At 55.5% G+C, this 57,671-nt stretch carries 46 protein-coding genes (1 of these 46 cut by a window edge); 23 read left to right on the top strand and 23 right to left on the bottom strand.

The window, feature by feature from the left end; all coding sequences use genetic code 11:
* Nucleotides 1–24 precede the first annotated feature (24 nt).
* Complete coding sequence (locus KGP16_RS09810) at nucleotides 25–717, bottom strand: DUF421 domain-containing protein (RefSeq protein ID WP_059200392.1); 693 nt, start codon at nucleotides 715–717, stop codon at nucleotides 25–27.
* Nucleotides 718–802: 85 nt separating this feature from the next.
* Nucleotides 803–1,849: an L-asparaginase 2 gene (gene ansB, locus KGP16_RS09805; RefSeq protein ID WP_037375004.1), complete on the bottom strand. Its 1,047-nt coding sequence runs from the start codon at nucleotides 1,847–1,849 to the stop codon at nucleotides 803–805.
* Between the two features lie 148 nt (nucleotides 1,850–1,997).
* On the opposite strand from ansB, the gene ycaO reads away from it, so the two are divergent.
* The 5 genes from ycaO to KGP16_RS09780 all read left to right on the top strand — a co-directional run bounded on the left by ycaO (nucleotide 1,998) and on the right by KGP16_RS09780 (nucleotide 9,681).
* A complete protein-coding gene (gene ycaO, locus KGP16_RS09800; RefSeq protein ID WP_071680745.1) occupies nucleotides 1,998–3,761 on the top strand; it encodes a 30S ribosomal protein S12 methylthiotransferase accessory factor YcaO in 1,764 nt (587 codons plus the stop codon).
* Nucleotides 3,762–4,210: 449 nt separating this feature from the next.
* Entirely contained in the window at nucleotides 4,211–5,071 is an 861-nt protein-coding gene (focA, locus tag KGP16_RS09795) for a formate transporter FocA (RefSeq protein ID WP_024484609.1), read from the top strand.
* Nucleotides 5,072–5,131: 60 nt separating this feature from the next.
* Nucleotides 5,132–7,414 carry a formate C-acetyltransferase gene (gene pflB / locus KGP16_RS09790; RefSeq protein ID WP_021804926.1) on the top strand — a complete coding sequence of 761 codons (2,283 nt, stop codon included), beginning with the start codon at nucleotides 5,132–5,134 and terminating at the stop codon, nucleotides 7,412–7,414.
* A 309-nt stretch (nucleotides 7,415–7,723) separates the two neighbouring features.
* Nucleotides 7,724–8,464, top strand: coding sequence for a pyruvate formate lyase 1-activating protein (pflA, locus tag KGP16_RS09785; protein ID WP_024484611.1), 741 nt, complete (start codon nucleotides 7,724–7,726; stop codon nucleotides 8,462–8,464).
* A 257-nt stretch (nucleotides 8,465–8,721) separates the two neighbouring features.
* Nucleotides 8,722–9,681: an IS110 family transposase gene (locus KGP16_RS09780; RefSeq protein WP_223501253.1), complete on the top strand. Its 960-nt coding sequence runs from the start codon at nucleotides 8,722–8,724 to the stop codon at nucleotides 9,679–9,681.
* A gap of 194 nt (nucleotides 9,682–9,875) precedes the next feature.
* Here KGP16_RS09780 and KGP16_RS09775 read toward each other — a convergent pair whose 3' ends face one another.
* From KGP16_RS09775 to lrp, 12 genes are all read right to left on the bottom strand, one after another.
* Nucleotides 9,876–11,021, bottom strand: coding sequence for an MFS transporter (locus KGP16_RS09775; protein WP_179247828.1), 1,146 nt, complete (start codon nucleotides 11,019–11,021; stop codon nucleotides 9,876–9,878).
* A 121-nt stretch (nucleotides 11,022–11,142) separates the two neighbouring features.
* Nucleotides 11,143–11,709 (bottom strand): ferredoxin-type protein NapF, encoded by a 567-nt coding sequence (gene napF / locus KGP16_RS09770; RefSeq protein WP_059200388.1) that lies wholly within the window; start codon nucleotides 11,707–11,709, stop codon nucleotides 11,143–11,145.
* Entirely contained in the window at nucleotides 11,709–12,317 is a 609-nt protein-coding gene (dmsD, locus tag KGP16_RS09765) for a Tat proofreading chaperone DmsD (protein WP_021804934.1), read from the bottom strand. Before dmsD ends, napF begins: the two co-directional genes overlap by 1 nt.
* A 48-nt stretch (nucleotides 12,318–12,365) precedes the next feature.
* The gene (locus KGP16_RS09760) at nucleotides 12,366–13,226 is read right to left on the bottom strand and encodes a dimethyl sulfoxide reductase anchor subunit family protein (RefSeq protein ID WP_223501251.1); all 861 of its coding nucleotides are present in this window, start codon (nucleotides 13,224–13,226) and stop codon (nucleotides 12,366–12,368) included.
* A 1-nt stretch (nucleotide 13,227) separates the two neighbouring features.
* Complete coding sequence (locus tag KGP16_RS09755) at nucleotides 13,228–13,845, bottom strand: DMSO/selenate family reductase complex B subunit (RefSeq protein ID WP_021804936.1); 618 nt, start codon at nucleotides 13,843–13,845, stop codon at nucleotides 13,228–13,230.
* 10 nt (nucleotides 13,846–13,855) lie between these two features.
* Entirely contained in the window at nucleotides 13,856–16,306 is a 2,451-nt protein-coding gene (dmsA, locus tag KGP16_RS09750; protein WP_209522296.1) for a dimethylsulfoxide reductase subunit A, read from the bottom strand.
* A gap of 211 nt (nucleotides 16,307–16,517) precedes the next feature.
* Nucleotides 16,518–18,968: a selenate/tellurate reductase subunit YnfE gene (ynfE, locus tag KGP16_RS09745; protein WP_209554660.1), complete on the bottom strand. Its 2,451-nt coding sequence runs from the start codon at nucleotides 18,966–18,968 to the stop codon at nucleotides 16,518–16,520.
* Between the two features lie 260 nt (nucleotides 18,969–19,228).
* Complete coding sequence (gene serS, locus KGP16_RS09740; RefSeq protein ID WP_115159637.1) at nucleotides 19,229–20,521, bottom strand: serine--tRNA ligase; 1,293 nt, start codon at nucleotides 20,519–20,521, stop codon at nucleotides 19,229–19,231.
* A gap of 108 nt (nucleotides 20,522–20,629) precedes the next feature.
* Nucleotides 20,630–21,973: a replication-associated recombination protein A gene (locus KGP16_RS09735; RefSeq protein ID WP_037375016.1), complete on the bottom strand. Its 1,344-nt coding sequence runs from the start codon at nucleotides 21,971–21,973 to the stop codon at nucleotides 20,630–20,632.
* A gap of 7 nt (nucleotides 21,974–21,980) precedes the next feature.
* Nucleotides 21,981–22,592 (bottom strand): outer membrane lipoprotein chaperone LolA, encoded by a 612-nt coding sequence (lolA, locus tag KGP16_RS09730; RefSeq protein ID WP_024529867.1) that lies wholly within the window; start codon nucleotides 22,590–22,592, stop codon nucleotides 21,981–21,983.
* 185 nt (nucleotides 22,593–22,777) lie between these two features.
* Nucleotides 22,778–26,245, bottom strand: a complete 3,468-nt coding sequence (locus KGP16_RS09725; protein WP_223501250.1) for a DNA translocase FtsK 4TM domain-containing protein — start codon at nucleotides 26,243–26,245, stop codon at nucleotides 22,778–22,780.
* Nucleotides 26,246–26,365: 120 nt separating this feature from the next.
* A complete protein-coding gene (lrp, locus tag KGP16_RS09720) occupies nucleotides 26,366–26,860 on the bottom strand; it encodes a leucine-responsive transcriptional regulator Lrp (protein WP_021804943.1) in 495 nt (164 codons plus the stop codon).
* Nucleotides 26,861–27,557: 697 nt separating this feature from the next.
* Here lrp and trxB point away from each other — a divergent pair.
* The 5 genes from trxB to infA all read left to right on the top strand — a co-directional run bounded on the left by trxB (nucleotide 27,558) and on the right by infA (nucleotide 33,373).
* Nucleotides 27,558–28,529, top strand: a complete 972-nt coding sequence (gene trxB, locus KGP16_RS09715) for a thioredoxin-disulfide reductase (protein ID WP_024529869.1) — start codon at nucleotides 27,558–27,560, stop codon at nucleotides 28,527–28,529.
* Between the two features lie 257 nt (nucleotides 28,530–28,786).
* Nucleotides 28,787–30,553 (top strand): cysteine/glutathione ABC transporter permease/ATP-binding protein CydD, encoded by a 1,767-nt coding sequence (gene cydD, locus KGP16_RS09710; protein WP_021804946.1) that lies wholly within the window; start codon nucleotides 28,787–28,789, stop codon nucleotides 30,551–30,553.
* Between the two features lie 2 nt (nucleotides 30,554–30,555).
* Nucleotides 30,556–32,292: a cysteine/glutathione ABC transporter ATP-binding protein/permease CydC gene (cydC, locus tag KGP16_RS09705; protein ID WP_223501249.1), complete on the top strand. Its 1,737-nt coding sequence runs from the start codon at nucleotides 30,556–30,558 to the stop codon at nucleotides 32,290–32,292.
* Between the two features lie 30 nt (nucleotides 32,293–32,322).
* Entirely contained in the window at nucleotides 32,323–33,048 is a 726-nt protein-coding gene (gene aat / locus KGP16_RS09700) for a leucyl/phenylalanyl-tRNA--protein transferase (protein WP_223501248.1), read from the top strand.
* 106 nt (nucleotides 33,049–33,154) lie between these two features.
* Nucleotides 33,155–33,373: a translation initiation factor IF-1 gene (infA, locus tag KGP16_RS09695; RefSeq protein ID WP_002211347.1), complete on the top strand. Its 219-nt coding sequence runs from the start codon at nucleotides 33,155–33,157 to the stop codon at nucleotides 33,371–33,373.
* A 244-nt stretch (nucleotides 33,374–33,617) separates the two neighbouring features.
* Here infA and clpA read toward each other — a convergent pair whose 3' ends face one another.
* Both clpA and clpS read right to left on the bottom strand, forming a co-directional pair.
* On the bottom strand, nucleotides 33,618–35,897 hold the full coding sequence (gene clpA / locus KGP16_RS09690; RefSeq protein WP_024529873.1) for an ATP-dependent Clp protease ATP-binding subunit ClpA: 2,280 nt from the start codon (nucleotides 35,895–35,897) through the stop codon (nucleotides 33,618–33,620).
* A gap of 26 nt (nucleotides 35,898–35,923) precedes the next feature.
* Nucleotides 35,924–36,244, bottom strand: a complete 321-nt coding sequence (gene clpS, locus KGP16_RS09685) for an ATP-dependent Clp protease adapter ClpS (protein ID WP_021804950.1) — start codon at nucleotides 36,242–36,244, stop codon at nucleotides 35,924–35,926.
* A gap of 344 nt (nucleotides 36,245–36,588) precedes the next feature.
* On the opposite strand from clpS, the gene cspD reads away from it, so the two are divergent.
* A complete protein-coding gene (cspD, locus tag KGP16_RS09680) occupies nucleotides 36,589–36,810 on the top strand; it encodes a cold shock-like protein CspD (protein ID WP_021804952.1) in 222 nt (73 codons plus the stop codon).
* Nucleotides 36,811–36,886: 76 nt separating this feature from the next.
* On the opposite strand, the gene macB is transcribed toward cspD, so the two are convergent.
* Nucleotides 36,887–38,833: a macrolide ABC transporter ATP-binding protein/permease MacB gene (gene macB, locus KGP16_RS09675; protein WP_218519533.1), complete on the bottom strand. Its 1,947-nt coding sequence runs from the start codon at nucleotides 38,831–38,833 to the stop codon at nucleotides 36,887–36,889.
* The gene (gene macA / locus KGP16_RS09670; protein WP_024486524.1) at nucleotides 38,833–39,948 is read right to left on the bottom strand and encodes a macrolide transporter subunit MacA; all 1,116 of its coding nucleotides are present in this window, start codon (nucleotides 39,946–39,948) and stop codon (nucleotides 38,833–38,835) included. The genes macB and macA overlap by 1 nt, the downstream gene beginning before the upstream one ends.
* Nucleotides 39,949–40,144: 196 nt before the next feature.
* Between macA and KGP16_RS09665 the strand changes: the two genes are divergently transcribed.
* On the top strand, nucleotides 40,145–41,086 hold the full coding sequence (locus KGP16_RS09665; RefSeq protein WP_059200377.1) for a VirK/YbjX family protein: 942 nt from the start codon (nucleotides 40,145–40,147) through the stop codon (nucleotides 41,084–41,086).
* Here the strand turns inward: KGP16_RS09665 and KGP16_RS09660 are convergent.
* Complete coding sequence (locus tag KGP16_RS09660; protein WP_021804956.1) at nucleotides 41,083–42,738, bottom strand: ATP-dependent endonuclease; 1,656 nt, start codon at nucleotides 42,736–42,738, stop codon at nucleotides 41,083–41,085. The two genes, KGP16_RS09665 and KGP16_RS09660, sit on opposite strands and share 4 nt — an antisense overlap.
* Before the next feature lie 179 nt (nucleotides 42,739–42,917).
* Here KGP16_RS09660 and KGP16_RS09655 point away from each other — a divergent pair, with 179 nt between their 5' ends.
* The 6 genes from KGP16_RS09655 to KGP16_RS09630 all read left to right on the top strand — a co-directional run bounded on the left by KGP16_RS09655 (nucleotide 42,918) and on the right by KGP16_RS09630 (nucleotide 50,759).
* Entirely contained in the window at nucleotides 42,918–43,814 is an 897-nt protein-coding gene (locus KGP16_RS09655; protein WP_059200376.1) for a lysine exporter LysO family protein, read from the top strand.
* A 179-nt stretch (nucleotides 43,815–43,993) separates the two neighbouring features.
* Nucleotides 43,994–45,643, top strand: coding sequence for a hydroxylamine reductase (gene hcp / locus KGP16_RS09650; protein ID WP_209522306.1), 1,650 nt, complete (start codon nucleotides 43,994–43,996; stop codon nucleotides 45,641–45,643).
* A 55-nt stretch (nucleotides 45,644–45,698) separates the two neighbouring features.
* A complete protein-coding gene (gene hcr / locus KGP16_RS09645; protein WP_223501247.1) occupies nucleotides 45,699–46,703 on the top strand; it encodes an NADH oxidoreductase in 1,005 nt (334 codons plus the stop codon).
* A gap of 124 nt (nucleotides 46,704–46,827) precedes the next feature.
* Entirely contained in the window at nucleotides 46,828–48,549 is a 1,722-nt protein-coding gene (poxB, locus tag KGP16_RS09640) for a ubiquinone-dependent pyruvate dehydrogenase (protein ID WP_024486199.1), read from the top strand.
* Nucleotides 48,550–48,657: 108 nt separating this feature from the next.
* Nucleotides 48,658–49,674, top strand: a complete 1,017-nt coding sequence (gene ltaE, locus KGP16_RS09635; protein WP_223501246.1) for a low-specificity L-threonine aldolase — start codon at nucleotides 48,658–48,660, stop codon at nucleotides 49,672–49,674.
* A gap of 92 nt (nucleotides 49,675–49,766) precedes the next feature.
* The gene (locus KGP16_RS09630) at nucleotides 49,767–50,759 is read left to right on the top strand and encodes an MBL fold metallo-hydrolase (RefSeq protein ID WP_021804962.1); all 993 of its coding nucleotides are present in this window, start codon (nucleotides 49,767–49,769) and stop codon (nucleotides 50,757–50,759) included.
* 62 nt (nucleotides 50,760–50,821) lie between these two features.
* Here KGP16_RS09630 and KGP16_RS09625 read toward each other — a convergent pair whose 3' ends face one another.
* Nucleotides 50,822–51,169: a DUF1294 domain-containing protein gene (locus KGP16_RS09625; RefSeq protein WP_179246428.1), complete on the bottom strand. Its 348-nt coding sequence runs from the start codon at nucleotides 51,167–51,169 to the stop codon at nucleotides 50,822–50,824.
* A gap of 153 nt (nucleotides 51,170–51,322) precedes the next feature.
* Between KGP16_RS09625 and KGP16_RS09620 the strand changes: the two genes are divergently transcribed.
* Nucleotides 51,323–52,765 (top strand): DUF2867 domain-containing protein, encoded by a 1,443-nt coding sequence (locus KGP16_RS09620; protein ID WP_059200370.1) that lies wholly within the window; start codon nucleotides 51,323–51,325, stop codon nucleotides 52,763–52,765.
* A 151-nt stretch (nucleotides 52,766–52,916) separates the two neighbouring features.
* Complete coding sequence (locus KGP16_RS09615; RefSeq protein WP_037375026.1) at nucleotides 52,917–53,927, top strand: NAD(P)-dependent oxidoreductase; 1,011 nt, start codon at nucleotides 52,917–52,919, stop codon at nucleotides 53,925–53,927.
* Nucleotides 53,928–54,060: 133 nt separating this feature from the next.
* On the opposite strand, the gene KGP16_RS09610 is transcribed toward KGP16_RS09615, so the two are convergent.
* The 3 genes from KGP16_RS09610 to KGP16_RS09600 are packed head-to-tail and all read right to left on the bottom strand — an operon-like array spanning nucleotide 54,061 to nucleotide 55,558.
* Nucleotides 54,061–54,897: an N-acetylmuramoyl-L-alanine amidase gene (locus tag KGP16_RS09610; RefSeq protein WP_223501245.1), complete on the bottom strand. Its 837-nt coding sequence runs from the start codon at nucleotides 54,895–54,897 to the stop codon at nucleotides 54,061–54,063.
* Nucleotides 54,898–54,929: 32 nt separating this feature from the next.
* Nucleotides 54,930–55,202: a hypothetical protein gene (locus KGP16_RS09605; protein ID WP_021804965.1), complete on the bottom strand. Its 273-nt coding sequence runs from the start codon at nucleotides 55,200–55,202 to the stop codon at nucleotides 54,930–54,932.
* A gap of 32 nt (nucleotides 55,203–55,234) precedes the next feature.
* Complete coding sequence (locus tag KGP16_RS09600; protein WP_021804966.1) at nucleotides 55,235–55,558, bottom strand: heavy metal-binding domain-containing protein; 324 nt, start codon at nucleotides 55,556–55,558, stop codon at nucleotides 55,235–55,237.
* 176 nt (nucleotides 55,559–55,734) lie between these two features.
* Between KGP16_RS09600 and KGP16_RS09595 the strand changes: the two genes are divergently transcribed.
* From KGP16_RS09595 to artJ, 3 genes are all read left to right on the top strand, one after another.
* Nucleotides 55,735–56,283, top strand: a complete 549-nt coding sequence (locus KGP16_RS09595; RefSeq protein ID WP_021804967.1) for a lipoprotein — start codon at nucleotides 55,735–55,737, stop codon at nucleotides 56,281–56,283.
* 262 nt (nucleotides 56,284–56,545) lie between these two features.
* Nucleotides 56,546–57,274, top strand: coding sequence for an arginine ABC transporter ATP-binding protein ArtP (gene artP / locus KGP16_RS09590; RefSeq protein ID WP_094982923.1), 729 nt, complete (start codon nucleotides 56,546–56,548; stop codon nucleotides 57,272–57,274).
* A 32-nt stretch (nucleotides 57,275–57,306) separates the two neighbouring features.
* Nucleotides 57,307–57,671, top strand: partial view of an arginine ABC transporter substrate-binding protein gene (artJ, locus tag KGP16_RS09585; protein ID WP_021804969.1) — the start only. The gene runs 367 nt beyond the window's last position; only the first 365 of its 732 coding nucleotides appear in the window; the start codon lies at nucleotides 57,307–57,309; its stop codon lies off the right edge, out of view.

The raw sequence follows: 57,671 nt of genomic DNA, 5'->3' as shown, positions 1-57,671 counted from the left end.
TTAACGCGGTTTTTTGTGCTGTATTCAGCTTACCCGGCTATGGGACAAGGCTGCGATCCATTTACGGTTACCACAGCGTGGGCAGTCGTGTTCGGGTGATGGCGTCAAGGTGGAGATCAGGCTACACATCCCGCAGGCATAGTCACCCTCCACATCAATCTCAACCACGCTTTTGACGCATTGTGCCGGTAACACTGGTAATCCTGGCCGTACCTGCTCATCCGGGTAGAAATACACCGATATGGTGCCGTTCACCTCAAGGATGGCCAATCTCACCTGCCCAAGGTGCTCAACACCGGCCTGACGGAGTTCCATAAAGAACTCATCATGGGTGATATTTTCCCGGCACAGGATATCCCAATCGAACAGCCCCTCACTGACCAGAATCAGCGGCTCGCCCTCCATCCAGGTCTGGAGTTTTTGAAAGCGATCCATCAACCAGGTGGAAAAACGGTACATCACCATCATACAAACGAAAACCATCAGCACCGGTAGCAAAGGAACATCGTGATAAAACGCGACGTCACCCGCGGCGGACCCCAGAGTCAGGATGATCAGCACTTCAAACAGCGACATTTGGCGTACGCCACGGCGCCCGGTCATTTTTAAGAAGATAAACACCAGCAGAAAAGTGAACAGGCAGCGTAGCGCCACCTCGGCCAGGAACTCTGGCGTGGTCTCGTCAAATGCCATTCTTTGGATATCAAATGCCTGCATGAAATCGTTCCTGCGAAAAGAGATTTCCTACAGCATAGTCGGAGCGGGGAAAATGGGGGCATTACGCCCCCACTTGAGTCAGGGATCAATACTGATTAAACATCGCCTGGATCTGTTTGGCGTCTTTGGTTTGAGTTAATGCCAGTTGCAGCAGAATTCTCGCTTTTTGTGGATTCAGCGTTCCGGCTGCCACAAAACCGAGTTTAGTATCATCCACTTCCGCATCTTCAGTAGTGGAGCCGGTAGGCACACGGGAGGAACGCACTACCGCTACGCCGTTATGGGCCGCCGTGGCCAGCGTATCAAACACGGTTTTATACAGGTTGCCATTACCCACCCCGGCGCTGACGATCCCTTGATAACCTTCGGCGATCAGCGCCTTGGCTGGCGCGTCGGACGCGTTAGCATAGTTATAGATAATACCAACCGTCGGCAGCGTACTCATCTGGTCGACGTTAAACGGCGTTTCGCTGGTGTGCTTGCGCTGTGGCGAACGTTGGTAGTCGATTTTGCCGTTGTGGATGTATCCCAACGGGCCAAAATTAGGTGACTGGAAAGTCTGTACGCCGGTGGTATTGGTTTTGGTCACGTCGCGGCCATCGAGCACCGTATCATTCATCACCACCAGCACGCCACGCTTGGCCGATTGAGGGTCAGCGGCTGTGACAACTGCGTTATACAAGTTAAATGGACCATCGGCACTCATGGCCGTTGCCGGGCGCATCGCCCCCACGATCACGACCGGCTTATCGCACTTGACGGTGAGATCCAGGAAATAAGCGGTCTCCTCCAGCGTGTCGGTACCGTGGGTGATCACGAAGCCATCGGTTTTGGCACAGTCCGCATTGATTTTCTTGACCAGTTTGAGCCAAACTTCGTCATTCATATCCTGCGAACCGATGTTGACCACCTGCTCGCCCTGCACGTTGGCAACCTTTTTCAACTCCGGCACCGCATCCACCAACGCCTCTACACCCAGTTTACCTGCGGTGTAGTTAGACTTGGTGGCCGAGTCGCCGCCACCAGCGATAGTCCCGCCGGTGGCCAGCAAGGTGATGTTAGGTAACGCCAGTGCCGAGCCGCATGCCCCGGCCAACAGTAGTGCCAACACGCTGAGTTTCACTGATTTCATTACGTTTCTCCATTATTGTTAACCCGCTGAATTATCGTCTTTATCCCTAGAAAAACTGTGACTTCTGATCGGCTTTAGGAATACGTGGAGCTTGAGAACAAAACCCCGTATCATTGCGCGTTTTTAGTACGCCACATAAGTGAAGACAATGACGCAAACTTTTATTCCTGGCAAAGACGCTGCGCTGGAAGACTCCATCGCCCGTTTTCAGCAGAAATTAACCGATCTGGGTTTCAATATCGAAGAAGCCTCCTGGCTGAATCCGGTGCCACACGTCTGGTCAGTGCATATCCGCGATCGCGATTGCCCGCTGTGCTTCACCAACGGTAAAGGTGCCAGCAAAAAGGCCGCGCTGGCTTCCGCGCTGGGCGAGTATTTCGAGCGCCTGTCGACCAACTATTTCTTCGCCGATTTCTATTTGGGCCAACAGATTGCCGAAGGCGATTTCGTTCACTATCCCAATGAGAAATGGTTCCCGATCCCGGCTGACAACTCACTGCCACAAGGCATCCTGGATGAGCGCACGCACGCTTTCTACGATCCGGAGCAGGAACTGACTGCCAGCGATCTGATCGATCTGCAGTCTGGCAATAGCGATCGTGGCATCTGCGCCCTGCCATTCACCCGCCAGTCAGATCAGCAGACCGTTTATATTCCGATGAACATCATCGGCAACCTGTACGTGTCCAACGGCATGTCCGCTGGCAATACCGCCAACGAAGCGCGGGTTCAGGGCCTCTCCGAGGTGTTCGAGCGCTATGTGAAAAACCGCATCATCGCCGAGTCCATCAGCCTGCCGGAAATCCCGAGCGAAGTGCTGAACCGCTATCCTGACGTGGTTGAGGCGATCGCCAAGCTGGAAGCCGAAGGTTTCCCGATCCTCTCTTATGATGCTTCGTTAGGCGGCAACTACCCGGTGATCTGCGTGGTGTTGTTCAACCCTGCCAACGGCACCTGCTTTGCCTCCTTTGGGGCTCACCCTGATTTCGGGGTCGCGCTGGAGCGTACGGTTACCGAGCTGTTGCAAGGCCGCGGCTTGAAAGATCTGGATGTGTTTACCGCCCCAACCTTCGACGACGAGGAAGTCGCCGAGCACGCCAACCTGGAAACTCACTTCATCGATTCCAGCGGTTTGATCTCCTGGGATCTGTTCAAACAGGATGCCGACTATCCTTTTGTCGACTGGAGTTTCAGCGGCAGCACGCAGGAAGAGTTCGCCACCCTGATGAGCATCTTTAATAAAGAAGATGCCGAAGTGTACATCGCCGATTACGAGCACCTGGACGTGTACGCCTGCCGTATCATCGTACCGGGGATGTCCGACATCTATCCGGCAGAGGATCTGCTGCTGGCAAACAACAGCATGGGCGCGCACCTGCGTGAAACCCTGCTGCAACTGCCGGGCAGCGAGTGGGAGCCGGAAGAGTACCTGGCTCTGATCCAGCAGTTGGATGATGAAGGGTTGGACGATTTCACCCGCGTACGTGAATTGCTGGGCATTGCCTCTGGTAAAGACAACGCCTGGTACACCCTGCGCGTTGGCGAACTGAAATCCATGCTGGCATTGGCCGGTGGCGATCTCGAGCAGGCACTGATCTGGGCCGAGTGGACGCAGGAGTTCAACGCCTCGCTGTTTACCCCAGAGCGCAGTAACTACTATCGTTGCCTGCAGACACTGCTGCTGTTGGCGTTGGAGCCAGAACGCGATCCTGCTCAATATCACACGGCCTTCGTGAAGATGTATGGTCAGGATGCGGTTGACGCTGCCTCTGCGGCCATGAGCGGTGAAGAGCGCTTCAACGGCCTGTTTGCCATCGACAGTGAATTGAAAGCCCTGCCGGCCCACCAAGCGCTGTTGGCGGCTTACGAAAAGCTGCAAACTGCCAAACGCCGTCACTGGGCGCAGGCATAAGCCTGATTGATACGCCGGTAGAACCTTACCGGCGTTACTCCCAAAGAAGCAGCCTTGACCCGATTGCCGATCAAAAAACAGGCAAACCCTGACGTTGCATGTTTTTATCAAAAGCGCACTTATCAGCCAACAGGATAATTAAATCGCCAATTGTTACGTCAGCGTGAAATATTAATTAACCATCAATTAATGCTTATTCATCTAAAAGCGACAATAAGTACAAAAATTTAACCCTTCCCAGTCCAAAACGGCGTTAACTTCAAAATTTTTTGTAAACATTAAAAAATATTTTTTACATTAAAATCAATAATATAACCCAATAAACCCTACTAAATTTGCGGTTTTAAGCCGTTTTACTTCCGCGCGTTATGATCCAAGTCAATTTTTACCCTATACTGCTTTGCTAGTATCTCAGTGTGTTGTAATAACCCTTAAGAGCGAGAGTTAGTGTGAGAGCTGACAACCCCTTCGATATGCTGTTACCTGCCGCGATGGCGAAAGTTGCCGAGGATGCGGGGGTGTATAAAGCCACCAAGCATCCGCTGACGACTTTTTATTTAGCGATCACCGCAGGTGTGTTCATTTCTATCGCCTTTGTTTTTTATATCACAGCGACCACCGGCACCGCCGCCATTCCTTTCGGCCTCGCCAAGCTGGTGGGTGGTATCTGCTTCTCCATGGGGTTAATGCTGGTCGTCGTCTGCGGGGCGGACCTGTTTACCTCCACCGTACTGACCGTGATTGCCAAAGCCAGCGGGCGTATTACCTGGGGGCAATTGGCTCTTAACTGGTTAAACGTCTATATTGGCAACCTGATTGGTGCCCTGTTCTTCGTTGCTCTGATCTGGTTCTCAGGCGAGTATATGGCGGCCAATGGCCTGTGGGGTTTGAACGTATTGCAAACCGCCGACCATAAACTGCACCACACCTTTATCGAAGCCGTCTGTCTGGGCATCCTGGCTAACCTGATGGTTTGCCTGGCCGTCTGGATGAGCTACTCCGGCCGCAGCCTGATGGACAAGATGTTCGCCATGATCCTGCCGGTAGCCATGTTCGTTGCCAGCGGCTTTGAGCACAGTATCGCCAACATGTTTATGATCCCTATGGGTATAGTGGTTAAGCACTTTGCCACGCCAGAGTTTTGGCAAGCCGTGGGGGCAGCACCCGAGCAATTCGCTCATCTGACCGTAAGCAACTTTATCATCGACAACCTGATCCCCGTCACCATCGGTAACATCATTGGCGGTGGTCTACTGGTTGGGTTGACTTACTGGGTAATTTATCTGCGTGGCGGCAAACAGAATCACTAATCTGTTGGCTGGCACGGCGCCGGGTTTACAAAGAAATCCACATTAGAAGGTAGGTGTATAATGACCGAACTTAACGAGAAGTTAGCGACCGCTTGGCAAGGTTTCAGCGAAGGTGACTGGCAGAAAGAAGTCAACGTACGTGACTTCATCCAGAAAAACTACACTCCTTACGAGGGTGATGAATCCTTCCTGGCTGGCGCAAGTCAAGCCACTACCACTCTGTGGGACAAGGTTATGGAAGGGATCAAACTGGAAAACCGCACCCATGCGCCAGTTGATTTCGATACCAACGTCGTCTCCACCGTGACTTCTCATGATGCGGGCTATATCAACAAAGATCTGGAGACCATCGTTGGTTTGCAGACTGATGCTCCTCTGAAGCGCGCGCTGATCCCATTCGGCGGCATCAAGATGGTTGAAGGTTCATGCAAGGTTTATGGCCGTGAACTGGATCCACAAGTGAAGAAAGTGTTCACCGAATACCGCAAAACCCACAACCAGGGCGTATTCGATGTTTACACCAAAGACATCCTGAACTGCCGTAAATCTGGCGTGTTGACCGGTCTGCCAGATGCGTATGGCCGTGGCCGTATCATCGGTGACTACCGTCGCGTTGCTTTGTACGGTATCGACTTCCTGATGGCCGACAAGCTGAACCAGTTCAAGTCTCTGCAGACTCGTCTGGAAAATGGCGAAGATCTGGAAATGACCATCCAGCTGCGCGAAGAAATTGCTGAACAGCACCGCGCCCTGGGGCAGATTAAAGAAATGGCCGCCAAATACGGCTACGACATTTCCGGCCCAGCCAGCACCGCTCAAGAAGCCGTGCAGTGGACCTACTTCGGCTACCTGGCCGCGGTGAAATCCCAGAACGGTGCAGCCATGTCCTTCGGCCGCGTATCTACCTTCCTGGACGTGTTCATTGAGCGCGATATCAAGGCCGGTAAACTGACCGAACTGCAGGCGCAGGAACTGATCGACCACCTGGTCATGAAACTGCGTATGGTTCGCTTCCTGCGTACTCCTGAATATGATGAGCTGTTCTCTGGTGACCCAATCTGGGCAACAGAATCCCTGGCCGGTATGGGTGTTGATGGTCGTACGCTGGTAACCAAAAACAGCTTCCGCTTCCTGAACACGCTGTACACCATGGGGCCATCTCCAGAGCCAAACATGACCATCCTGTGGTCTGAAAAACTGCCGTTGAACTTCAAAAAATACGCCGCGAAAGTGTCTATCGACACCTCCTCCGTACAGTATGAAAACGACGACCTGATGCGCCCAGACTTCAACAACGATGACTATGCCATCGCCTGTTGCGTCAGCCCGATGATTGTCGGTAAGCAAATGCAGTTCTTCGGTGCGCGTGCCAACCTGGCGAAAACCATGTTGTACGCAATCAACGGCGGCGTTGATGAAAAACTGAAAATGCAGGTTGGCCCGAAAGAAGCCCCAATGATGGACACCGTACTGGACTATGACAAAGTCATGGAACGTATGGACCACTTCATGGACTGGCTGGCCAAGCAGTATGTGACCTCGTTGAACATCATTCACTACATGCACGACAAGTACAGCTATGAAGCTGCGCTGATGGCTCTGCATGACCGTGATGTTTATCGCACCATGGCTTGTGGTATCGCGGGTCTGTCCGTAGCAGCCGACTCCCTGTCTGCCATCAAGTACGCCAAAGTATCCACCATCCGTGATGAAGACGGCCTGGCTGTCGACTTCAAAATCGAAGGTGAATACCCGCAGTTCGGTAACAACGATTCTCGCGTAGATGACATCGCTTGCGACCTGGTAGAACGTTTCATGAAGAAAATTCAGAAACTGCGTACCTACCGTAATGCGGTACCAACTCAGTCCGTGCTGACCATCACCTCTAACGTGGTTTATGGTAAGAAAACCGGTAACACCCCAGATGGCCGTCGTGCTGGCGCTCCATTTGGTCCAGGTGCCAACCCAATGCACGGCCGCGATCAGAAAGGTGCTGTAGCCTCTCTGACCTCCGTAGCCAAACTGCCGTTTGCCTATGCGAAAGATGGTATCTCTTACACCTTCTCCATCGTGCCTAACGCGTTGGGTAAAGATGACGACGTGCGTAAAGCCAACCTGGCGGGTCTGATGGATGGTTACTTCCACCACGAAGCGTCCATCGAAGGCGGTCAGCACCTGAACGTGAACGTGATGAACCGTGAAATGCTGCTGGACGCGATGGAAAATCCTGAGAAATATCCTCAGCTGACCATCCGCGTATCGGGTTACGCAGTGCGTTTCAACTCGTTGACTAAAGAACAGCAACAAGACGTGATTACTCGTACTTTCACCCAGTCGATCTAATCGCGGTTTCTCCGGGGCGGATCGCTCTGCCCCGCTGAACAAGTGTTACCAAGGCCGGATATTCCGGCCTTTTTACTAAGTCCCCCCTGACTCTGGTCTTGAGTCTGTTTTGCCAGGTATCTACGCTGCTGCTTAGCCTGTGATGGGTATATACTGCATGGATATCTGGCAAAACAGTGAACCGGTACGTAACCGGCCAACAGGAATCGTTTTACCTGGCGCCTTTTTTCGCCACATCGTTGATCCCTGCCTGGCGGTTACCAGCCTATTGTAGACTGCGTTTGACAGTCGATTTTGGAGAAACCCGCAATGTCCTTGAAAGGCCGCATCCACTCTTTCGAATCCTGTGGCACCGTTGATGGCCCTGGTATCCGCTTTATCGTGTTCTTCCAGGGTTGCCTGATGCGCTGCCTGTACTGCCATAACCGCGATACCTGGGACACCCACGGCGGCAAGGAGGTCACGGTTGAAGAGCTGATGACTGATACCGTGGCCTACCGTCACTTTATGAACGCTTCCGGCGGCGGCGTAACGGCGTCCGGCGGCGAAGCGATCCTGCAGGCCGAATTTGTTCGCGACTGGTTCCGCGCCTGTCACAAGGAAGGGATCAGCACCTGTCTGGACACCAACGGTTTTGTCCGCCGTTATGACCCGGTGATTGATGAGCTGCTGGATACCACCGATCTGGTGATGCTCGATCTGAAACAGATGAATGACGATATTCACCAGAACCTGGTGGGAGTTTCCAACCATCGTACGCTGGAGTTTGCTCGTTATCTGGCCAAACGTAATCAACGCACCTGGATCCGCTACGTGGTGGTGCCAGGCTGGTCTGATGATGATAAATCGACGCATCTGCTCGGTGAGTTCACCAAGGATATGACCAATATCGAGAAGATCGAGCTGTTGCCTTACCACGAACTGGGCAAGCACAAATGGATCGCGATGGGTGAAGAGTACAAGTTGGACGGCGTTCATCCGCCTAAGGCCGACACCATGGATCGCGTGAAGGGGATCCTGGAAAGCTACGGCCACAAAGTGATCTATTAAGCTCCCACCGATGCCCCTCACCCTAACCCTTATGTCTTGATCTTCTCCGCCTTAGCGGAGAAGATCCCCGACTGATCATCGGGAGATAGCCGGTGAGCTCCCCCTAACCCTAGTGCCTATGAGCCCGTGGGAGAGATTGTGCCCCGGCTGTCTATTTCCCTGTCGCCTTGTAGACCGAACGGTATCCTGTGCCTATGAGCACCTACATATAAGGATGGTCCGGCGATAAATTTCAGACATGGTTATGGAGTGCCATAATGCGTAGAACCCCTGTCGGCGTTGATATCGCTAAACACAAATTTGATGTCGCCGTACTGCTGGACAATCAGAAGTATAAAACCAAAAAGTTTGCCAATACCCCTTCTGGATGCCGCGAGTTCGCAGCCTGGTTGAGCCGCTTTGGCGACTGTCATGTCTGTATGGAAGCCACCGGGAGCTACAGCACGGAACTGGCCACTTATCTGGCAGACAACAACTACCACGTCAGTCTGATGAACCCGGCGTGTATCCATTCCTTCGGCAATACAGAACTGGCCCGGAACAAAACGGACAAAAGCGATGCAGCGATGATAGCCCGCTACTGCGCACTGCATCAGCCTGCCCCGTGGTTCCCAGCCCCGTTGAGCGAGCGCCAGTTGACCGCGTTGGTCAGGCATCTTAAGAACCTGGAAGAGATGCGTCAGATGGAAGAAAATCGCCTGGAGGTGGCCGAAGCAGTCATCGTCCCTTCACTCAATGAGCACATCGCCACGTTGGATGAACTGATACGAGAAACGAAAAAGAAAATCAGTCAGCACATCGATGATAACCCTGACCTGAAACGGGACAGCGAGTTGCTAAAAAGTATCCCTGGAGTGGGAGAGATGCTGAGCTCCAGCCTGCTGGCCTTCGCAGGAAACCTGCGTCGGTTCACCAGCAGCAAGGCCCTGGTAGCGTACGCAGGACTGAATCCACAGCGATGTGAGTCGGGGATGTTTAAAGGGAAAAGCCGGTTATCGAAAGTGGGGCACGGTGAGCTGCGAAGTGCGTTATACATGCCCGCGGTAGTGGCAGGCCAATACAATGTTGTGGTTAAAGACTTAACAGAAAGGCTGAAGTTGCGTGGGAAGTCGGGCAAACAAAGAGTGTGTGCGGCGATGCGAAAGTTGCTGCAACTGGCCTATGGTGTGGTGAAATCAGGAAAGACATTTAATGCGGAAATACCGCTTGCCGGATAGCCGACAAGACGGTATCTCTCCCACAGGGAGAGGGGACCGAACGTGCCACAGCTTAACTCATATACCTAACTTCAACACCGAGTCGCCCCTCTCTCTCATTTGGGGGATGGAAACGGGCCACAGACTGACTTCTGCACCTGACTGCAGCGCCGAATCAGCTCCCTCTCCCTGTGGGAGAGGGTTGGGGTGAGGGGTCAGGCCGCAGCCAACGGGGTGTGGTGATGGTCAGGTTTCTTGAGCAGCATCATCAAATAAACCAACGCCACCCCCGCAATCATCACAAACAGCAGCCGATCGGAGTAGCTCTGCATCAGCATCGACGTCATCGCGGGCCCTAGCAAGCTGCCGACGGTATAGCTCATCAACAATGTCTGGTTCATCGCCACCAACTGATGCGGCAGCACCTTTTCGCAGGCCCAGGACATCGCCACCGGGTATAAGGTAAAACCAGCACAGCCCAGAATAAACAGCGCCGGAGCCATCGCATAGTTACCCAGCATCGCGATGCTGGCAAGGATCACCACGAACACCTGAATGCGCAGCACCAACAGGCGGCCATAGCGATCGGCCAAACGCCCTATAGGCCACTGACCCACGATGCCGGAACTGACCAGCAGCGCCATCCAGTAACCCACGTTGGCATCACTCATCCCCTGATGGTTTAAATACAGCGGCATCAGGCCGTACAGCGAGCCCAGCACGATCCCCGAGATAATACAGCCGTTGATGCCCAACCGGGCGTCACGACGTTTAAACATCTGCCAGATTGAGGCCTGCTGTGGCTCGTCATCTTGGTTATTAACCCGCGCAAACAGCATCGGCAACATAGCGGCCATAACAACGGCGGTCACCCACGGCACCACATCCAGCAGCTCGGTTGAAACACTGCTTAGCAGCAACTGCCCCGCAACCGTACCGAGGTAGTAAACTATCATATACGCCGCCAACAGTTGGCCACGGTTACTCAAATTACCGCTGCGCAACAGCGCGCTTTCAACGATCACCCAAATCCAGGCACACCCTACCCCGGCAAAGAAGCGCCAGCCGATCCAGCTCCAGAAGTCCAGCGACAGCACCATACCCACGGTAGCGAAGGCAAAGACCAGACAGGCAAGATGATAGCTGCGGGTAAAGCCAATCCGCTTGATCAGTTTGCCCGCCACCAGCGTTCCCATCAGGTTCCCGGTAAAGTAAGACGAACTGACCACTCCCACTTGCCAGGTTGGCAATTGAGCATGGGTTAACCAGAGGGGAACCAAAGTGTTCAAAACGGCGATGGAAACCGTAAGCAGCAATAGGCCGCAGAGCAACATAAGCACTGGGCGAGAATATGCGGACATAGTGAAATTGAAACCGAACAGACAGAGTAGAGTGCGCGCATCATGCCACTGGCGATAAAAAAGTCAATCGGCGGTTAACGGGCGATCGCACAATATGTTTAACAACGGGTTAAAACTGGCTTTATAGCTGTTCCGGCAACGATTTTTCACCCGAAGCTGCCAGGGAAATATGCCCGTGAAAGCAGGATAGCTTGCAGAGCCCGCAGCCATTACACAGCGTATCGTCACACTGCAATTGGCGGGCACCGTTTTCAGAAAGCTGGAAGGATAAAGCCTGTTGCGGGCAGTTGATGGTACACATCCGGCAACTGTCCTGGCGCCCCAGGCAGCTATGGCTGATTTGCGGGCGCAGCAGCGTGTCGCAGGGCATTTTGTCACGCAGCGCCCCGGTTTGGCAGGCGGCGGTGCATTTGCGGCAGACATCACACTCGGTGAAATCGATGCTCAATACCGGCTTGCCTTGCTCGAGGTTCAATAAACCGTACGGGCAACTGCTCACGCAACCGCCACAGCCGTTGCACAACGCGCTGAACAACGCCTCCGGCAAAGCCTGAGGTGGACGAGCCACCGCAGGCAATGTCACAGAGGGCGTATCCTGTTCCGGCAAGGCTTTACTACGATCCAGCCAACCAGTCAGCAACCGGCGGCGGCTATTGCCTTGCGCAGATAACTGCTGGTCGTTGTTCATTAGAAATACAGCTCCAGGCTCGGCACCGGTGACGGGCACTCTTCCGCCCAGGCTGCCAGCGTGATTTGTGCCAACTGAGCCACACCTTGATAGAACGGATGTCCGGCATGTTGCTGCAGCAGCTCCAGATAACGCGGAGCCCACGGAAGAATGTGCAGCGCAATCAGCCCGGAAATCATTTTGTGCTGCTTCTCTTCGGCCAACCAGGCCGCCATCATCAGCAAAGTGCCAATATGGTCTTCCGGTTCATTCTGGTCGCGCTGGGCTTCGATACCGTTCACCCGCAGCCATTGGCGCAGGCGCAGCGTCGAATCACCAAACAGCACGCTCTCTCTATCCAGATAGACCGAGCCCCAAGGCGGAGCAACCAGCGTATGCGGGCCAACAAACAGGCGTTGATAAGCTTCTGACAGCGTCTCTGGCTGGTTTCCAGTCAAACCTTCCGCAATCAGGGCTGCTGCCTCTTGAGCGCCTTCATAAGGCCATTCGGTCAACCACTGCGGGTCGGCCAGGGAGTCCAGTAAAGGCTGGCACTCTTTGCTCTCCGGTGGGGCATACAATAAAACACCTAGCACACGGCCAGTCAGGGCAATTTTTTCAAGCATCATAACTTGGGGCTTCTCCAGGGGCGCAGCCAGGCCGCGCCCAGATTAACGTTAGCCAGCCACGGCCATGCCAACGGTCATATGCAGGCCGTAGAACACGCCACGGCCAATCAACTCTCCGGCAAAGACTAACACAAAGCCCAAGATCAACCCCATGACACTGGCGTTACCACGGCGCAACTGCGGGCAAATCCAGCAACCCAGGCCGAGAACCAGCAATACCAGCCGCCATACCATCAGTTGACCGTATTCCGGGATCAGCGCCGACGCCTGCTGTACCGAGCTGCTGATGGTCGCCAACTCACTGCCCTGCAACAGCGCCGAGCACAGGCTAAGCAGCAGCGCCAGCACGCTGATCATCATCAATTGACCACGACCAGCCACTTGCAGACCGGCGGCCCGCAGCAGCAACACGCCCAACAACGGCCCGCCGATAAACACCGACAGGAAGAAGTTCAGCGTGGTGTAACCGTTGTGCCAAGTCGGTACGGTATCAATCTGGTAGACACGCGTCATGGCGTAGACAAACAGCAGGCCTAGCACCATGGTAAGCACCAGCCAGGCTTTACCCAGCGCCGGCGGCATTTTTTTCAACACGGCCAGCAGCCAATAAAGGCCACCAACCGCAAAGAATATCGAACCGCTGGCGATTTCATTACTCAACGCCGACTCACCGATGCGATTGAGCGAGTTAAAGGCCCTGATCGGCGTCCCCAGGTGCATCACGGAGGCGATAAAGGCGATCCCCATCAGCAACCACAGGAAAAACATAGAACCGTGTACCGCCTTGCTCTGGCGATCGGTCAGATTACCGGCGATCAACGCCAGCCCCATTACGATGACGCCGCCCACCACAAACTGCCCTAATACGGTGAACACCATCAGCGGCCATTCATGCCATCCCGTTCCCATTTTAAACCTCCTTTGGATTAGCCAGATGGCCGGTAGTGTCACCACTCGGGCGGCTGTTGGCGTTAGGTTTCAGTACGATGCACGGTTTGGTGAAATGCGCGGCCGGTAACGGTGCCACTTGCGCCAGGGTGCCATGTTGTTTACGCAGTTCGTCGATCGGACCAAAGTCCAGGGCACGCAGCGGGCAGGACTCGACACAAATCGGCTTTTGGCCAACGGCGACGCGTTCGTAGCAGCCATCGCACTTGGTCATGTGGCCTTTCGCTTCGTTGTACTGCGGTGCGCCGTATGGGCAAGCCATATGGCAGTAGCGGCAACCGATACATATCTCTTCGTTCACCACCACAAAGCCGTCTTCCCGCTTGTGCATGGCGCCACTTGGGCACACTTTGGTACAGGCCGGGTCTTCGCAGTGGTTACAGGCGATCGACAGGTAATAGGCAAACACGTTCTGGTGCCAGCTATCGCCGTCCTGCTGCCAGTCGCCCCCGGCATACTCGTAGATGCGGCGGAAGCTGACGTCCGGGGTCAGGTTTTTATAGTCTTTGCAGGCCAGCTCGCAGGTTTTGCAGCCGGTGCAACGACTTGAATCAATGTAGAATCCATATTGCGTAGTCATCAGCTACTCCTTAAAGTTTGGCGACCTGGACCAGATTGGTGTGAGAAGGATTGCCCTTGGCCAGCGGCGACGGCCGCTGGGTGGTCAAGACGTTGATACTGCCAGCATGATCGATACGGCTACCATCTGGCGCATACCATGCTCCTTCGCCCATTGCTACCACGCCCGGCAACATGCGCGGCGTCACCTTGGCATTAATACGTACCTCACCCCGATCGTTGTAAATACGGATCAGGTCTCCGTTGGCTATGCCGCGGGATTGCGCATCAATCGGGTTGATCCACATCTCCTGGCGGCAAGCGGCCTTCAGCACGTCGACGTTGCCATAGGTAGAGTGGGTTCTGGCCTTGTAGTGGAAACCGGTCATCTGCAATGGATACTTGCCGCTTAACGGATCGTCGAGGCTTTCGAAACCGGCCGCATACACTGGCAGCGGATCGATAACGTCGTCCTTGGATAATTCCCAAGTCGCTGCCAGCTCTGCCAATTGGGCAGAATAGATCTCGATCTTGCCTGAAGGCGTTTTCAGTGGATTAGCTTGCGGATCGGCCCGGAATGCTTTGTAAGCCACATGGTGACCATCGGGATCGCGCTGCTTGAAGATCCCTTGCTTGAGGAACTGTTCAAACTCCGGTAGCGCCGGAATGGCTTCGCGGGATTGCTGATAAAGGTGACGCAGCCACTCTTCCTGAGTCCGCCCCTCGGTGAAGGCCTGCTCAACCCCCATACGCCGGGCGATCTCGCTGGTCATTTCATAAATGTTCTTACATTCAAACTGCGGCTTGATCGCCTGATCGGCGAAGATGACGTAGCCCATATTGCCGCTTGAGGCATCCAGGCAAAAGTCCATCTGCTCAGAGGCGGTGCAATCTGGCAGCACCAGATCGGCATATTTCGCCGACGAGGTCATGTGGTTATCGATTACCACGATCATCTCGCACTTCTTCTCGTCTTGCAGAATGTCATGGGTACGGTTGATTTCTGAGTGCTGGTTGATCAGACAGTTACTGGCATAGTTCCAGATAAACTTGATCGGCACGTCCAGCTTGTCCTTGCCCTGCACGCCGTCACGCTTGGCGGTCATTTCCGGCCCGCGCAGAATGGCATCGGTCCACATAAACATGGAGATGCTGGTTTTAACCGGATTCTCCAAGGTCGGCATCCGAACAAACGGCAGGCCGTAGGAGCCTTCGCGCGCCCCCGTGTTACCGCCATGGATCCCGACGTTACCGGTGAGGATCGGCAACATGGCGATGGCGCGTGAGGTCAATTCACCGTTGGCATGGCGTTGCGGCCCCCAACCTTGGGAAATGAACGCCGGTTTGGTACTGCCAATTTCGCGCGCCAGTTTGACGATGCGATCGGCCGGGATACCGGTAATTTTTGAGGCCCAGACAGGCGTTTTCTCAATGCCGTCTTCACCTTGGCCCAGGATATAGGCCTTATAGTGCCCATTAGCTGGAGCCCCCGCAGGTAAGGTTTTTTCGTCGTAACCCACGCAGTATTTATCCAGGAACGGCTGATCGACCAAGTTCTCGCTGATTAACACATGCGCCAACCCGGCAACCAGTGCCGCATCGGTGCCAGGGCGAATAGGGATCCACTCGTCTTCCCTACCGGCAGCGGTATCGGTGTAGCGCGGATCGATCACAATCATGCGCGCATTCGAACGCTCACGCGCCTGCTCCAGCAGGTAGGTGACCCCACCGCCGCTCATGCGGGTTTCGCCTGGGTTATTGCCGAACAGCACCACCAGCTTGCTGTTTTCGATGTCCGTCGGGCTGTTACCGTCCGCCCAACCGCCATAGGTATAATTCAGCCCCATGGCGATCTGCGCGGTGCTGTAGTCACCATAGTGGTTCAGATAGCCGCCGCAACAGTTCATCAGACGCGCGATCAACGTAGAGCCCGGTGGCCAAGAGCGGGTTATTGTGCCCCCCAAGGTGCCGGTGCCGTAGTTCAAATAGATGGCTTCATTGCCATAGTCTTTGATGATGCGCTTCATGTTGTCAGCGATCAGCGTGTAGGCTTCATCCCAGCTTATCTGCTTGAATTTTCCTTCGCCCCGCTTGCCCACGCGGAGCATGGGGTACTTCAGGCGGTCCGGGTTATACACGCGGCGGCGCATTGAGCGCCCACGCAGGCAGGCACGAACCTGATGCAACTCTTGGTACTCATCGTTGCCAGTATTATCAGTTTCGACATATTTGATCATACCGTCGACCACATGCATCCGCAGGGGACAACGGCTACCGCAGTTTACCGTACAAGCACTCCACACCACTTTTTCTTCGGGTTTGGCAAGGGCGGATGTCGGAGAGGTTTCAGCGTTGGCACGACGGCTGAAAGGCAGGGAAACGCCACCAACGGCAAGGGCAAGCCCGCCAATGGCACTATTTTTGACCAGCTTTCGTCTGGAACACTGAAAGCCGGTTAGAGGTTTTTTGGGGGACTCGCTCATAATATTTCGCTCTGGGTTGCTTCAATCAGCCAGGGGTATGGCTACAGGAAAATCTGCAATCAACTACGCAGATCGGTTTTAAAATGGCAGGTAATGGTTTTTTTATTTTGACCTGCTCTAGGTGGAACTATCCTCCTAAATAGGTAGTTCCACCTTGTTCACAATCAATAAATAGTTGATATCACTGCCATTGTTGATAATGATTATTATTTCATACCTTTTCGATCTCGATCAGATTGGTATGCTGCGGGTTACCTTTCGCCAGCGGCGATGGCCGGTGGGTGGTGAGCGTATTCATGCAGGCACCGTGGTCGATACGATCGCCGTTCATGTTGGCCTGATGCCAGGCTCCTTGCCCCATAGCTACCACGCCTGGCATGATGCGCGGTGTCACCTTGGCGGCCACGCGAACTTCGCCACGGCCATTGAATACCCGCACCGTTTCGCCGCTGGCAATGCCGCGCTGGCTGGCATCCAACGGGTTGATCCAGACTTCCTGCGGGCAAGCCGCCTGCAGCACATCGATATTGCCGTAGCTGGAGTGGGTCCGGGCCTTATAGTGGAAACCGAACATTTGCAGCGGGTAGGTGTTACGCAACGGGTCATCCCAACCTTCAAAGGTTGAGGCGTATACCGGCAGCGGGCTGATGGTCTCGTCCTTCTCCAGCTCCCAACTGTTGGCGATCTCTGCCAACTTGGCAGAATAGATCTCGATCTTGCCTGAAGGCGTTTTCAACGGGTTAGCTACGGGATCGTCACGGAATTTTTTATAGGCCACAAAGTGCCCATTCGGGTCTTTACGCTTGTAAATCCCCATGCTGCGCAAGGCTTCATAGGAAGGTAGCTGCGGGTCCTTCGCCAGCATTTTGGCGTACAGGTATTGCAGCCACTGCTCCTGGGTGCGCCCTTCGGTAAATTTTTGGTGTACCTCAGGCCCAAGGCGACGCGCCACCTCGCTCATCACTTCATAGATAGGTTTACGCTCAAACTTGGCAGAAGTGGCCGGCTGGATAAAAATCAGGTAGCCCATATTGCCGGCATAATCGTTCGGGATGATGTCCTCCTGCTCGACCGTCATCAGATCCGGCAGCAGAATATCGGCGTATTTCGCCGAAGAGGTCATAAAGTTTTCCAGCACCACGATCATTTCACACTGGGAGTCATCCTGCAGAATGTCGTGGGTTTTGTTGATATCGGAGTGCTGGTTGGTAATGGTGTTACCGGCATAGTTCCAGATGAACTTGATCGGCACGTCCAACTTGTCTTTGCCGCGTACCCCATCACGTTTGGCGGTCATTTCCGGGCCACGGGCGATGGCATCGGTCCAACTGAAGCAGGAAATCTGCGTTTTTACCGGATTTTCCAGCACCGGCATCCGCTCTATGGTGATGGTATAGGTTGATTCACGCGCACCGCTGTTACCGCCGTTAATCCCTACGTTGCCGGTCAGGATAGGTAGCATGGCAATGGCCCGCGAGGTGAGCTCACCATTTGCCTGGCGCTGTGGCCCCCAACCTTGAGAGATATAGGCCGGTTTGGCACTGCCAATCTCACGTGCCAGCTTGATGATGCGCTCGGCCGGAATGCCGGTGATTTGCGATGCCCACTGGGGAGTTTTCTCAACACCGTCCTCGCCCTGCCCCAGAATATAGGCCTTGTAATGACCGTTGGCAGGTGCACCGGCGGGTAAGGTTTTTTCATCGTAACCCACGCAGTAATTATCCAGGAACGGTTGGTCGACCAAATCCTCGCTGATCAACACATGCGCCAATCCGGCGACCAGTGCGGCATCTGTACCAGGCCGGATCGGGATCCACTCATCTTCTCGCCCAGCAGCCGTATCCGTATAACGCGGATCGATGACGATCATGCGCGCGTTTGAACGTTCCCGTGCCTGCTCCAGAAAGTAGGTGATACCACCGCCACTCATGCGGGTTTCCGCCGGATTGTTGCCGAACAGCACCACCAGCTTACTGTTTTCGATATCAGAGGTGCTGTTACCTTCATTGCTGCCGTAGGTATAAGGCATGGCGCAGGCGATCTGGGCGGTACTGTAGGTGCCATAGTGGCTGAGAAAACCGCCGTAACAGTTCATCAGGCGGGCGACTAGCGAGGCATAGGGTGAAGAACGGGTAATATTGCCGCCGACAATGCCGGAGGTGTAGTTGATGTAAACCGCTTCATTGCCGTATTTGGTGACGATACGTTGCAGGTTGGCGGCAATTTCGCTGTAAGCCTCTTCCCAACTGATGCGTTTGAATTTGCCTTCGCCACGTTTGCCGACGCGTTTCATCGGGTAATTCAGTCGTTCCGGATGGTTCATGCGCCGCCGCATGGAGCGGCCACGCAGACAGGCACGCACCTGGTGGTTGCCGTAAACATCGTCGCCCGTGTTGTCGGTTTCCACCCAGTAAACTTCATCATCGCGCACGTGCAGCCGCAAGGCGCATCGACTGCCACAGTTAACCGAGCAAGCTCCCCACACCACTTTATCCTGCGGCACGGGTTGTACCGCGGTGCCGACCGTTTCTGCCACGGCATGACGGCTAAAAGGCAACGAAAAACCGCCAGCAGCCAGGGTCAAACCCGCTACCGTGCCGGATTTCATTAGCGTACGGCGGCTGATACCGTTGGATGATGTTGCAGATTTTTGCTTCGACATAGCTCACTCCAGGTCTTGCCCGAACAACGGGAAAAGTCATGCCTTGGTCGGCAGAGACAGGAGGAAGCTGAATTAGTGCTGGGTGGTTTGATGTGGAAAAATAATCCCCCTCCATAGGTAAGGATATTACTCATAAGGAGGTAAGAAACTTTGTCTGCTATCAATAAATGGTGCTTTCATTCGTAAATAAAAAACATTCATACAAAAAAAGCGCCCGTAGGCGCTTTCGATACACTATTTCGTTACCACCGTGAGGTGGGTTAACCGATATATTCCAGGCCGCCCATGTAAGGGCGCAATGCTTCTGGCACCTGAATACGGCCATCTGCCTGCTGGTAGTTTTCCAGCACGGCAACCAGAGTACGGCCTACGGCCAAACCAGAGCCGTTCAGCGTGTGCACCAGGCGTGGCTTCTTCTCGGTCTTGCTGCGGCAACGAGCCTGCATACGACGAGCCTGGAAATCTCCCATATTGGAGCAGGAAGAGATCTCGCGATAGGTGTTCTGCGCAGGCAGCCACACTTCCAGATCGTAGGTTTTACAGGAACCAAAACCGATATCACCGGTGCACAGCAGCACTTTACGATATGGCAGGTTCAGCAGCTGCAGCACTTTCTCCGCATGGCCGGTCAACTCTTCCAGCGCATTCATCGAGTCTTCTGGGCGCACGATCTGGACCATTTCGACCTTGTCGAACTGGTGCATACGGATCAGGCCACGGGTGTCACGCCCGTAAGAACCGGCTTCTGAACGGAAGCATGGTGTATGCGCGGTCATCTTCAGTGGCAGATCTTCTTCATCGAGGATCTCGTCACGCACCAGGTTGGTGACTGGCACTTCCGCAGTTGGGATCAGCGCATAGTTGCTGCTTTCAGATTCTTCTTCCAGCGGTTTGGTATGGAACAGATCTTCACCAAACTTCGGTAACTGGCCAGTCCCGTACAGCGTGGCATGGTTCACCAGATAGGGCACGTAGGTTTCCAGATAGCCGTGTTGTTGCGTGTGCAGATCCAGCATGAACTGGGCCAACGCACGGTGCATACGAGCCATTTGACCTTTCATTACCACAAAGCGCGCACCGGTCAGTTTCACCGCCGCGGCAAAGTCCAGCCCACCGGCCATTTCGCCCAGCTCAACGTGATCGCGTACCGGGAAATCGTACTGACGCGGTTCGCCCCAGCGGCAGATTTCCAGGTTTTCGCTATCGTCTTTGCCATCCGGCACCGCATCGTCCGGCACGTTCGGCATCACCAACGCGTAATCACGGATCTCGTTCTGCAGCTTATCCAGTGCGGCCTTGGCAGCATCCAGCTTGTCACCCAGTTCGTTCACTTCGCGACGCAGTGGCTCGATATCTTCACCGCGCGCTTTGGCCGCGCCGATGGATTTCGATCGGGAGTTACGTTCTGCCTGCAGTGTTTCAGTTTCTACCTGCAGAACCTTACGGCGCTCTTCTTGCGAACGCAGCAGATCCAGATCGAGTTTAAAGCCTCTGCGAGCCAGTTTTACGGCGACTGCGTCTAGCTCATTACGCAGCAGATTGGGATCGAGCATGCTAATCCTGTGCTTGTTGTTATTGAAAGAGAAATTGTGTTTTATGCCGCAACGGTATAGCCGCATAAAAGAAGTGTGATACCCGCTAACCTTACCGCAACGGCAACGCTAGCGGTAGCGTTTTGTCTGGCTATTTTGATCCTGCTCAGCCAGCCATGCCAACTTTTCACCGATTTTGCCTTCCAGCCCGCGCGAGGTTGGATGATAGTAGCGCGTGGTGGCCATTTCCGCCGGGAAATAGCTCTCTCCGGCCGCGTAGGCGTTGGGTTCGTCATGGGCATAGCGGTATTCTGCGCCCAGACCCATTTCTTTCATCAGCTTGGTCGGTGCGTTACGCAGATGCTCCGGCACGTCATAGTCCGCCATCTCTTTGGCATCACGCATGGCGGCTTTAAAAGCGGTATAGACGGCGTTGCTTTTTGGCGCACAGGCCAGATAAACGATCGCCTGTGCGATGGCGCGTTCCCCTTCCGCAGGGCCAACGCGGGTGAAGCAATCCCAGGCGGCAATGGCCACCTGCATTCCGCGTGGATCGGCGTTGCCAACGTCTTCAGAGGCAATGGCCAACAGGCGGCGCGCCACATATAGAGGATCGCCACCAGCAGTAATAATACGTGCATACCAGTACAAGGCGGCATCCGGTGCCGAGCCACGCACGGATTTATGCAGCGCTGAAATCAGATCGTAATAGCGATCGCCTTTGTTATCGAAGCGTGCGCTGCGTTCACCGGAGACCTCTTTGAGCAGTTCCGGGGTTAATACCCGCATGCCTTTGCCGTCGATTTCCGCCATATCGGCCATCATCTCCAGGCTGTTCAAGGCGCGGCGGGCATCGCCACCCACCAGTTCCGACAGCATGCGCTTGGTTTCCGGCGGCAGCTCGATGTTTTGATCGCCAAAACCTCGTGCCTTGTCTTCCATGGCCTGATCCAGCACTTGGCCGATGTCGTCCGCCGTCAGCGCTTTGAGCAGATAGACCCGCGCGCGGGACAGCAACGCCGAGTTCAGCTCAAAGGAGGGGTTTTCCGTGGTGGCGCCGATGAAGGTAATGGTGCCGTCTTCGATATGTGGCAGGAAGGCATCCTGCTGGCTTTTATTGAAGCGGTGGACTTCGTCAACAAACAGGATGGTGCGGCGGCCTGCATCGCGGTTTTGCCGGGCGCGCTCGATAGCTTCGCGGATCTCCTTGATGCCGGAGGTTACCGCTGAGATGCGCTCAACATCGGCCCGGCCATAGCGGCCAATCAACTCTGCCAGCGTCGTTTTCCCGGTTCCCGGCGGCCCCCACAGGATCATAGAGTGCAACTGCCCAGCCTCGATGGCGCGTGGCAACGGCTTGCCCGGGGCCAGCAAATGCTGCTGGCCAATGTATTGTGCCAACGTGGTTGGCCGCATACGCGCGGCCAGTGGCTGGAACTCATTGTGGGAAAAATCGAGTGACATGTTGCTCACGTAGACCTCACTGGCGCTGGTCGTCCAGCGTCACCCCCTTCGGTGGGGTAAATTTGAATTTGGCAGCATCAACGCTGCTGCTCTGCTGGCTCTTCAACTGATAAGCGCTGCGCTGGCCATCTTGCTCAACCGCAGCAAAGCTCTTGATGGTGCCGCTATTGGTCACGGTGATGGCAAACTGCTTCAGATTACCGCTGCTGGCCTTTGGCGTCAGTTCGAAATCATCGCCCTTCTGCTTCACGTTGTATTTTTTCCAGTCGTTAGCATCGTTACGGGTGATCAGCATAAAGGGCGTATTGCCAGTGGCGTTCTTCAGCCAGGTGGCCGTCACCTGCTCGACGAACGGGTTGTAGAACCACAGGGTCTCGCCGTCCGAAACCAGCACGCTCTCATCCGGCGAGGTCATGTGCCAGTTAAACAGATTGGGGCGTTTTACCCATAATTCGCCTTCCCCTTGCTGCACAGCAGCGCCGTCACTACTGGTGACAGATTGGGAGAAGCTGGCATGGAAACTGTTTACTTTCGCCAGACGACTTTGCAAATCTTGCGCAGCATCCGCCAACACGGAAGTAGACGCGAATCCCGAAAGCAGACAACAGGCCATCAACAGTTTTTTCATTATTTCAGCTACCTTATGAAATGCGTTTACCGCAAGCTGGGTCAATATAACCCTGAACACCTCCACTCTACCCGAAGCGCTCGGCCGACAGCCAGAGCACGATTCCGATAAAGCAGGGGTTTACGCTTCTTTGCACAAGGGCCGCAAAGCGGCCCTTTTATGATGGTTACAGCGCCTGATGGCAATCAATCATGCCGTGGCGGGGCAAGCACCTCACGGTTACCGTTATGCCCCTGCTCGCTGACAATGCCCTGCGCTTCCATCTGTTCAATGATACGCGCGGCGCGGTTGTAGCCGATGCGGAACTGACGCTGTACACCGGAAATCGAGGCGCGGCGTTTATCCACCACAAACTCGACCGCCTGATCGAACAGCGGATCCAGCTCTTCGTCACCGTCCAGACCACCGCCTGCGCCACCCTCACCGTCTTCACCGGCGCTGAGAATACCCTCTTTATACTGCGGCCGCTCACGCGCTTTCCAGTCTTTGACCACGGCATGAACTTCCTGATCGCGGACAAACGCCCCGTGCACACGCACCGGTATTGAAGAGTTCGGTGCCAGATACAGCATGTCACCCATCCCCAGCAAGGATTCCGCTCCGCCCTGATCGAGAATGGTGCGGGAGTCGATCTTGCTCGATACGGTAAAGGCGATACGCGTCGGGATGTTGGCCTTGATCAAACCGGTGATCACATCCACCGAAGGACGCTGGGTTGCCAGCACCAGGTGGATCCCCGCAGCACGCGCTTTCTGTGCCAGACGAGCGATCAGCTCTTCAACCTTTTTGCCCACCGTCATGATCAGATCGGCAAATTCATCCACCATCACCACGATGTACGGCTCTTTTTCCAACACCGGCGGCGTGATATCCATGCTGTCGCTTGGCTTCCAGAACGGATCCGGGATTGGCCGCCCCATCGCCTCGGCCTGATCGACCCGCTCGTTGTAGCCTGCCAGGTTACGAACCCCCAGGGCAGACATCAGCTTATAGCGGCGCTCCATCTCGGCCACGCACCAACGCAATGCATTGGCGGCGTCTTTCATGTCGGTAACCACATCGGTCAGCAGGTGTGGGATGCCTTCGTAGACCGACAGTTCCAGCATTTTCGGGTCGATCATGATAAAGCGCACTTCTTTCGGCGTGGCCTTATACAGGATACTGAGGATCATGGCGTTGACCCCAACCGACTTACCGGAACCGGTGGTACCGGCCACCAGCAGATGCGGCATTTTACCCAGATCGGCGACCACTGGCTGACCCGCGATATCTTTACCCAATACGATCGCCAGAGGCGATGGGTTGTCGCGGAAGGCTGGGCAATCCAGCACTTCGCGCAGATACACGGTTTGCCGTTTGACGTTCGGCAGTTCCAGGCCGACGTATGGCTTACCCGGGATCACTTCCACCACACGCACGGCGGAAGTTGACAATGAGCGGGCCAGATCGCGCGACAGGTTGGAGATACGCGCGGCCTTGACGCCAGGAGCCAAATCCAGTTCGAAGCGGGTAATGACCGGGCCAGGCAGAATATCGACCACGTCGGCCTTGACGCGGTAATCCGCCAGGCTGGCTTCCACCAGCCGCGCTTTCTGTTCCAGCGCAAAGGTATCGACCGGTTCGACCTCTTTCGGGGCCTCGGTCAACAGATCCAGCGTTGGCAGTGGCGTAGTCGGTTTCTGCAGCGGCATATCATTACGCATCAGGAATGGATGGATCAGGCTGTCCATCGCTGGTGCTGGCGGTTGCTGCTGAACGGGTGGCTGATAAGTCTGTTGCGGCTGGTAACCAGGCGCAGGGTTAGTTTGCGGACGCGGCGCCTGATAAGCGGGCACCTCAGGCTCAAACTGCCCGAACGGCACATCGTCTTCCAACTCGCTTTCCAGCTCGATGCTATCTTCAAGCTGTGGCGACAAGGTAAACAGCGGCTCGGTTGGGCCGTCATCCACCAGATCCGCCATCGGTGAGAAACTGTAGGCCTGGCGGGTATCCACCGGGCGAGTTACCGGAGCCGGTTCTGGTTGAGGCTGCGGTTCTTCTACGCCATAGCGAGCCTGTTGCTGCGCGGCAAATGCCTGACCGAGTTCGGCCTCACGCTGCGCATCTTCGTCATCTTGTTGTTCTTGCGAATACTCTTCGCCATAGCGCTGGCTTTGCTGTTCGGCAAAGGCTTGACGCAATGCAGCTTCTTGCAGGACTTCATCTTCTTCCTGCGGGTTGCTGAACGGTTCTGGCTGAGGTTCATCCCCACGGTTGCGCTGCTCCTGCTCCGCGATCCGCTGCGAAGGCAGCTTGATGCCGTAGGAGGCCAGCTCACGCCGGGTTGGAATACGCACCGGATTTGGCCGTGGCAGTTCCGGGCCGATGCCCTGCTTGATCTGCGAGCTCGCATCACTGGTGGCTGTAAACGCAGGCATGAAGGTGTTGTTCACCGCGCCAGCGGTTGCTGTGGCTGCGGCAACCGCCGCTGGCTTCACTACCTCTCTGGCGCTGAAACCCGTTGAGCCAATAACATCGTCGCTATCCCGCTGAGCCGCAGAGAAATCAAACGGTGACGGCTCTGGTTTTGGCGTAACGGGGGTCTGCCAGTCACCCAGGCGCGGCTCATGTTCCTCACGATAAGGCTCAGTTACGCGCGTCGTTCTCGGTGCCGGTGTCTCTTCAGGCAGTTCAAACGAATACAGCGGCGGCGTGTCTTGTGGCTGCGCAGGGGTTAATGGATGCTGATTGATGGAAGCAGGCGCTGTCGGGGCAACGGTGACCGGAGCCTGAACGGCCGCTTTCGGCATTACCGGGATATCAGTAACGACCGGCGCTGGCTCGGCAAGCGGGAGGTCATCATCGCTGGCACGCAACCCACTTAATAAAGGATCTGCGGCATCTTGCGCTGCTTCTTCGGCGGTTTCGGTCACGGAAGAGGCAGAGAACAACGCGTCGTCCTCATCTACTGCCATAGCAGCAGGTGCCACAGGTTGGCCGCTTTCTTCGCGATCGTCGAACACGACATCGTCATCGTCGTGATAGCGGTCTTCACGGCGTGAACGGTTAGTCATAAAGGTAGCGGCGCCCAGCACGACACCACCAATTTTTTCCGCAATCACCAGCCATGACCAACCGGTGAACAGCGTCAGCCCCACTGCCCAAATGCCGAGCAGCGCCAAAGTGGCGCCAATGCCGTTAAACCACGGCAACATGGCATTGCTTAGCAGGCTGCCAATCACCCCGCCGGAAGCGAAGTAATAGAGATCGTCAACGTTCAACGCCGCCAGGCCACACGAGGTGAGCACCAGCGCCAATGTGCCGATCAAACGTAACGAGAGCCCAAAGAAATCGACGTAATCGCCGTTATCGCGCCGACGGTAACCAGACAGGCACAACACCAGCATAATCGGTGGGATCGCATAGGCAAGGACCCCAAAGGTGAAGAACAACGTGTCGGCCAACCATGCGCCTACCCCGCCGCCCAGATTGTGGATAGGCTCATGCCAGGCAGTTTGCGACCAACTAGGATCGGAAGGATTGAAACTGACCAATGCAGCCATAAGGTAAACGGCAAAAATTGCCACCACGATCAACACAGCCTCGAGCAAACGTCGCCCACTGCTGAGTTTTTTCAGGGTAACTTCTTTATCTTCTGTGTATTCCTGGCTCAAGAAAGGCACTCCAGGTTCCTGTTGACGGATAGAGTAACGGCGCCGAGAAGTTTCCCCGGCGCCAAAACTGTATGAATAAACAGGAGTGTAACGAATTTAATCAGGTTTTGCACCTGCACCTTACCGTGTTTTGATAACCAGACGGTTACTCTGTTTGACTTCTTCCATCACGACGTAAGTACGGGTGTCATTCACCCCCGGTAAACGCAACAGAGTTTCGCCCAACAGCTTACGATAAGCTGACATATCTGGTACACGGGTTTTCAACAGATAGTCGAAATCACCGGAAACCAGATGACACTCCTGAATTTCTTCAAGTTTTTGTACCGCAGAGTTGAATTGCTCAAACACATCCGGCGCACCACGGTTCAACGTGATTTCCACGAAGACCAGCAGGGAAGCGTCCAGATAATGCGGGTTAAGCAATGCGGTATACCCATGAATGAAGCCTTGACGCTCAAGACGGCGCACACGCTCCAAACAAGGGGTTGGGGATAACCCCACGCGCTTTGAAAGTTCGACGTTCGAAATGCGCCCATCCTTCTGCAACTCATTAAGGATGTTGCGATCGATACGGTCGAGATCTTTACCCGGGCGTTTTTTAGTATCTACCATTATTATTGTCTCTCTTATGTTCTTCCCTGCACTTGCCACACCCTAGCCAACGTCAATGTGCAAGGATTTGTTCCAAGCGAAGACCCGATGCCAGTGTTTAGCGGTTCATCCCCCTGAGGGAACAGGATACGTAATACCAACCGCCCTTGTGCTTCGTCACTATTTGTCACGACCATCTTCCGCCGTTGCCCAGCCTGTCTGTCACCTCTGGGCAACGAATTCAAATGATTTACGTTCAGAAATCCATCAACCCCGTCAGGGCAAACCCTCCCTCACCCGTCGCGCCCCGACAATATTCTGCCTGGGTGGCGAAAATGCCTACGATTTGCAGCTGACACGGGGTTAATTTCTTCTTCCAATGATGTTTTCGCAAATGCGCAGCGGATTGTCAAAGTAAAAGAACTAAAATCAGTAGAACGTACCGCCAGCAAAACTGAGCACCTGATTTTTTATTAGGAATTTCCCCTACCCGAAACCGGGTAGTTGCCCACATAAACCCGACAAAAAACGCATTTTTAACCCATTGCTGTACAAAATTATTGCTGCTGTTACCCCTCCCAGCCCAAGGATAAAATCGCGGCTAATAGGCGCTGATTATCAAACAAATCGGTAACAACATCCCCTGGCGCTTTTTTTACTGCCGTATTTTCCCTACAATCGGTTTCATTGTCCGCCATTGTGGGAAACGAGGTTATTCATGGGCACGGCTAAACATAGCAAATTATTGATCCTGGGCTCTGGCCCGGCTGGCTACACCGCAGCGGTTTATGCAGCACGCGCGAACCTGAACCCGGTATTGATCACCGGTATGGAGCAAGGCGGTCAGCTGACCACCACCACCGAAGTCGAGAACTGGCCAGGCGATGCCGAAGGCTTGACCGGCCCGGCGCTGATGGAGCGGATGCGTGAGCACGCAGAAAAGTTCGACACCCAGATCGTGTTTGACCATATCAACAGTGTCGATCTGCAGAACCGTCCCTTCCGCCTGTTGGGTGATAGCGGCGAATATACCTGCGATGCCTTGATTATCGCTACTGGCGCATCGGCCCGTTATTTAGGCCTACCATCGGAAGAAGCTTTCAAGGGCAAAGGGGTCTCCGCCTGTGCTACCTGCGATGGTTTCTTCTATCGCAACCAGAAGGTCGCCGTGGTCGGTGGTGGCAACACCGCCGTGGAAGAAGCGCTGTATCTGTCAAACATCGCCTCTGAAGTTCACCTGGTGCACCGCCGCGACACTTTCCGCAGCGAAAAGATCCTGATCAATCGCCTGATGGAAAAAGTGAAGAACGGCAACATCATCCTGCATACGGACTGCACGCTGGACGAAGTGTTGGGCGATCAGATGGGCGTCACCGGGATGCGCTTACGCAGCACCAAAGACGCTGAGCAAACCAAAGAGTTAGAGCTTGCCGGCGTATTTATCGCGATCGGTCACAGCCCGAACACCGCGATCTTTGGCGGGCAGCTTGAGCTGGAAAACGGCTATATCAAGGTGCAGTCCGGTATTCACGGCAACGCGACCCAGACCTCCATTCCGGGCGTATTTGCCGCAGGTGACGTCATGGATCACATTTACCGCCAGGCGATCACCTCAGCCGGAACGGGCTGTATGGCCGCACTGGATGCCGAACGCTATCTCGACGGTATCGCACAGGCCGAAGTTAAGTAAGCCCTCATCAGCAATGATAGCGAGGCGGCCTGTTGGCCGCCTTATTTCTATCCCCCGCCCCTGAAAGTTCAAAACAACCCCCTCCACGCTAAAAACGTGACTGTTGCCCAAGTGATGAAAGGGATATTTAGTTCACGTCTACCGAGTGACGAGGTAACATTAGCGTTCACTTGTCTTATTTTCCGCTGAGACAAACACTTTTTTAACAGTACGTTAACAAAGCCTGCTACAACAGGCATCGGCGACGCAGACACCTGATGAAAAAAACCAGACAGCACCAGTTAACCCGTTGGCTCAAAACACAGAGTACGTTGGCGCAGCGTTGGCTACGTTTATCCATGCTGTTAGGCCTGGCAAGCGGCATTTTGATCGTCGCCCAGGCCTGGCTGTTGGCCTCACTGCTCCATGCGCTGATTATTGAACATCAGCCCCGTGGCGAACTGGTTTCGTCGTTTATCTGGTTGGCCGCCACCTTTGCCCTTCGCGCCTTCCTGAGCTGGCTGCGCGAACGGGTTGGCTTCATCTGCGGGCAGGTCATTCGCCAGCGTATGCGTTCGCAGGTGCTGGATAAGCTGCAACAGCTTGGCCCCGCCTGGATCCAGGGCAAGCCCGCCGGGAGCTGGGCCAGCATCATCGTTGAGCAGATTGAGGATATGCAGGATTACTATTCCCGCTATCTGCCGCAAATGTATTTGGCCGTGTTTATCCCAGTGCTGATCCTGATCACCGTCTTCCCGATCAACTGGGCGGCCGGGTTTATCCTGCTGGCTACCGCCCCACTGATCCCGCTGTTTATGGCACTGGTCGGTATGGGTGCGGCCGATGCCAATCGCCGTAACTTTGTCGCGCTGGCAAGGCTCAGCGGCAATTTCCTCGATCGCCTGCGCGGCCTGGATACCCTGCGTCTGTTTAATCGCGGCCAGGCGGAAACCGATCACATTGCCAAATCCTCAGAAGATTTTCGCCAGCGCACCATGGAAGTGCTGCGTCTGGCCTTCCTCTCCTCCGCCGTGCTGGAGTTCTTCGCCTCGATTTCCATCGCCGTGGTGGCGGTCTATTTTGGCTTCTCCTACCTCGGTGAACTGGACTTTGGCAGCTATGGCATGGGCGTAACGCTGTTTGCCGGTTTTCTGGTGCTGATCCTGGCACCGGAGTTTTTCCAACCGCTGCGCGATCTGGGCGCCTTTTACCATGCCAAAGCCCAGGCCGTGGGCGCTGCCGAAGCGCTGGAAACCTTCCTGGCCGCCGAGGGCGAGCAGGTTGGCAATGGCTCTCAAACGCTAAATAGCGAAGAACCACTGACCATACGGGCACAGCAGTTGGAAATCCTCTCGCCCAATGGGGTAGTGCTTGCAGGCCCCCTTGATTTTACCTTGCCTGCCAACCGGCGCATTGCCTTAGTCGGGCTTAGCGGTGCGGGGAAAAGTTCGTTGTTGAATCTGCTGCTGGGCTTCCTGCCCTATCGTGGCTCGTTGCTGATCAACGGCATCGAACTGCGCGAGCTGGATGCGGTTAACTGGCGTCAGCAACTGGGCTGGGTGGGGCAAAACCCCCATCTGCCAGCCCAAACTCTGCGGGACAATATTCTGCTCGGCTACCCACAGGCCAGCGAAACCCAATTGCAGCAGGCCGTCGAACAGGCTTACGTCAGTGAATTCCTGCCGCATTTACCGAAGGGATTGGCAACCGATCTGGGCGATGGCGCTGCCCGCCTTTCCGTTGGGCAAGCTCAGCGTGTGGCCGTGGCGCGAGCACTGCTCAGCCCCCGCCGCTTGCTGTTACTAGATGAACCTGCGGCCAGCCTGGACGCTCACAGCGAACGTTTGGTGATGCAGGCGCTGAATGCTGCCTCCCATCAGCAGACCACGCTGTTGGTCACGCACCAGTTGGAAGATACCGAAGATTATGACCAGATTTGGGTGATGGACAGCGGCAAAATCGTGCAGCAGGGCAACTACGCCACGCTGAGCGCCCAGCCCGGTCTGTTTGCCAAACTGATTGCACACCGCAGCGGGGAGCTATAATCATGCGCGTTTTGCTGCCATTCCTGGCGTTGTATCGCCGCCACACGTTTCTGATTTTACTGGGTATCGTGCTGGCTATCGTCACCCTGCTGGCCAGTATCGGCCTGCTGGCGCTGTCCGGCTGGTTCCTGGCCGCCTCTTCGCTAGCCGGGTTGGCGGGGTTGTATACCTTCAACTACATGCTACCGGCCGCTGGCGTACGGGGCGCGGCAATCTTCCGTACCGCCGGGCGTTATGCAGAACGGGTCGTCAGCCATGACGCCACTTTCCGCGTGTTGTCCCATCTGCGGGTATTTACCTTCCGCAAGATCCTGCCGCTGTCACCGGGTGGTATTGCCCGCTTCCGTCAGGCTGAGCTGCTTAACCGCCTGGTTGCCGACGTTGATACGCTAGATCACCTCTACCTACGCGTTATCTCGCCAATGGTCAGCGCTGCGGTGGTGATTGTGGTAGTCACCTTCGGCCTCAGTTGGCTGGATGTTCCGTTAGCCCTGACGCTGGGCGGAATATTGTTATTGCTGTTGCTGGCCGTTCCGCCGGTCTTCTATCGCGCAGGTAAGCCCATCGGGGAAGAGTTGACCCTGTTACGCAGCCAGTACCGCACCGACCTGACCGCCTGGCTCCAGGGGCAGGCCGAACTGGTGGTGTTTGGTGCGCTGGACAGTTTCCGGCATAAGCTCAACGCAACCGAACAGCGCTGGCAGAGCCGTCAGTGGCAACAGGCTTCACTTGGGGGGATTGCCCAGGCGCTGATGATCCTGGCAAGTGGCCTCACCGTCACGCTATTGATGTGGCTTGCCGCTGCGGGGATCGGTGGCGATACCCAACCCGGGGCCCTGATTGCCCTGTTTGCTTTTGCCGCCCTGGCCTCTTTTGAAGCCATGATGCCCGTCGCCGCCGCGTTCCAACATCTGGGCCAGGTGATCGCTTCGGCGACCCGGGTCAAGCAGATCATCGATCAGCAACCGGAAGTCACCTTCCCTGCCAGTGGCCCAGCTTCACAGCCGGGCGCAGAACTGCAACTGAGCGAGGTGTCTTTCACCTATCCCGACCAGCCGCTGCCGGTGTTGAACAACGTGACGCTGAACATCGCCGCTGGAGAGCACATTGCGCTGTTGGGCCGTACCGGCTGTGGTAAATCGACCCTATTGCAATTGCTGACCCGCGCCTGGAATGCCGACGGCGGCCAAATTCTGCTCAACAGCCAACCATTGGCCAGCTATGATGAAGCTACGCTGCGCGCCATGACTACGGTAGTGAGCCAGCGGGTGCATATCTTCAGCAGCACGCTGCGTGAAAACCTGCGTATCGCCGCACCTGCGGCCAGCGATGAGGACTTAAACCTCGCACTGCAACAAGTTGGTCTGGATAAGCTGCTGGAAAATGAGGGGCTGAATGCCTGGCTGGGTGAAGGTGGCCGCCAGCTTTCCGGCGGTGAGCAACGCCGTCTGGGCATTGCCCGTGCCCTGCTGCATCAAGCCCCGCTATTGCTGCTTGATGAGCCAACCGAAGGGCTGGATGCCGAAACCGAACAACAGATCCTGGCCCTGCTCCGCCAGCATTGTCGCGGCAAGACATTAATTCTGGTGACTCACAGACTCTATGGGCTGGAGCATTTCGATCGCATCTGCGTGATGGACGGTGGCAGTATCGTGGAACAAGGCAGCCACGCGGCGCTAATGCGCCAGCCTGGCCGTTACGCCCAATTCCACCAACGTATCAGTAATCTATCGCTGTAGAACCGCCTGTGGGCGACGCTAAGAGGTTTTATGCGCATTGTTAAGCTGTCATCGCAGTCTGTAGCGTTTCCCTCACCAGAGGCCGCCCTGCACGATCCTAACGGACTGCTGGCCATCGGTGGCGATTTGACGCCTGCGCGGCTGCTGGCAGCCTATGAGCGCGGGATCTTCCCCTGGTATTCGCCTGGGGAAGCCATCCTATGGTGGTCACCGGACCCTCGGGCGGTGCTGTTCCCAACGGATTACCATGTCAGCCGCAGCTTCAAGCGATTCCTGCGCAACCCGCCGTTCCGCATTACCCTCAATCATGATTTTGCCGCCGTGATCGCCGCCTGTGCATACCGCCCCGATGAAGGCACCTGGATCGGCGAGGAGGTACAGCGTGCCTATTTACAACTGCATCACCTTGGGCACGCCCATTCCATTGAGGTGTGGCAGGGGGAAGAGCTGGTCGGCGGCCTGTACGGTATCGCCCAGGGAGCGCTGTTCTGCGGTGAATCGATGTTTAGCCGCACCACCAACGCATCAAAGTGTGCTTTATGGGCGTTTTGCCGCCATTTTGCCGCTTATGGAGGAGAATTGGTTGACTGTCAGGTGCTTAACGCTCACACTGCCCGGCTTGGAGCGAGAGAAATTCCCCGCCGCCAATTTTTGCAGCAGTTGAGCAACCTTCAGCGCAGGGTGTTAGCGCCGGAATGCTGGACAGCGCAAGTCATACCCCCACAGCTGGTTGAACTGCCCTCCCAAACTGACTAATTTTGTGGAATCGGTGCATTGTTCACCGACACTCCTTTACATAATGTGGGTTTTTCGGCATTATCTTGCCGGTTAAAAACTAAGGTAGTTACACCTAGAGGATTCGATGGCCAAAGAAGACAATATTGAAATGCAGGGCACCGTTCTTGATACGCTGCCGAACACCATGTTCCGTGTTGAATTGGAAAACGGGCACGTGGTTACCGCTCATATCTCCGGTAAAATGCGCAAAAACTATATCCGCATCCTGACGGGTGACAAAGTCACTGTAGAGCTGACCCCGTACGACCTGAGCAAAGGCCGCATTGTCTTCCGTAGCCGTTAATCGGCTCACCCGTCGCCAGCCACTGGCGACACCGAGGATGTGATCCCTCAAAAGAGCCCTTTCCGTTTACCCCCGCAGCAACGTTCTCCACCGAGTTGTGTTGGCGCAGGTAAACTGAGAGGGCTCACTCATTTTGTTGGAGGCGAACCTGTTCGCCCCGACCTGGTTCAATTTCGTAGTCCGTGAAATTCACGTATAAAAAAAGCGATGCCAAGGCATCGCTTTTTCGTTACCAGCCTACCGCTTAGTGCACCGCACCTTCATCCGCTTTACGCTTCTGCGCGCTGAGGAAGTGGTAAGTCAGCTGTTTCTTGTCTGCGTCCAGCTCGACTTTCACCGAGCCGCCGTCCACCAGTGAGCCAAACAGCAGTTCGTTGGCCAGCGGTTTTTTCAGGCTTTCCTGCATCACACGCGCCATTGGACGAGCGCCCATAGCACGGTCATAGCCTTTCACAGACAGCCAGTCGCGCGCTTCGTCGCTCACTTCCATCGACACGCCTTTCGCATCCAGTTGCGCCTGCAGTTCGACGATAAACTTGTCGACCACCTGCTGGATCACCGCAGGAGACAGATGGTTGAACCAGATGACGTTGTCCAGACGGTTACGGAATTCTGGCGTAAACACCTTCTTGATCTCGTCCATCGCGTCGATGCTGTTGTCCTGTTCGATCAGGCCAATCGATTTGCGTTCGGTTTCACGTACCCCGGCGTTGGTGGTCATCACCAGGATCACGTTACGGAAGTCTGCTTTACGGCCGTTGTTATCGGTCAGCGTCCCGTTGTCCATCACCTGCAACAGCAGGTTGAACACGTCCGGGTGCGCTTTCTCGATTTCATCCAGCAGGACCACCGCGTGCGGATGTTTGATCACCGCATCGGTCAGCAGGCCACCCTGGTCGTAACCGACGTAGCCCGGAGGTGCGCCAATCAGACGGCTGACGGTATGACGTTCCATATATTCGGACATATCAAACCGCAACAATTCGATATCCAGCGCCTTCGCCAGCTGCACGGTAACCTCGGTTTTCCCTACCCCGGTCGGCCCGGCAAACAGGAAGGACCCCACCGGCTTGCGATCCTGGCCCAGACCGGCACGGCTCATCTTGATCGCTTCGGTCAGCGCCTCGATGGCCGGATCCTGGCCAAACACCAGCATTTTCAGGCGGTCGCTCAGGCTTCTCAGCACGTCGCGATCGCTGGCAGAGACGGTCTTTTCCGGGATACGCGCAATACGTGCGACCACGGATTCAATATCCGCCACGTTGACCGTTTTCTTACGCTTGTTCACCGGCAGCAACCGGCTACGCGCACCAGCCTCATCGATCACGTCGATTGCCTTGTCCGGCAGATGACGGTCGTTGATGTATTTCACCGACAGCTCTACCGCAGCACGAACCGCTTTAGCGGTGTAACGCACATCATGGTGCGCTTCATACTTGGTTTTCAGACCATTGATGATCTGAATGGTCTCTTCCGGCGTCGGCTCGGTAATGTCTATTTTCTGGAAGCGACGCGCCAGCGCACGGTCTTTTTCGAAAATATTGCTGAACTCCTGATAGGTGGTGGAACCAATCACCCGGATCTTGCCGCTCGACAGCAGCGGTTTGATCAGGTTGGCGGCATCCACTTGCCCACCGGAAGCCGCACCGGCACCGATGATGGTGTGAATTTCGTCGATAAACAGGATGCTGTTCTTATCCTGCTCCAGCTGTTTGAGCAGCGCCTTGAAGCGCTTCTCGAAATCGCCACGGTATTTGGTGCCCGCCAGCAATGAGCCAATATCCAGCGAATAGAGGGTGCAGTCTGCCATCACCTCTGGCACGTCGCCCTGCACGATCCGCCAGGCCAGCCCTTCGGCAATGGCGGTTTTACCTACGCCGGATTCCCCCACCAGCAGCGGGTTGTTTTTACGGCGGCGGCACAGCACCTGAATGGCGCGCTCCAGTTCACGGTCACGGCCAATCAGCGGATCGATACCGCCGACGCGGGCCAGTTGGTTGAGGTTGGTGGTGAAGTTTTCCATACGGTCTTCCCCTCCAGGCTGCTCTTCGTTTACCGGGTTTTCCGCATTAGGTGCCTGGCCCGGCTCATCTTTACGTGTACCATGTGAAATGAAGTTCACCACGTCCAGACGGCTGACGTCGTGTTTACGCAGCAGGTATGCCGCCTGGGACTCCTGTTCGCTGAAGATCGCCACCAACACGTTGGCACCGCTCACTTCGCTCCGGCCGGAGGACTGCACGTGGAATACCGCACGCTGCAGTACACGCTGGAAGCTGAGCGTCGGCTGAGTGTCGCGCTCCTCTTCGCTGGTGGGCAGCGTTGGTGTGGTTTGTTCGATAAAGGCTTCCAGCTCCTGGCGTAACGCGGCCAGATCCACCGTACAAGCCTCGAGCGCTTCGCGCGCGGCAGGGTTGCTGAGTAACGCCAGCAACAGGTGCTCCACGGTCATAAACTCATGTCTGTGCTCGCGCGCTCTGGCGAAAGCCATGTTGAGACTGAGTTCCAATTCTTGATTGAGCATAGGCACCTCCCCAATAGATTGCCTTTTCAGGCTTTTTCCAGCGTACAGAGCAACGGATGCTCATTCTCCCTTGCGTAACGGTTCACATGGACCACCTTGGTTTCCGCGACCTCAGCGGTGAAAACACCGCAGATCGCCTTGCCTTGATAGTGGACCGTGAGCATCAGTTGCGTTGCACGTTCAATATCATAAGAAAAGAACTTTTGCAGAACGTCAATCACAAATTCCATCGGTGTGTAATCGTCGTTGTTAAGTATAACTTTATACATTGACGGCGGTTTTACCGCATCGATTTGTTTTTCTTCGGCCAAGTGTTCAATATTTAGCCAATCGTTGCTATTGCCCATTGCTGCTCATCTTCTCTGCCATGCCTCAGTATATGGGGCCATGTTCGGGTTATTCAAACGGGAGTATCAAGACTATTTTACCATCTTCGCGGTTAACGTGCCGCAGCACAACGCGATTAATCACCCTTATCGCGGCCACAATTTGTTACCAAACCATGTCAATAGCGTTAACTACTTCAAACTTTGGTGAACTGCCCGACGCGGTCATTGGCCGATCCCTTGACGTGTTGATCATTTGCTCTAGAGTGTAATTTTGTGAGTTGTTGGTCTTTTGACCAGTTGGTACTCACCTGGATCAGTTATTCATCTCATTTTAAAAATAGCATTGCGAGGGATGTAGCAACATGGAGACGGGTACTGTTAAATGGTTCAATAACGCCAAAGGGTTCGGCTTTATCTGCCCGGAAGGCGGCGGTGAAGATATCTTCGCGCATTATTCAACAATTAAAATGGATGGCTACCGAACGTTGAAAGCGGGCCAACAGGTCAGGTTCGACGTACATCAAGGGCCGAAAGGGAACCACGCGAGCCTGATTATGCCGCTGGAAAGCGAGGCAATGGCCTAAACGCTCCCCTTCAGCCACTTCTGCACTGTCAACTCAAAATGCCAGCCGCCATACGGCTGGCATTTTATTTTTGCCGTTACTCGCGCGCCAAGGCGTCAATCGGATTCAAGCGAGCAGCACTGCGTGCCGGCAGATAGCCGAACACCACGCCAATACCGGTTGAACACAAGAACGCACTTAGCAAGGCGACCGGCGGGAAGCTGATCTGCCAGCCCGGCATCACCAATTGCACCAGCAGGCCAATCGCGAACGACAGCGCGATCCCCAGCGCGCCCCCCACCAGGCAGACCAGCACCGCCTCGATCAGGAACTGTTGCAGGACATCGCCAGAGCGCGCCCCCACCGCCATGCGAATGCCGATTTCACGCGTCCTTTCCGTTACCGAGACCAGCATGATATTCATCACCCCAATCCCGCCAACCACCAGCGAAATCACCGCCACCAGGGTCAGGAACAGTTGCAGCGTGCGGGTGGTTTTCTCCGCGGTTTGCACCAGGCTGTCCATGTTGTAGGTGAAGAAGTCTTTCTTGCCGTGGCGCAGCGTCAGCAACCGCGTCAACTGCTGTTCCGCTTCCTGGCTGTTATAGCCCTCACGGATACGCACGGTGATCGAGTCAAAATAGTCATTGCCCATCAGGCGATTGGCCATCGTGCTATAGGGCACCCATACGCTCAGCGCCTTGCTGCTGCCGAACATCGACTGCTTTTCCTTGGCCACACCAACCACCGTGGCTGGCATATTGCCGATCAGGATCACCTCACCCACCACGTTTTTTTTATGCGGGAACAGCCGCCGCTGGGTATTGGCGTCGATCACCACCACCTGCGCCTGGGATTGCACCTGTAGGGCATCGATACCTACCCCCTGGGAAAGCGTCATGCCGTAAACTCGGAAAAATTGTTCACCGACGCCCGCGACGTTGGCAGCCACATCAATATTGCCAAACCGTAGCCGCATGCTGCTGCTGATATTCGGCGAAAGCGCACTGACATAGGGTTGTTCACGCAACGCGCTTAGATCGCCATACTTCAACGCCTGGCGGAAGCTGGGATCGTCATCACCAAAGTCTTTGCCGGGATAGATGTCCACGGTGTTGGTGCCAATGGATTTGATGTCTGCCAGGATCATCTGCTTGGCCGCGTCGCCGATCACCAGGATCGAGACCACCGAGGCAATGCCGATGATGATCCCCAACATGGTTAACGCCGTGCGCATCTTGTTGGCTGCCATAGCACGCCAAGCCATCACCAACGCCTCACGGAAACGGCCAGCTACCTGCTGCCAGGAAGGCGCTGGCGCAGCCATATCCAGCATTTTGGCCTGCAGGTTACCCTGCGCCTGTGGCCGAGAGTCGGCGATGATTTCGCCGTCGCGGATTTCGATAATCCGCTCTGCCTGCTGTGCTACCGCCGGATCGTGCGTGACGATAATCACCGTGTGCCCCTGCTCGCGCAGTTGCTTGAGGATCGTCATCACCTCTTCACCGGAATGGCTGTCGAGCGCACCGGTCGGTTCATCCGCCAGGATCACCTGACCACCGTTCATCAAAGCCCGCGCAATACTGACACGCTGCTGCTGCCCCCCCGAAAGCTGGCTTGGCCGGTAGGTTATACGTTCCCCCAGCCCCAGACGTTGCAACAAGGCCGCCGCCCTTTCGCGCCGTGCTGCCTTGCCCAGCCCGGCATAAACCGCAGGCACCTCCACGTTATGCGCCGCACTCAGATGGGGTAGCAGATGATAGCGCTGGAAGATAAAGCCAAAGTGCTCGCGCCGTAGCTGGGCCAGCGCATCGCCATCAAGCGTTGCCACATCCTGCCCGGCCACACGGTAAGTCCCGGCGCTGGGCTTGTCCAGGCAGCCGAGAATGTTCATCAGCGTCGATTTACCGGAGCCAGAAGCCCCCATAATCGCCACCATCTCACCAGCGTTAATGCGCAGACTGACGTTTTTCAGCACGTCTATGGTCTGGTCGCCGGAGAGGTAGCTACGCCGGATATCACTCAGTTCTAACAGTGCCGTCATCAGCTGGCCTCCGCGCCGCCGCGGCTGACAATCACTTCTTCACCGGCCTGCAACCCACTGACAATCTGCACATCCACATTGTTGCGAATGCCGATCGTAACTTCGCGCTTCTCTTCCTTGCCCTGTTTCAGTACCGAAATGTGGTAACGGTTATCGGCGATCTGATCCCCCAATGCCGCCAGCGGGATCACCAGCGCATCGCTGACGCCAGCCAGTTGAATATGCACCTGCGCGGTCATTTGCAGACGCAGCAAGCCCTGTGGGTTTGGCACTTCGAAACGCGCATAATAGAAAATGGCATTGTTGACCTTCTCTGGCGTGGGCTGAATGTCTTTCAGCTCGCCGTCAAAACGTTTGCTCGGATCGCCCAGCACGGTAAACCAGGCTTTCAACCCCGGCTTGAGGTGGATCACGTCCGCCTCGGAAACCTGGGCCTTCACCATCATGCTACTCATGTCTGCCAACGTCAGAATGTTGGGCGCTTGCTGCGCGGCGATCACCGTCTGGCCCTGCAAGGTGGTGATCTGCACCACATCACCGTCCATCGGCGCTTCGATACGGGTATAAGCGAGATTGATCTTGGCGGTATCCAGGCTGGCCTGATTTTTGGCGATCTGCGCTCTGGTGGTTTCAACCTGCGCTTTTTTTACCGCCAGCTCAGTGGTGAATTTATCCAGATCCTGGCGCGACACCGCCTGCACCTTGGCCAGTTCGCGGTTACGCTGCAAGGTCACCGCCGCAAGTTGTTGCTCTGCCAAAGCCTGTTGCAGCTGGGCTTGCAGTTGCTGCAGCGTGGCTTCGCCTTCGCGAATGCTGTTTTGTGCCTGTTCGGGATCGATAATGCCGAGCAGTTGGCCTTTTTGCACCTTATCGCCAATCTCGACCTTCAGGCTTTCCAACTGTCCGCTGACCTGAGCCCCCACATCAACCTTACGCACCGCGTCCAGTTGGCCGGTTGCCAATACGCTTTGCTCCAGATCGCGTTTAGCGACCTTGACGGTTTTAAACTCCACCGGAGCCGGATGGCTAAAGTGCCAATAAGCCACAACGGCAAGCACCACCAGAACGGCGCACACCAGCAACCCACGTTTCTTACTTTTGAATAACCACGTCAATGTTTGTTCCTACCTATTTCCTGTCATTCTCAGGCTGCCAACCATGGCAACCCAAGTAAATTAGCATGTTGCGTTTCCGATAACTAAACCAAGGCTCAACGTATTTCGAGCAAGGCAATTTTGCCGTACCGTATTGAACTTCTGTTTAGTGAAGCCTTGATGAAATAGTCATTTAGACACAGACCAGGATTTCATCATGTCTCAGCTCAGCTATCCACTCATATCGGCCAAACCGGCCAGCCAACTGATGACGGCACTGATCAACGGCGAGAAAGTGCCCAGCAATGCCTGGAAAAAAACGTCATTCCGCCTTAAGTTTCTTGGCCGTTCGCTACTGTGCTGGCCCACGACTCGCAGCCTGCTCAATACGCTGGCCGCCAACCCGCTGCTGGATGAGATTTTAAGCGCACAACCCAATCTACCCTGCAAACTACATCGCCCCTATCTGGCGAACAACATGAGCCGCATCGACCGTCTTTTTGCCCTGCGCGATCACTACGATCTGCTCTCTCAACGCATGCCGCTGAAGGTGCACCTCGGCCAACTGGGTAGCCATCCCTTTACCTTAAGCCGTGCACAGGACAAAAATGGCGAGCAGATCTGCCTGCAACTGGCCTCTCTGGACCACTTGAATAAAGAGGGTGAAACGACCCTGCTGTTGCGCAATAGCCAAGGGATCATGCTGGCTGAAATGACCTTCACCTTGATGAATTACCAGCAACAACCCACGTTATTTATCGGCGGTATGCAAGGCGCCAACTCCACGGTGCCGCACGCTGAGATCCAGAATACGACCAAAGCCTGCCACGGCCTGTTTCCAAAACGCCTGGTGTTGGAAGGCATTTGCCACCTGGCCCAACAGCTGGGGATCCGGCAGTTGATCGCGGTAGGCAACACCACCCATATTTACCAGAACTGGCGCTACCACCACAAAAAGAAAAGCCAGCTGCATGCCGATTACGATCAGTTCTGGCTTTCCATGGGCGGCAAGCAACTCGATAACGGCTATTTCCTGTTACCCGAGCGCATTGGCCGCAAGCCGATGGAAACCATCGCCAGCAAAAAACGCGCGGAATATCGCCGCCGTTACCAGTTACTGGATGAGCTTCAAGAGGGGATTAGCAAACACTTTTGTTAATCCGCCCGGCCCCGCGCCAGCCACATCACGCGGGAGAACATTTTCTTCAACAACGGTGGCACCGAGTCGGTGCCCCACGCCCCGGCCTGCATGGCCACCTCAATCGCCAGATCGGGTTTTGAAGTGTGATGCACCGCCTTGAGGATCACCTTACGCACCGGCATCTGTACCTTTAGCGGTACCGAAGCCACCCGGTGATAAACCGAGCTGAATCCCTCCCGATACATGAAATGTTCCATATCCGGCGCAGGCAGTGCGGTCAAACGATCGCGCTCGTTATCCTCGTGGTTATCCAGCATGCTGCGCACGGCATTGGCATATTTCTTCCCGGCTTCGTCGCCATCCACCAGGGCGTGCCATTCAATGCCCATGCGCCGGGCAAACTTCAGCAAGGGTTTCAGCCCGCATTGGGCAAACTCAATGACCCGCACACCTTCGGACTCGAAACGATAGCCACACTGGCGCGCCAGTTCGTTAAGCAGCCAGACCTCGGTTTCCCCTTCCACCAGCAGCCAGCAGCGGGCAAACAGCGAGGCGGGCCGGTTAAAGCGGATATGGAACGCAATGCGCCGCCCGTCCTCCGCACTTAGCCCCTTTGGCCCGAGGCGATAGGTGGCAACCCGGGCCGATTCGCGCACCAGGCGGCAAATATGCTCCACCGGCACCAGCGACACCAGCTCGCTGGAGTTGGTGGTGGTAATACGCTGCAACGGCATCTGGTTGAGCAACCCCCAGGCTACCGACAGCATGATGGGATGCAAGCGCGTTTCCGGGTCTTCTACCAGCAATAATGGCCGTGCATGGGGATCGAGTTTTACGTTTCCCTTGGCCTGCAGTAACGTAGAGAACATCCCCAGCAGGATCAGTCGCATGCTGCGGCTGTTAGGTTCGGCAATCATGCGGTTGATGCTGTCTAGCGATCGCCACGCCTGTTGTTCCGGTTGGCGACGATGGCGAGGCCCGGCAATCTGCGAACCTTGCTCGGCAAAATAGTGTTCAAGCAGTTGCTGCATCGCCGCCAGGCCCTGCCGTAGTTCGGCATTAGTCAACTTTTGCGGATTGCGCACCAGTTCGCGCGTCAGTTGATCCAACTGCTGTGCCAAGGCTTCGTTATCGGCAGGGAGACGATCGCTGAGTGAGCTGGGCCGCAGGCGGCGAATAAAGCGCGCATCACGCAGCCGCAGCACCGGATGAATACGGATCAGAGCGTGCACCAGTTGATCGATATGGTGCAGGTGCAAGGCGTTGCCCTCGGCATCAAGAAAACGCCGCCAGGTGCATACCGTGCCATCATCGTCTAATTCTCCCACACAGCAGTAGTGAATGCGGCTCAGGTTATCTTCCCCCTTCGACCAAAGCGGCGAAAGATGGCGATAGCGCGGCAGATGCGCATGGCCGGTATCCTTTTCACAAAAAGTGAAGATAATCTGCAAATGACGATCTTTGGCCGCTTCGTCGCCAGGCGGGAAGTAAAAATCTTTGGCTTCAAAGCGATACAGCGTCTGTTCGGGGGCCAGCAAAAAGGTCATGGCGTCCAGCAGGCTGGACTTGCCCCAGGCATTTTCCCCAAGTAGCACGGTATTATCATCCAGCGTCAGTGAAAGCCGGTTGATACCGCGGAATCCTACAATCTCAATACGCTCCAGGTACATCTGCTGACTCCTTTATTCGCCTGATACCTTGAGGATGAGCAATAAAGCCATTACAGGTCAAGCAGACATTACCACCGCGTGCTGCAAACCGCGTAAATCCGCCACTTTACTCCGCCGCCCATTTTGGTTAGCGTGTGGGGTTTGCCGTATTATCCCAACTTAAAGGACGCTAGTTTCACATGTATTCAGGACTGCTGATTATACTGATACCGCTGATTGTCGGTTATCTTGTCCCCTTGCGTAGCGTCACCCTGATCCGGGCCATTAACCGGCTGCTGAGCTGGATGGTGTATGTGATCCTGTTCATTATGGGGATCAGCCTGGCATTCCTGGAAAACCTCAGCAGCAACCTGATGCTGATCTTTCAGTACACCCTGGTGTTTTTTCTGTGCATTTTCTGCGCCAATCTTCTGTGGTTATCGCTGTTTGAACGCCGCCGCCCCTGGCACAGTACTCACAAGCAAGAAACATTGCCTTCACGCCTGCATATGGCGTTGGAATCCCTGAAGCTCTGTGGAGTGGTGGTGGGTGGCTTTGCCTTGGGACTCACCCAGTGGCACTGGCTGCAATTTGCTGGCCAAGGCAGTGAATATGCCCTGCTGTTTCTGTTGCTTCTGGTGGGCGCACAGTTACGCAACAGTGGGATGACGCTACGCCAGATTGCCCTCAATCGCCGTGGCATGATGGTCGCCGTGGTGGTGGCGCTCAGTTCGCTGGCGGGTGGTGCAGTGGCCGCACTGCTGCTGGGGTTGCCGCTGAAAGCCGGTTTGGCGATGGCTTCGGGTTTTGGCTGGTACTCCCTTTCCGGCATCCTGATCACCGACGCCTATGGCCCAGTGATGGGCAGCGCCGCCTTCTTCAACGATCTGGCTCGTGAGCTGGTGGCAATAATGCTGCTCCCTACGCTGGTGCGCCGTAGTCGCTCCTCTGCGTTAGGTTTATGTGGTGCCACTTCGATGGATTTCACCCTGCCGGTTCTGCAACGCAGCGGCGGGATAGAAATGGTGCCTCCCGCCATCGTGCACGGATTCTTGCTGAGCCTGTTGGCTCCAGTGTTAATCGCCCTGTTCTCCTGACGCCCACGGGCGCGGCTCGCCGCGCCTGCTGTCAAAGCGTAATAATTCCCATCCACACGCCAACTTGTTCTAAATCAAACTTTGTTAAAGTTGTATCAAAAAAGCCTTTTTAAGGTTGCGTCATCGATCTATGCTTCAAAACAAGCATTATAAATGCAACTTTAAAAAAGGAAGCGATTATGTTCTGTGTGCAATGTGAACAAACCATCCGGACACCGGCAGGTAACGGCTGCTCCTACGCTCAAGGGATGTGCGGCAAAACGGCAGAAACCTCCGACCTGCAGGATCTGTTGATAGCGGCGCTGCAAGGGCTCTCTGCCTGGGCCTTGCAGGCGCGTGCATTGGGTATTATCGATCATGATGTCGACAGTTTCTCCCCACGCGCCTTCTTCTCTACGCTGACCAACGTTAACTTCGATTCCGAACGCATTATCGGCTATGCACGTGACACCATTGCCCTGCGTGACTCGCTGGCGGTTCGCTGCCGCTTGCTCGACGCCAGCGTGCAGGTCGATCATCCGCTGGCCCAGCTGCAACTGGCCGGCAACGATATGCCTGCGCTGTTGCAACAGGCTGCGCAGTTTGCCCTCAATAAAGATAAAGCCGAGGTAGGCGACGATATCCACGGCCTGCGGATGCTGTGCCTGTATGGCCTGAAAGGGGCCGCCGCCTATATGGAGCATGCCCATGTGCTGGGCCAGTTCGACAACCAGATCTATGCCGATTACCACGCCTTCATGGCCTGGCTGGGTACCCAACCGAGCGATCTGGACACCCTGCTGAACAACTCGATGGCCATCGGCAAAATGAACTTCAGCGTGATGGCTATTCTGGATCGCGGCGAAACCGGTGCCTTTGGCGACCCACAACCGACCACGGTCAACGTGCGTCCAGTGGCAGGCAAGGCGATCCTGATCTCCGGCCACGATCTGAAAGATCTGCGCTTGCTGCTGGAACAGACCGCAGGCACCGGCATCAACGTGTATACCCACGGCGAAATGTTACCGGCCCATGGCTATCCAGAGCTGAAAAAATTCCCACACCTGGTGGGTAACTACGGCAGCGGCTGGCAAAATCAGCAGACCGAATTTGCCAAATTCCCGGGTTCGATCGTCATGACCTCCAACTGCATTATCGATCCGAACGTCGGCAACTATGGCGATCGCATCTGGACGCGTAGCATCGTTGGCTGGCCTGGTGTCAACCATCTGGAAGGGGATGATTTCAGCACCGTGATCGCTCAAGCTCAGCAGTTGGCTGGCTTCCCTTATAGCGAAATCGAACAACTGATCACCGTCGGTTTTGGCCGCCAGGTACTGCTCAGCGCCGCCGATACCGTGGTTGATCTGGTAGTACAGAAAAAACTGCGCCACGTATTTCTGGTGGGTGGCTGTGACGGCAGCCGTGACGAACGCAGCTATTTCACCGATTTTGCCCGCAGCGTGCCGCAAGATTGCCTGATCATGACGCTGGGGTGCGGTAAATACCGCTTCAACAAGCTGGACTTCGGCACGCTGGAAGGGCTACCGCGCCTGCTGGACGTTGGCCAATGTAACGATGCCTACTCCGCCGTGATGCTGGCGGTCAAACTCGCCGAGAAAGTCGGTGGCACGGTCAACGATCTGCCGCTCAGCCTGGTGCTGTCGTGGTTCGAGCAGAAAGCGATCGTCATTCTGCTGACGCTGCTGTCGCTAGGGGTGAAAAATATCGTCACCGGCCCAAGCGCCCCGGCCTTCCTGACCGACAATCTGTTGGCGGTGCTGAATGAAAAATTCGGCCTGCGTTCGGTCACCACCGTAGAGCAGGATATGCAAACCCTTCTCGGCTAAGGCCGTTGTTCCGGGGCTGCCCATCGCGGCGGCCCCGTTTGTTTTGAGGTGCCCCATGAGCCAACCCAGCCCACTTTGCCCCAACCCGATGCAGGTGCACTCGCTGCAACAGGAAACCGCCGACGTCTGGACGCTGAACCTGATCAATAACGACTTTTATCCTTATCAGCCCGGTCAGTTTGCATTGGTCAGCATTCGCGACAGTGCAGACACGCTGCGAGCCTATACCCTCTCCTCTTCGCCCGGCCTGAGTCCTTTTATCAGCATCAGTGTACGTTGCCTGGCGGATGGCGCTGGCTCACGCTGGCTGACGCAAGAGGTCAAACCGGGCCAAACGCTCTGGTTATCAGACGCCCAGGGAGAATTCAGCTGCGTGCAACACCCCAGCGATCGCTACCTGATGCTGGCTGCCGGCTGTGGCGTCACGCCGATCATGTCGATGTGCCGCTGGCTGGTGGTGAACAAGCCGCAATGCGATATCCGGGTGATCTTTAACGTCCGCACCCCGGCCGATGTGATTTTTGCCGAACAATGGCAACGGCTATACGCCGCCCATCCGCAATTGCAACTGACATTGATGGCAGAGCAGGATGCGCAGCCCGGCTTCCTGTCTGGCCGCATCAATGAGCAAGTGTTGCAACAGGCCGCGCCGGACATCAGCTCACGCACCGTGATGACTTGCGGCCCTGCCCCTTACATGCAACAGGTTGAGCAGCTTTGTCTGGCGCTCGGTGTCCCCGCTGCCAACTTCCATCAGGAACAGTTCCACACCTCGGCAGAGCTGGATGATGGGAAAAACGAACAATTAACATTGCGCATCGGTCAGCCGCTGCGTGAATTCCGCGTACCGGTCGGCAGCACCTTGCTCGCCGCTTTAGAAGCCCATAAATTACCGGTCAATGCCGCCTGCCGGGCTGGCGTTTGCGGCTCGTGCAAAACCCGTATTATCGACGGCCAATACACCACCACCAGCACCATGACGTTAACCCCGGCGGAAATCGAGCAGGGTTACGTGCTAGCCTGTAGCTGCCAGCTACAAAGTGACGTCACCCTCGCCTGAAGCTTTGCCCCATCTTCCCGATGGGGCACATATCGGTAAGCGTATTCCCTGATGCCCTTCTACACTTCCTGTTTGCCTTTAATCGGGCGAGTACCCCTCATTTTGGATAATGACTGGAGGAACGATGAAGCAAACAGTAGCCACGCTGATCGCCAAAACGCTTGAACAGGCGGGTGTAAAACGGATCTGGGGCGTCACCGGCGATTCGCTCAACGGCCTGAGTGACAGCCTACACCGGATGGGAACCATCGCCTGGATGGGCACCCGCCACGAAGAAGTCGCCGCCTTTGCCGCCGGTGCCGAAGCGCAGCTCACCGGCCAACTGGCGGTCTGCGCAGGCTCCTGCGGCCCGGGCAACCTGCACCTGATCAACGGCCTGTTCGATTGCCACCGCAATCACGTCCCGGTGCTGGCTATCGCCGCCCATATTCCTTCCAGCGAGATCGGCAGCGGCTACTTCCAGGAGACTCACCCGCAAGAGTTGTTCCGCGAATGCAGCCACTACTGCGAGCTGGTGTCCAATCCAGAGCAACTGCCGCGAGTGCTTGAGATCGCCATGCGCAAAGCGATCCTCAACCGGGGTGTCTCAGTGATCGTGCTGCCTGGAGATGTCGCCCTGCAAATGGCGCCAGAAGATGCCAGCATGGTGTGGCATACGCCTGCGCACCCACTGATGCAGCCACCAATGAGCGAACTACAGAAGCTGGCAGAAACGCTGAACAGCGCCAAAAATATCACCCTGATGTGCGGCAGCGGTTGCGCCGGATCGCATGACGAAGTCGTCAAACTGGCCGAACTGCTGCAGGCCCCGATTGTGCACGCCCTACGCGGTAAAGAGCACATCGAATGGGATAACCCTTACAGCGTCGGCATGACCGGGCTGATCGGTTTTTCCTCCGGCTACCACGCCATGATGAACGCGGATACCTTGGTGCTGCTAGGCACTCAGTTCCCTTATCGGGCGTTTTATCCTAGCAATGCCAATATCATTCAGATTGATATCAACCCCGGCAGCATCGGCGCTCATTGTCCGGTTAATATGGCGCTGATGGGCGATATCAAAACGACGCTCAGCGCCTTGCTGCCGCAATTGCAAGCCAAGAGCGACCGCAAATTCCTGGATAAGGCGCTGGAACATTACCGGGAAGCGCGTAAAGATCTCGACGGATTGGCTACAGCTAACGATGACCAGCCGATCCACCCACAATATCTGGCACAGCAAATCAGCAACTCAGCCACGGATGACGCCATCTTCACCTGCGATGTCGGCACGCCGACGGTGTGGGCAGCTCGGTATTTGAAAATGAACGGCAAACGCCGCCTGCTCGGTTCGTTCAACCATGGCTCAATGGCCAACGCCATGCCGCAGGCGATTGGTGCCCAGGCCACCGAACCGGATAAGCAAGTGATCGCCATGTGCGGTGACGGTGGCTTCACCATGCTGATGGGGGATTTTCTGTCGCTGGCGCAGTTGCAGCTGCCGGTCAAGGTGGTGGTATTCAATAACAGCGTGCTGGGCTTTGTGGCAATGGAGATGAAGGCCGGTGGCTACCTTACCGACGGCACCGATCTGCACAACCCGGATTTTGCCGCTATCGCCAATGCGGCAGGCATCAAAGGCATTCGGGTAGAAAAGGCCTCCGAGCTGGACGCGGCATTGCAGGAAATGCTGGCCCATCCTGGCCCGGCCTTGCTCGACGTGGTCACGGCCAAACAAGAGCTGGCGATGCCGCCGCAGATTAAATTCGAACAGGCTAAAGGGTTCAGCCTGTATATGCTGCGCGCCATCATCAATGGCCGGGGTGATGAAGTTGTCGAACTGGCTAAAACCAACTGGCTGCGTTAATCGCTTCTGGGGGCAATGAAGTTGGTTGTCCCCTGCATTTTCCGCTTTTGCCCCGCGCTAATCCGGTTATGATGAAAGCCACTTCCTCATCAGCTACCAAGGACCCGTATGCTTATCGATTTACGCAGTGACACCGTTACCCAACCTAGCGCAGAGATGCGCACCGCCATGGCGCAGGCTGACGTCGGCGACGACGTGTATGGCGACGATCCCACCGTCAACGCCCTCCAGGCTGAAGCGGTCAGACTCTCTGGCAAAGAGGCGGCATTATTCCTGCCTACCGGCACCCAGGCCAACCTGGTAGCCCTGCTGAGCCATTGCCAGCGTGGTGAGGAATATATTGTTGGCCAGCAGGCGCATAACTACAAATATGAAGCCGGTGGTGCCGCCGTGCTGGGCAGCATTCAGCCGCAGCCGATCGAAGCCAATCCCGATGGCACGCTGCCGTTGGATAAAGTCGCCGCCGCCATCAAACCCGATGATATTCACTTTGCCAAGACTCGTCTGCTGAGTCTGGAGAATACCATCAGCGGCCGCGTGCTGCCGCTGGAATATCTGCAACAGGCCTGGCAGTTCACCCGTGAACACAAACTTGCTCTGCACATTGACGGCGCGCGCATTTTCAACGCGGCGGTGGCACTTAACGTACCGCTGAAAACCCTCGCCCAGTATTGCGACACCTTCACCATTTGTCTGTCAAAAGGCCTGGGTGCACCGGTTGGCTCCCTGCTATGCGGTAGCAAAGAGTTTATTCAACGTGCCAACCGCTGGCGCAAGATGACCGGTGGCGGAATGCGCCAGGCCGGTATTCTGGCGGCGGCCGGGCTCTATGCGCTGGAGCACAACGTCGAGCGGCTGAAAGAAGATCATGACAACGCCAAATGGCTCGAACAACAGCTACGTGACATTGGCGTAGATATTGCCGAACCGGGCGCACAAACCAACGTGCTGTACCTGCGCCAATCCCCGGAGCTGGCGGCCAAGCTCGGCCCCTGGATGCGCGAACGTGGTGTGTTGATCAGCGCCGGGCCGTTAACCCGTATCCTGACGCATCTGAACGTTAGCCGCCAGGATCTGCAAAAAGTCGTCGACCTATGGCAGGAGTTCTTGCAGCAGCACGCTTGATTTTTTTGCAGTAACACCGGGAGGCCCCGCTTCCCGGTTCTCGCCAAACCCGTTATCTCAGCCTAGTTTCAAAACCTGAAGGGATATCATCTATGAGTCATAAATTGCGCCAGACGTTATTAGCTCTCACCCTCGCTAGCAGTGGAATGATGTTTACCTTGCCAGCCAGCGCCGCCTCAGCGCCGGCCCAACAGCAGACACAGGCTCCCGGCTATTACCGCATGATGTTGGGTAACCTGGAGGTGACAGCGCTGTATGACGGTTATACCCACCTTGCGACCAAGCTGTTCCACGGCGTCAGCGAGCCGGATATGCAAAAGCTGTTCGCCCGCATGTTTACCGACAGTAAGTCAGGCATACAGACTGCGGTTAACGCTTTTCTGGTGAATACCGGTACGCATCTGGTTTTGGTCGATGCCGGTACCTCGCAGTGTTTTGGACCAACCTTGGGGGCTATCAAAAACAACCTGCGCGCGGCAGGTTATCAGCCAGAGCAGGTTGATATGATATTGCTGACGCATCTGCACCCCGATCACGCCTGCGGCATCACCGATCAGGGCAAAGCCGCCTTCCCTAACGCTACTGTCTATGCCTCCAAGGCCGATGGCGATTATTGGCTGAGTAAAAAGATAGCGTCCAAAGCCCCGAAAGACGCGCAGCCGATGTTCAAAATGGCCCAGGACGCAGTGGCCCCTTATGCCGAACAGGGCAAGCTGAAATTGTACAGCCCTGGGGAGCAGTTACTTCCTGGGTTGGAGGTGATAGCGACACCGGGCCATACACCTGGGCATACCTCTTACCTGTTCAGCTCCGGCGGCCAGAAACTGCTGTTGTGGGGGGATATCGTCCACAGCCACTCTTTGCAGTTTGCCAAACCTGAAGTCGCGGTGGACTTTGACACGGACTCCAAACAGGCGATCGCTACCCGGCAGAAGGTGTTTGCCGATGCGGCTGAAAACAAGCTGTGGGTTGGCGGAGCGCACTTACCGTTCCCTGGCCTGGGCCACGTACGCGTCGAAGGCAAAGGTTATGCGTGGGTGCCGGTTGAATATGCACCGGTGGTCGTTGGCGAGAAGAAACCTTAACGTAGATTGTTGACAACGGGCGGCGCATGCGGCGCCCGTTTAATGACGCATAGTGCGGTAACTCAAACCACCATCCGGCCATAGAGCCAGTAACCCACAGCCAGTATCAGCAGCAGGTTCAGCACTACGCTGAGAATAAAATAGGTTTTGAACGGCTGTTTCTGTGTTTTATGACGGAACATCCGTTGCCCGATAATGGCCCCTATCCAACCGCCCAGCACGCCGAACAGCAGCAGGGTGATTTCCGGCACCCGTTGCCAACTTTTGCAGGCGGCCAGCTTATCAGCTCCGTAGATCAGCAGGGTCAGCAAGTTTACCAGCAGCAACCACGTCCACAGCGGAGCGGGAAAACACAGGCTGCCAGCCAGAGCAATTAGCAGCAGCAAATAACACAGGGAATTGATTTTCATCGGGCATGGGCTCGTTGCTTGATCGCCGCGTAGTGTGAACCGCCCTCCGTGCAGATGCAACCATTGATACCCATACATAAAGTGCATTTAGCCCGCTAATTTGGCATCCTGTCGTTCATGCTCACATTAACATCAATAAACTAAGGCAGCGCAATGACCTCCCAACGTATTCTGGTTCTTGGAGCCAGCGGTTATATTGGCCAACACCTGATCCCCCGTTTGACCGAGCAGGGCCACGAAATCACCGCCGCAGCACGCCGTATAGAATGGTTGGAAGAGCAAAACTGGCCGCACGTAAGCTGCCGCTACGTGGATGTCTATCGCCCAGAAACGCTAACGGCGGCGCTATGGCAGATCGATGCCGTTTACTACCTGATCCACGGCATGGGCGATGGCGATGATTTTATCGAAAAGGAACGCCAGGCGGCGGAGAACCTGCGCGATGCCTTGCGAGGATCCAACGTTAAACAGGTTATTTTCCTTGGCGCACTGCAACCAGAGGGCAATAGCTCCCCCCACCTCATCGCCCGTAAACTGACCGGCGAAATCCTGCGTCAAAGCGGCATTCCCGTCACCGAATTGCGCGCCAGTATCGTGGTTGGCCCTGGTTCAGCCGCGTTCGAAATTATGCGCGATATGGTCTATAACCTGCCGATCCTGACGCCACCGCGTTGGGTACGGTCAAAATCGTCCCCGGTCGCACTGGATAACCTGCTCACTTACCTGACCGAGCTACTGCAACATCCGGCGCAGGAAAACCGGATTTTTGACGTGGCCGGGCCGGAGTACATCAGTTACCAAACCCTGTTCGAGCGCTTTATCAAGATCAGCGGCAAAAAGCGCTGGCTGATCCCGGTGCCGCTGCCGACACGCTTTATCTCTGTATGGTTTATCAGCATGATCACCTCTGTGCCAACCTCGATTGCCAGCGCGCTCATTCAGGGGCTGAACCATGACTTACCTGCCGATGGCAAACCGCTGCAAGCCTTGATCCCACAGCCACTACAAACCTTTGATGAGGCCGTGAAGGAAACGCTACGCCGCGAAGACGAGGTGGTCGACTCTGCCGACTGGGGTTACGATCCTGAAGCCCGAGCCCGCTGGCGCCCCGGTTATGGTTTCTACCCCAAACATGCAGGCTGTGAGGTGGATACCCAGGCTTCCAGCGAAGCGCTATGGCACGTCGTGCAGCAGTTGGGTGGTAAAGAGGGATACTTCTACGCCAACATTCTGTGGCAAATCCGCGCCCGCATGGACGATATGATCGGCAACGGCGTCGTTTATGGCCGACCGCAGCGTGACACCCTGGAAATCGGCGATCTGGTCGATGGCTGGAAGGTGATCACCAAGAAGCCATTACGGCAGTTGGCATTGATGTTCGGGATGAAAGCTCCGGGGCTTGGCCGCCTGACCTTCAGCATCAAAGACCTGGGCGATCGCCGCCAACTCGATGTCCGCGCCTGGTGGCATCCTGCCGGTTTCAGCGGGCTGTTATACTGGTTTGTCATGATGCCCGCCCACCTGTTTATTTTCCGTGGCATGGCCAAACGGATTGCCCAATTGGCCGAAGAGTACGATAACCAGCGTCCTCATTAGTCGAATTCTCGATCAACCGCACAGTTTGCTGCTGCGGTTAGGTCCTTTCTCATTGCATAGCGCACAAAATCACGAAAGAATGGCACCTTATTTGCTGGGGCGCGCTAAAACGCCCTCAGCATCCTGATTTTTGGTGAGAACAGAGTGAGTTATGAAGGTATTGGTCACCGGTGCAACCAGTGGGTTAGGCCGTAACGCCGTTGAATATCTCCGCCGCCAAGGCATAAAAGTACGTGCCACCGGGCGCAATCAGGCCATGGGTTGCCTGCTGGAAAAAATGGGTGCCGAATTCATCCATGCCGATCTCACCAACCTGATCTCTTCACAGGCCAAAGCCATGCTGGCGGATGTCGACGTGCTGTGGCACTGCTCCGGTTTCACTTCCCCATGGGGCACGGAAGAAGCCTTCGAACTGGCCAACGTCCGCGCTACCCGCCGTTTGGGGGAATGGGCTGCGGCCTACGGTGTAGAACGGTTCATTCATATTTCGTCGCCGGCAATTTACTTTGATTATCACCATCACCGCAATGTGGATGAAGACTTCCGCCCGATTCGTTATGCCAACGAGTTTGCCCGCAGCAAGGCCGCCGGGGAACAGGTGGTGCAACAGTTGGCGCTGTCCAACCCGCAAACCCATTTCACCATCCTGCGCCCACAGGGGCTATTTGGCCCACACGACAAAATCATGCTGCCGCGCCTGCTGCATATGATCAAACATTACGGCAGCCTGCTGCTACCGCGTGGCGGGGATGCACTGGTCGATATGACCTATCTGGATAATGCGGTACACGCCATGTGGCTGGCCACCGTGAAGGAAGAGACTCCTTCTGGCCGGGCCTACAACATCTCCAACCAGCAAGCCTGCACGCTACGCACCGTGCTGCAACAGTTGATCGATGAGTTGGGCATGAAGTGCCGCATCCGCTCGGTGCCCTACCCGATGCTCGATATGATGGCTCGTGGCATGGAAAAGCTGGGCAGTAAAAGCGATAAAGAACCCGTGTTGACCCATTACAGCGTCGCCAAGCTCAATTTCGATCTGACGCTGAACACCACTCGCGCACAGCAGGAACTGGGTTATCAACCCGTGGTTTCGCTTGAAGAAGGCATTAGCCGTACCGCTCGCTGGTTGAAAGAGCACGGTAATCTGCACGGGCTATAACTAACCCCCTCACCCCAACCCTCTCCCACAGGGAGAGGGAGCTGTTAGTCCCTGCACATTTGGTAGTAAAAAGATAATCTCAGCAAACTCGAACGATCCACTGTGGGAGAGCGTGAGGGCATTTCTTTTGGCGTTAGCGCATAGCTCCGTATTTGCTTAGCAACGCCTCTATAATCGCCTCGCTTTCTGCATCTGGCTCACCGCGATAATCGCTGGGCCGGAAATGCATCTGAAACGCCGCTACCAGATTCCGCTGCTGCTTGGCATCCCATGTAGGATCAACGCCATAGCCGTAGCGCGCCAGCTTTTCCAACAGTGATGCCATCGCCACCGGCTCATGCTTATCACGGCCTGCCAGGCAACGTTCCACCTCCCGCTCTTCCGGCCAGGCACCAATACCTGCCTGCGCCAGCTGTTGCCATGGGAAGAGTGGACCAGGATCCTGTTTGCGCTGCGGGGCGATATCGCTATGCCCTACCACGTCCGTCGGTTGCAGCGCGTAACGCTGTACAATATCGCGGCTAAGTTGGATCAGTAACGCAATTTGCTCTGGCGTATAAGGCTGCCAGTCTGTCTCCAGCAAGTTACGCGTAAAGCCCCGGTTGACGATCTCAATACCGATCGAGGTATCGTTCAAATTGGTACGCCCACGCCAGTTGCTGGCACCCGCATGCCAAGCTCGCAGCTCTTCGGGCACCAGTTGATACGCCACCGGTTTACCGCCCTGCAGTGGCGGATGGGCGGGCAGCAAGTAATGGGCGCTGACGTGCTCGTCCGTCAGCGTTTTCAGCGAGGAGTGAAAGTCTTCTGCGGTGTAATGCATCACCAGGAAGCGAATACGCTGATCGGCCCCCGGTGCCTGATGCAGGGTTTCCAACTGATAGCTGCCGTGATCCACCAGCGTGCTGGTGGATTGCTGTTGGCACCCCGTCAAAACGCCAATGGCGGCGATCCACAACCACTTGGCCACAGTATGCTCCTTTCCGCAGTGATGCACCGCCATCAGGGGATGACCGAGTCTGGTACAGTCTCAGCCGCTTGCAAGGTTTGCATCAGCTTGCGTCTATCGTAATAACACTTGCCCCACGACGCCAGGCAGGACGCCCCTAGCGCGCCTTCAATCGAATCATAAATGGGATCGAACTCGCCGCTAAAGAAACTAAACAACACCCTTCCCAGCGTGGCGGCTCCCCCAATCAGCAACCAGGTCATCACCTGGGTTAGTTGGCTGATTTTCAATTGCAGTTCACTGCTTCCCTGCTCGGTATTTTTCATTTCACTTCCTGGTTATCTCACGTTATCCCCGTTTAGCGGCTGACTTTTACCGCGGTGCCACTGACGCTGACCATCAGCATGGTGCTATCTTTACCCACGGTTTGATAATCGATATCGATGCCGACTACCGCGTTAGCCCCCAGTTCTTTGGCCTGCTCCTGCATCTCCTGAAAGGCCAGCTGACGTGCCTTGCGCAGCTCTTTCTCGTAGGCACCGGAACGGCCACCAACGATATCACGCACACCAGCAAAAAAATCGCGGAAAATATTGGCACCCAGAATCGCCTCGCCGGTAACTACGCCGCAATATTCGGTGATGGTAAACCCTTCCAGGGTGTGGGTAGTGGACAATTGCATCAAGAACTCCTTATAAAATCAAATCATTGCTGTGGTAGGACAGCTAATTTAAGCGGATGTTCTGTGGCACAATGGCACACAGCACCAATGCAAGGACCAAAAACGCCTTTATACTGTAGGCTAGTCCCGTGGTTTTCGGTCTTCATGGTTGAGAGACTTTTACATAAGGTTATGAGATGAAAACAAAAACGCTTGCTGTTGTTTTACCCTTGGCCCTGTTCTTAAGCGCCTGTACTACCGTCGAACCGGCCTTTAAGGATGTTGGCGTCCGCACTGGCGCCTGCGTGGACGGTGGCCCGGATACGGTAGCCCAGAAATTCTATGACCTGCGCATTCAGCAAGGCCCAAGCACCGCTCTGCCGGACAGCAGCCGTCTGGCACAGTTGCAGCCTTACCTGAGCCAGGTGCTGTATCAGGATCTGGTCAGTGCCGCTCAGCACCCTGGCAAACACACCATCACCGGCGATCTGTTCTCTGGCAATGCCCAGGGGCCAACCAGCGCATCGGTTGCCAGCGCTTCCACCATTCCTAACACCGATGCCAAAAACATCCCGCTGCGTGTACAGCTGACCCACCAGAAAGAAGGTGCCAACACAATCAACTGGCAGGACGAAGTGCTGATGGTCCGTGAAGGCACCTGCTGGGTAGTTGACGACATCCGCTTCCTCAACATCCCGCCGCATGCCGCCAGCGGTACGCTGCGTCAGGTTCTTGAGAACCAGTAACACCAAGATGGCAGCCGGGTGTATCACCTTCCCGGTTGCCAATTCCCCCCTCAGAAATGCTCAAAATTCCATCACCTTGAGAAAAATAGCTAGCTATCTCACAGAGTGCGCGACAAATCCGCCATTCCACCAGCGCTCACGGTATCTTCTGCTATTATTTAGTCATTCTGCGACGTACTAATAAATTTTAACTCACAAAGATTGCATAAGTATTCTGTGGAAGTTACCATTCCCGGCATCAATGTCTATTCAATTTCAGCGCATGAGTATTCAACTAAAAGATATCAACTGCTTTTATGGCGCACATCAGGCGCTGTTTAACATTACACTGGATTGCCCTGCCGGCGAGACTCTGGTGCTGCTTGGTCCAAGCGGCGCGGGTAAGAGTTCACTGCTGCGGGTGCTTAACCTGCTGGAAATGCCACGCTCTGGCCACCTGCAAATCGCGGGCAATCAGTTCGACTTTAAACAGTCACCGGGGGAGAAATCCATCCGCGAACTGCGCCAAAACGTGGGCATGGTGTTCCAGCAGTACAATCTCTGGCCACATCTGACCGTGGTGCAAAACCTGATCGAAGCGCCCTGCCGCGTACTTGGCCTGACCAAGGCACAAGCGATGGCGCGTGCCGACAAGTTGCTGACCCGGTTACGCCTGACCGATTTTGCCGACCGTTTCCCACTGCATCTCTCCGGTGGCCAACAACAGCGCGTAGCCATTGCCCGTGCGCTGATGATGGAACCTCAGGTGCTGCTGTTCGATGAACCTACGGCCGCACTGGATCCGGAAATTACCGCACAGATCGTCAGCATCATTCGCGAGTTGGCGGGCACCGGTATTACTCAGGTGATCGTCACCCATGAGGTTGAAGTCGCGCGTAAAACCGCCAGCCGCGTGGTCTATATGGAAAATGGCCATATCGTCGAACAGGGCGATGCCAGCCACTTTGCACAACCGCAAACCGTAGAGTTTGCCAATTACTTATCACACTAATAGCGATATTTGCTGTTCTCAGGGAGTTTGCGATGAAAAAACTACTAATCGCCGCCGTTCTGGCTGGCATCAGCGTTTCTGCCTCAGCAGCCGAAACTATTCGTTTCGCTACCGAAGCTTCCTACCCTCCGTTCGAATTCGTCGCGGCGGATAACAAAATCCAGGGCTTCGACGTCGATCTGGCCAACGCTCTGTGTAAAGAGATGCAGGCCGAGTGTACCTTTACTAACCAAGGCTTCGACAGCCTGATCCCAAGCCTGAAATTCAAGCGTTTCGATGCCGTGATGGCCGGTATGGATATCACCCCTGAGCGCGAAAAGCAGGTGCTGTTCAGCAAGCCTTACTACGATAACTCGGCCCTGTTTATTGCCGAGAAAGGCAAAGTGGCCGACGTGGC

The organism is Serratia sp. JSRIV006 (genome assembly GCF_019968685.1).
GTDB classification, from domain to species: Bacteria; Pseudomonadota; Gammaproteobacteria; order Enterobacterales; family Enterobacteriaceae; genus Chania; species Chania fonticola_B.
The sequence above is the reverse complement of the archived record's forward strand: the minus strand, read 5'-3'. Positions and strand labels throughout refer to the sequence as shown.

What these genes read in the sequence shown, in the direction of transcription:
- KGP16_RS09810 (WP_059200392.1), bottom strand. Translation starts at nt 717, where the DNA reads ATGCAGGCATTTGATATCCAAAGAATGGCATTTGACGAGACCACGCCA.
- ansB (WP_037375004.1), bottom strand. Translation starts at nt 1,849, where the DNA reads ATGAAATCAGTGAAACTCAGCGTGTTGGCACTACTGTTGGCCGGGGCA.
- ycaO (WP_071680745.1), top strand. Translation starts at nt 1,998, where the DNA reads ATGACGCAAACTTTTATTCCTGGCAAAGACGCTGCGCTGGAAGACTCC.
- pflB (WP_021804926.1), top strand. Translation starts at nt 5,132, where the DNA reads ATGACCGAACTTAACGAGAAGTTAGCGACCGCTTGGCAAGGTTTCAGC.
- pflA (WP_024484611.1), top strand. Translation starts at nt 7,724, where the DNA reads ATGTCCTTGAAAGGCCGCATCCACTCTTTCGAATCCTGTGGCACCGTT.
- KGP16_RS09780 (WP_223501253.1), top strand. Translation starts at nt 8,722, where the DNA reads ATGCGTAGAACCCCTGTCGGCGTTGATATCGCTAAACACAAATTTGAT.
- KGP16_RS09775 (WP_179247828.1), bottom strand. Translation starts at nt 11,021, where the DNA reads ATGTCCGCATATTCTCGCCCAGTGCTTATGTTGCTCTGCGGCCTATTG.
- napF (WP_059200388.1), bottom strand. Translation starts at nt 11,709, where the DNA reads ATGAACAACGACCAGCAGTTATCTGCGCAAGGCAATAGCCGCCGCCGG.
- dmsD (WP_021804934.1), bottom strand. Translation starts at nt 12,317, where the DNA reads ATGATGCTTGAAAAAATTGCCCTGACTGGCCGTGTGCTAGGTGTTTTA.
- KGP16_RS09760 (WP_223501251.1), bottom strand. Translation starts at nt 13,226, where the DNA reads ATGGGAACGGGATGGCATGAATGGCCGCTGATGGTGTTCACCGTATTA.
- KGP16_RS09755 (WP_021804936.1), bottom strand. Translation starts at nt 13,845, where the DNA reads ATGACTACGCAATATGGATTCTACATTGATTCAAGTCGTTGCACCGGC.
- dmsA (WP_209522296.1), bottom strand. Translation starts at nt 16,306, where the DNA reads ATGAGCGAGTCCCCCAAAAAACCTCTAACCGGCTTTCAGTGTTCCAGA.
- ynfE (WP_209554660.1), bottom strand. Translation starts at nt 18,968, where the DNA reads ATGTCGAAGCAAAAATCTGCAACATCATCCAACGGTATCAGCCGCCGT.
- serS (WP_115159637.1), bottom strand. Translation starts at nt 20,521, where the DNA reads ATGCTCGATCCCAATCTGCTGCGTAATGAGCTAGACGCAGTCGCCGTA.
- lolA (WP_024529867.1), bottom strand. Translation starts at nt 22,592, where the DNA reads ATGAAAAAACTGTTGATGGCCTGTTGTCTGCTTTCGGGATTCGCGTCT.
- lrp (WP_021804943.1), bottom strand. Translation starts at nt 26,860, where the DNA reads ATGGTAGATACTAAAAAACGCCCGGGTAAAGATCTCGACCGTATCGAT.
- trxB (WP_024529869.1), top strand. Translation starts at nt 27,558, where the DNA reads ATGGGCACGGCTAAACATAGCAAATTATTGATCCTGGGCTCTGGCCCG.
- cydD (WP_021804946.1), top strand. Translation starts at nt 28,787, where the DNA reads ATGAAAAAAACCAGACAGCACCAGTTAACCCGTTGGCTCAAAACACAG.
- cydC (WP_223501249.1), top strand. Translation starts at nt 30,556, where the DNA reads ATGCGCGTTTTGCTGCCATTCCTGGCGTTGTATCGCCGCCACACGTTT.
- aat (WP_223501248.1), top strand. Translation starts at nt 32,323, where the DNA reads ATGCGCATTGTTAAGCTGTCATCGCAGTCTGTAGCGTTTCCCTCACCA.
- infA (WP_002211347.1), top strand. Translation starts at nt 33,155, where the DNA reads ATGGCCAAAGAAGACAATATTGAAATGCAGGGCACCGTTCTTGATACG.
- clpA (WP_024529873.1), bottom strand. Translation starts at nt 35,897, where the DNA reads ATGCTCAATCAAGAATTGGAACTCAGTCTCAACATGGCTTTCGCCAGA.
- clpS (WP_021804950.1), bottom strand. Translation starts at nt 36,244, where the DNA reads ATGGGCAATAGCAACGATTGGCTAAATATTGAACACTTGGCCGAAGAA.
- cspD (WP_021804952.1), top strand. Translation starts at nt 36,589, where the DNA reads ATGGAGACGGGTACTGTTAAATGGTTCAATAACGCCAAAGGGTTCGGC.
- macB (WP_218519533.1), bottom strand. Translation starts at nt 38,833, where the DNA reads ATGACGGCACTGTTAGAACTGAGTGATATCCGGCGTAGCTACCTCTCC.
- KGP16_RS09665 (WP_059200377.1), top strand. Translation starts at nt 40,145, where the DNA reads ATGTCTCAGCTCAGCTATCCACTCATATCGGCCAAACCGGCCAGCCAA.
- KGP16_RS09660 (WP_021804956.1), bottom strand. Translation starts at nt 42,738, where the DNA reads ATGTACCTGGAGCGTATTGAGATTGTAGGATTCCGCGGTATCAACCGG.
- KGP16_RS09655 (WP_059200376.1), top strand. Translation starts at nt 42,918, where the DNA reads ATGTATTCAGGACTGCTGATTATACTGATACCGCTGATTGTCGGTTAT.
- hcp (WP_209522306.1), top strand. Translation starts at nt 43,994, where the DNA reads ATGTTCTGTGTGCAATGTGAACAAACCATCCGGACACCGGCAGGTAAC.
- hcr (WP_223501247.1), top strand. Translation starts at nt 45,699, where the DNA reads ATGAGCCAACCCAGCCCACTTTGCCCCAACCCGATGCAGGTGCACTCG.
- poxB (WP_024486199.1), top strand. Translation starts at nt 46,828, where the DNA reads ATGAAGCAAACAGTAGCCACGCTGATCGCCAAAACGCTTGAACAGGCG.
- ltaE (WP_223501246.1), top strand. Translation starts at nt 48,658, where the DNA reads ATGCTTATCGATTTACGCAGTGACACCGTTACCCAACCTAGCGCAGAG.
- KGP16_RS09630 (WP_021804962.1), top strand. Translation starts at nt 49,767, where the DNA reads ATGAGTCATAAATTGCGCCAGACGTTATTAGCTCTCACCCTCGCTAGC.
- KGP16_RS09625 (WP_179246428.1), bottom strand. Translation starts at nt 51,169, where the DNA reads ATGAAAATCAATTCCCTGTGTTATTTGCTGCTGCTAATTGCTCTGGCT.
- KGP16_RS09620 (WP_059200370.1), top strand. Translation starts at nt 51,323, where the DNA reads ATGACCTCCCAACGTATTCTGGTTCTTGGAGCCAGCGGTTATATTGGC.
- KGP16_RS09615 (WP_037375026.1), top strand. Translation starts at nt 52,917, where the DNA reads ATGAAGGTATTGGTCACCGGTGCAACCAGTGGGTTAGGCCGTAACGCC.
- KGP16_RS09605 (WP_021804965.1), bottom strand. Translation starts at nt 55,202, where the DNA reads ATGAAAAATACCGAGCAGGGAAGCAGTGAACTGCAATTGAAAATCAGC.
- KGP16_RS09600 (WP_021804966.1), bottom strand. Translation starts at nt 55,558, where the DNA reads ATGCAATTGTCCACTACCCACACCCTGGAAGGGTTTACCATCACCGAA.
- KGP16_RS09595 (WP_021804967.1), top strand. Translation starts at nt 55,735, where the DNA reads ATGAAAACAAAAACGCTTGCTGTTGTTTTACCCTTGGCCCTGTTCTTA.
- artP (WP_094982923.1), top strand. Translation starts at nt 56,546, where the DNA reads ATGAGTATTCAACTAAAAGATATCAACTGCTTTTATGGCGCACATCAG.